This window comes from Paractinoplanes ferrugineus, from assembly GCF_016862195.1.
GTDB lineage: Bacteria > Actinomycetota > Actinomycetes > Mycobacteriales > Micromonosporaceae > Actinoplanes > Actinoplanes ferrugineus.
The window spans coordinates 1-42,084 of record NZ_BOMM01000085.1 but is presented as its reverse complement, the minus strand read 5'-3'; the positions used below and the strand labels follow the sequence as shown (position 1 = coordinate 42,084).

General features: G+C 70.6%; 43 protein-coding genes. 18 read left to right on the top strand and 25 right to left on the bottom strand.

Annotated features, from left to right (window positions below; genetic code table 11):
• Positions 1-165: 165 nt before the first annotated feature.
• The 4 genes from Afe05nite_RS41110 to Afe05nite_RS41095 form a co-directional block, all read right to left on the bottom strand.
• On the bottom strand, positions 166-915 hold the full coding sequence (locus Afe05nite_RS41110; RefSeq protein ID WP_203822771.1) for a hypothetical protein: 750 nt from the start codon (positions 913-915) through the stop codon (positions 166-168).
• A 293-nt stretch (positions 916-1,208) separates the two neighbouring features.
• Positions 1,209-2,414, bottom strand: coding sequence for a pyridoxal phosphate-dependent aminotransferase (locus tag Afe05nite_RS41105; RefSeq protein WP_203822770.1), 1,206 nt, complete (start codon positions 2,412-2,414; stop codon positions 1,209-1,211).
• 434 nt (positions 2,415-2,848) lie between these two features.
• Positions 2,849-3,154, bottom strand: coding sequence for a hypothetical protein (locus tag Afe05nite_RS41100; protein ID WP_203822769.1), 306 nt, complete (start codon positions 3,152-3,154; stop codon positions 2,849-2,851).
• A 57-nt stretch (positions 3,155-3,211) separates the two neighbouring features.
• Entirely contained in the window at positions 3,212-3,532 is a 321-nt protein-coding gene (locus Afe05nite_RS41095) for a DUF2283 domain-containing protein (protein ID WP_203822768.1), read from the bottom strand.
• Positions 3,533-3,637: 105 nt separating this feature from the next.
• Here Afe05nite_RS41095 and Afe05nite_RS41090 point away from each other — a divergent pair, with 105 nt between their 5' ends.
• Entirely contained in the window at positions 3,638-4,132 is a 495-nt protein-coding gene (locus Afe05nite_RS41090; RefSeq protein ID WP_239118597.1) for a MerR family transcriptional regulator, read from the top strand.
• 91 nt (positions 4,133-4,223) lie between these two features.
• Complete coding sequence (locus Afe05nite_RS41085; RefSeq protein ID WP_239118596.1) at positions 4,224-5,090, top strand: alpha/beta fold hydrolase; 867 nt, start codon at positions 4,224-4,226, stop codon at positions 5,088-5,090.
• Positions 5,091-5,118: 28 nt separating this feature from the next.
• Here the strand turns inward: Afe05nite_RS41085 and Afe05nite_RS41080 are convergent, their stop codons facing one another.
• A complete protein-coding gene (locus Afe05nite_RS41080; protein ID WP_203822766.1) occupies positions 5,119-5,574 on the bottom strand; it encodes an SRPBCC family protein in 456 nt (151 codons plus the stop codon).
• A gap of 74 nt (positions 5,575-5,648) precedes the next feature.
• Here Afe05nite_RS41080 and Afe05nite_RS41075 point away from each other — a divergent pair, with 74 nt between their 5' ends.
• A complete protein-coding gene (locus Afe05nite_RS41075; RefSeq protein WP_203822765.1) occupies positions 5,649-6,296 on the top strand; it encodes a TetR family transcriptional regulator in 648 nt (215 codons plus the stop codon).
• A 39-nt stretch (positions 6,297-6,335) separates the two neighbouring features.
• Here the strand turns inward: Afe05nite_RS41075 and Afe05nite_RS41070 are convergent, their stop codons facing one another.
• From Afe05nite_RS41070 to Afe05nite_RS41060, 3 genes are all read right to left on the bottom strand, one after another.
• Complete coding sequence (locus Afe05nite_RS41070; RefSeq protein ID WP_203822764.1) at positions 6,336-6,782, bottom strand: PH domain-containing protein; 447 nt, start codon at positions 6,780-6,782, stop codon at positions 6,336-6,338.
• Between the two features lie 154 nt (positions 6,783-6,936).
• Positions 6,937-7,254 (bottom strand): hypothetical protein, encoded by a 318-nt coding sequence (locus Afe05nite_RS41065; protein WP_203822763.1) that lies wholly within the window; start codon positions 7,252-7,254, stop codon positions 6,937-6,939.
• Between the two features lie 62 nt (positions 7,255-7,316).
• Positions 7,317-7,982: a TetR/AcrR family transcriptional regulator gene (locus Afe05nite_RS41060; protein WP_203822762.1), complete on the bottom strand. Its 666-nt coding sequence runs from the start codon at positions 7,980-7,982 to the stop codon at positions 7,317-7,319.
• Between the two features lie 82 nt (positions 7,983-8,064).
• On the opposite strand from Afe05nite_RS41060, the gene Afe05nite_RS41055 reads away from it, so the two are divergent.
• Complete coding sequence (locus Afe05nite_RS41055; protein WP_203822761.1) at positions 8,065-9,201, top strand: FAD-dependent oxidoreductase; 1,137 nt, start codon at positions 8,065-8,067, stop codon at positions 9,199-9,201.
• Positions 9,202-9,234: 33 nt separating this feature from the next.
• On the opposite strand, the gene Afe05nite_RS41050 is transcribed toward Afe05nite_RS41055, so the two are convergent.
• Both Afe05nite_RS41050 and Afe05nite_RS41045 read right to left on the bottom strand, forming a co-directional pair.
• Positions 9,235-9,393: a hypothetical protein gene (locus Afe05nite_RS41050; RefSeq protein ID WP_203822760.1), complete on the bottom strand. Its 159-nt coding sequence runs from the start codon at positions 9,391-9,393 to the stop codon at positions 9,235-9,237.
• A gap of 61 nt (positions 9,394-9,454) precedes the next feature.
• Positions 9,455-9,664 carry a hypothetical protein gene (locus Afe05nite_RS41045; protein WP_203822759.1) on the bottom strand — a complete coding sequence of 70 codons (210 nt, stop codon included), beginning with the start codon at positions 9,662-9,664 and terminating at the stop codon, positions 9,455-9,457.
• A 333-nt stretch (positions 9,665-9,997) separates the two neighbouring features.
• Between Afe05nite_RS41045 and Afe05nite_RS41040 the strand changes: the two genes are divergently transcribed.
• Together Afe05nite_RS41040 and Afe05nite_RS41035 are read left to right on the top strand one after the other, a co-directional pair.
• Positions 9,998-10,402: a hypothetical protein gene (locus Afe05nite_RS41040; RefSeq protein WP_203822758.1), complete on the top strand. Its 405-nt coding sequence runs from the start codon at positions 9,998-10,000 to the stop codon at positions 10,400-10,402.
• A complete protein-coding gene (locus tag Afe05nite_RS41035; protein ID WP_203822757.1) occupies positions 10,392-11,246 on the top strand; it encodes a class I SAM-dependent methyltransferase in 855 nt (284 codons plus the stop codon). Before Afe05nite_RS41040 ends, Afe05nite_RS41035 begins: the two co-directional genes overlap by 11 nt.
• A gap of 228 nt (positions 11,247-11,474) precedes the next feature.
• Here the strand turns inward: Afe05nite_RS41035 and Afe05nite_RS41030 are convergent, their stop codons facing one another.
• The 5 genes from Afe05nite_RS41030 to Afe05nite_RS41010 form a co-directional block, all read right to left on the bottom strand.
• Positions 11,475-12,815 (bottom strand): DUF2079 domain-containing protein, encoded by a 1,341-nt coding sequence (locus Afe05nite_RS41030; protein WP_203822756.1) that lies wholly within the window; start codon positions 12,813-12,815, stop codon positions 11,475-11,477.
• A 42-nt stretch (positions 12,816-12,857) separates the two neighbouring features.
• A complete protein-coding gene (gene chrA, locus Afe05nite_RS41025) occupies positions 12,858-14,000 on the bottom strand; it encodes a chromate efflux transporter (RefSeq protein ID WP_203822755.1) in 1,143 nt (380 codons plus the stop codon).
• A 1-nt stretch (position 14,001) separates the two neighbouring features.
• Positions 14,002-14,751, bottom strand: coding sequence for an arsenate reductase/protein-tyrosine-phosphatase family protein (locus Afe05nite_RS41020; RefSeq protein ID WP_203822754.1), 750 nt, complete (start codon positions 14,749-14,751; stop codon positions 14,002-14,004).
• Between the two features lie 120 nt (positions 14,752-14,871).
• The gene (locus Afe05nite_RS41015; protein WP_203822753.1) at positions 14,872-17,085 is read right to left on the bottom strand and encodes a pectate lyase-like domain-containing protein; all 2,214 of its coding nucleotides are present in this window, start codon (positions 17,083-17,085) and stop codon (positions 14,872-14,874) included.
• Positions 17,086-17,258: 173 nt separating this feature from the next.
• Positions 17,259-18,056: a SigB/SigF/SigG family RNA polymerase sigma factor gene (locus tag Afe05nite_RS41010; RefSeq protein WP_203822752.1), complete on the bottom strand. Its 798-nt coding sequence runs from the start codon at positions 18,054-18,056 to the stop codon at positions 17,259-17,261.
• Between the two features lie 2,121 nt (positions 18,057-20,177).
• Here Afe05nite_RS41010 and Afe05nite_RS41005 point away from each other — a divergent pair.
• From Afe05nite_RS41005 to Afe05nite_RS40990, 4 genes are all read left to right on the top strand, one after another.
• Complete coding sequence (locus Afe05nite_RS41005; protein ID WP_239118595.1) at positions 20,178-22,151, top strand: bifunctional copper resistance protein CopD/cytochrome c oxidase assembly protein; 1,974 nt, start codon at positions 20,178-20,180, stop codon at positions 22,149-22,151.
• 75 nt (positions 22,152-22,226) lie between these two features.
• Positions 22,227-22,817 carry a copper chaperone PCu(A)C gene (locus Afe05nite_RS41000; protein ID WP_203822750.1) on the top strand — a complete coding sequence of 197 codons (591 nt, stop codon included), beginning with the start codon at positions 22,227-22,229 and terminating at the stop codon, positions 22,815-22,817.
• A gap of 55 nt (positions 22,818-22,872) precedes the next feature.
• Positions 22,873-24,045 (top strand): Dyp-type peroxidase, encoded by a 1,173-nt coding sequence (locus Afe05nite_RS40995; protein ID WP_203822776.1) that lies wholly within the window; start codon positions 22,873-22,875, stop codon positions 24,043-24,045.
• Positions 24,042-24,584 (top strand): copper resistance CopC family protein, encoded by a 543-nt coding sequence (locus Afe05nite_RS40990; RefSeq protein WP_203822749.1) that lies wholly within the window; start codon positions 24,042-24,044, stop codon positions 24,582-24,584. The genes Afe05nite_RS40995 and Afe05nite_RS40990 overlap by 4 nt, the downstream gene beginning before the upstream one ends.
• A 78-nt stretch (positions 24,585-24,662) precedes the next feature.
• Here the strand turns inward: Afe05nite_RS40990 and Afe05nite_RS40985 are convergent, their stop codons facing one another.
• The 5 genes from Afe05nite_RS40985 to Afe05nite_RS40965 form a co-directional block, all read right to left on the bottom strand.
• Positions 24,663-26,117, bottom strand: a complete 1,455-nt coding sequence (locus Afe05nite_RS40985; protein WP_203822748.1) for a PepSY-associated TM helix domain-containing protein — start codon at positions 26,115-26,117, stop codon at positions 24,663-24,665.
• A gap of 96 nt (positions 26,118-26,213) precedes the next feature.
• Positions 26,214-26,966: an energy-coupling factor ABC transporter ATP-binding protein gene (locus Afe05nite_RS40980; protein ID WP_203822747.1), complete on the bottom strand. Its 753-nt coding sequence runs from the start codon at positions 26,964-26,966 to the stop codon at positions 26,214-26,216.
• Positions 26,963-27,724: a cobalt ECF transporter T component CbiQ gene (gene cbiQ / locus Afe05nite_RS40975; protein WP_203822746.1), complete on the bottom strand. Its 762-nt coding sequence runs from the start codon at positions 27,722-27,724 to the stop codon at positions 26,963-26,965. The genes Afe05nite_RS40980 and cbiQ overlap by 4 nt, the downstream gene beginning before the upstream one ends.
• 1 nt (position 27,725) lies before the next feature.
• Positions 27,726-28,073, bottom strand: a complete 348-nt coding sequence (locus Afe05nite_RS40970) for a PDGLE domain-containing protein (RefSeq protein ID WP_203822745.1) — start codon at positions 28,071-28,073, stop codon at positions 27,726-27,728.
• Positions 28,070-28,771 carry an energy-coupling factor ABC transporter permease gene (locus tag Afe05nite_RS40965; protein WP_239118592.1) on the bottom strand — a complete coding sequence of 234 codons (702 nt, stop codon included), beginning with the start codon at positions 28,769-28,771 and terminating at the stop codon, positions 28,070-28,072. Before Afe05nite_RS40965 ends, Afe05nite_RS40970 begins: the two co-directional genes overlap by 4 nt.
• Positions 28,772-28,876: 105 nt before the next feature.
• On the opposite strand from Afe05nite_RS40965, the gene Afe05nite_RS40960 reads away from it, so the two are divergent.
• Entirely contained in the window at positions 28,877-29,017 is a 141-nt protein-coding gene (locus tag Afe05nite_RS40960; protein WP_203822744.1) for a hypothetical protein, read from the top strand.
• A gap of 37 nt (positions 29,018-29,054) precedes the next feature.
• Here Afe05nite_RS40960 and Afe05nite_RS40955 read toward each other — a convergent pair whose 3' ends face one another.
• Positions 29,055-29,963, bottom strand: a complete 909-nt coding sequence (locus Afe05nite_RS40955) for an N-acetylglucosamine kinase (protein ID WP_203822774.1) — start codon at positions 29,961-29,963, stop codon at positions 29,055-29,057.
• A gap of 110 nt (positions 29,964-30,073) precedes the next feature.
• Here Afe05nite_RS40955 and Afe05nite_RS40950 point away from each other — a divergent pair, with 110 nt between their 5' ends.
• From Afe05nite_RS40950 to Afe05nite_RS40920, 7 genes are all read left to right on the top strand, one after another.
• On the top strand, positions 30,074-30,826 hold the full coding sequence (locus Afe05nite_RS40950; RefSeq protein WP_203822743.1) for a sugar isomerase domain-containing protein: 753 nt from the start codon (positions 30,074-30,076) through the stop codon (positions 30,824-30,826).
• 67 nt (positions 30,827-30,893) lie between these two features.
• Complete coding sequence (locus Afe05nite_RS40945) at positions 30,894-32,081, top strand: family 16 glycosylhydrolase (RefSeq protein WP_203822742.1); 1,188 nt, start codon at positions 30,894-30,896, stop codon at positions 32,079-32,081.
• Positions 32,082-32,191: 110 nt separating this feature from the next.
• Complete coding sequence (locus Afe05nite_RS40940) at positions 32,192-33,100, top strand: MurR/RpiR family transcriptional regulator (RefSeq protein ID WP_203822741.1); 909 nt, start codon at positions 32,192-32,194, stop codon at positions 33,098-33,100.
• Between the two features lie 70 nt (positions 33,101-33,170).
• A complete protein-coding gene (locus Afe05nite_RS40935) occupies positions 33,171-34,496 on the top strand; it encodes an extracellular solute-binding protein (RefSeq protein ID WP_203822740.1) in 1,326 nt (441 codons plus the stop codon).
• A gap of 1 nt (position 34,497) precedes the next feature.
• Complete coding sequence (locus Afe05nite_RS40930) at positions 34,498-35,460, top strand: carbohydrate ABC transporter permease (protein WP_203822739.1); 963 nt, start codon at positions 34,498-34,500, stop codon at positions 35,458-35,460.
• On the top strand, positions 35,457-36,284 hold the full coding sequence (locus Afe05nite_RS40925; protein ID WP_239118590.1) for a carbohydrate ABC transporter permease: 828 nt from the start codon (positions 35,457-35,459) through the stop codon (positions 36,282-36,284). Before Afe05nite_RS40930 ends, Afe05nite_RS40925 begins: the two co-directional genes overlap by 4 nt.
• Positions 36,285-36,292: 8 nt before the next feature.
• Positions 36,293-37,903, top strand: a complete 1,611-nt coding sequence (locus Afe05nite_RS40920; protein WP_239118589.1) for a beta-N-acetylhexosaminidase — start codon at positions 36,293-36,295, stop codon at positions 37,901-37,903.
• A gap of 30 nt (positions 37,904-37,933) precedes the next feature.
• Here the strand turns inward: Afe05nite_RS40920 and Afe05nite_RS40915 are convergent, their stop codons facing one another.
• The 4 genes from Afe05nite_RS40915 to Afe05nite_RS40900 all read right to left on the bottom strand — a co-directional run bounded on the left by Afe05nite_RS40915 (position 37,934) and on the right by Afe05nite_RS40900 (position 41,948).
• On the bottom strand, positions 37,934-38,605 hold the full coding sequence (locus Afe05nite_RS40915) for a hypothetical protein (protein ID WP_203822738.1): 672 nt from the start codon (positions 38,603-38,605) through the stop codon (positions 37,934-37,936).
• A 163-nt stretch (positions 38,606-38,768) separates the two neighbouring features.
• Positions 38,769-39,779 (bottom strand): SDR family oxidoreductase, encoded by a 1,011-nt coding sequence (locus tag Afe05nite_RS40910; protein WP_203822737.1) that lies wholly within the window; start codon positions 39,777-39,779, stop codon positions 38,769-38,771.
• Between the two features lie 89 nt (positions 39,780-39,868).
• Complete coding sequence (locus tag Afe05nite_RS40905) at positions 39,869-40,402, bottom strand: TetR/AcrR family transcriptional regulator (protein ID WP_203822736.1); 534 nt, start codon at positions 40,400-40,402, stop codon at positions 39,869-39,871.
• A 100-nt stretch (positions 40,403-40,502) separates the two neighbouring features.
• Positions 40,503-41,948, bottom strand: a complete 1,446-nt coding sequence (locus Afe05nite_RS40900; RefSeq protein ID WP_239118588.1) for an AbfB domain-containing protein — start codon at positions 41,946-41,948, stop codon at positions 40,503-40,505.
• Positions 41,949-42,084 lie beyond the last annotated feature (136 nt).

The following is a 42,084-nucleotide window of genomic DNA, read 5'->3' as shown; positions in this document are numbered from 1 at the left end:
GGCTCAATCTGACCGGCGGACATGCCTCCGTTCCGACTGGGCTGAGTCCCCATCTGCCGCTGTCCACGCTCAGGCCGCCCGCCATCACCCCCGGGTCGTCAACCGACGCGGACCGGCGTGCTGGCGTGCCGAACAGCGGATGTGCTTGCGGTGGAGTCGGGACCTTCACCTTGGGGTCTTGCGCGTTTGCTCCGCCGGCCGCAGTGGCCCGGCCACAGCCTCGATTAGCCGGCGGCCCTCCTCGTCGCGATACCACGCCATCACAGCTTCGCTGCGCTTTGCTTCGTAGGTCACGCGCCAGCCATGCACCGCAACGTGCTCACCGAGGTACCACCGGTTCCACTCGCACGATGCTTCAACGGCCTCGCCTACTGCGCTGCGAAAGGCATTTGAGTCGACAGCCAGTCCCCAGCCGGCGCCCTTTCCCCCGAGTTCAACAGCTTCCGACCAGGCTTCATCGGTGTAGACGCTCTGCCCCAAGGCGCAGGACTCGATCAGGTTGATGGCGCTGTCAGCAATCCAGTAATCCGGCTCAACCACGCCGAGGCGCCCGGTCGACCAACTTAGTGTGAGGGGGTAGCCCTCCTTGGATCCGACAACGGCCACGTGGTCACCGTCTTCGAGTTCATCCCACCCGGATGAGACGGAGCTGTCGAACTCATAAGGATGCCGGTGGGTGCCGTAGCAGCCTGGCCGTTCAGGGCAGAACGTCATCCCGCCGAATCGAGTGACGAAAGACGTCAAACGTTCCAGGCCGCCAGCTGGCCCTGGGACCACGTCACCGTCCACTCCGGTGCACTCATACCACCGGCCCGGGTCGACAAGTGAGTTCGGCGATCGCCAGCAATGTTCGTCGAGAAATGCCCGCGCCCGGTTACTCAGCGCGCCCGAATCGTCAAGGACATGGCGGATCACTGCACCATCGTAGAAGAGACTGGACGCACCGATCTGCCGCAGTCATCGCGCATCGGGAGGCGCGGCAGTCACTGTCCGTGGCCGCGAACAGGTGGGCGCATGCGCACTTCTGGCAGCCGAATTGAGAGCGACTCCGCCGGTCACCTCGACCATGCCTGGCCGGGCAGCGGTCGTGCCACCAGTAGATAAGTAGCCGAGATGATTGCGTGGACGTCGGCTCGCCGCAGCCGGGTCAGCCGGTACGGCATGCGTGCTGATCGCATACGCACCGCGCGTATTTGAGGCTTTCCCTCCTACTGGCGATAGGTGGCTAGGAAGGTCCGGATGCGACCGACCGCATCGTCGAGGACGTCGGTCGGAGCCAAGAAGACCAGGCGCAGATGATCCGGGGTGTCGATGTTGAAGCCGCTGCCGTGCGAGATCAGCAGATGCTGTTGCTCCAGCAGGTCAATCACTAGCCTCTCGTCGTCGTGGATCTTGTGGACGGCCGGGTCGAGGCGGGCGAAAAGGTAGAGCGCACCGGCCGGCTTGACGCAGTCGACGCCGGGGATCGAGACGAGCTCGCGCCACGCGTGGTCACGCTGTTCCAGCAGGCGGCCGCCGGGGCGGATCAGCTCGTCGATGCTTTGGTATCCGCCTAGCGCGGTCTGGATTGCATGCTGGGCCGGCACGTTCGGGCAGATCCGGAGGTTGGCCAGCAGCTGCAGCCCGTCCAGGTAATCCGTGTCCGAGCCGGTGAAACCGCTGGTGGCGAGCCAGCCGGAGCGGAAGCCGGCCGCCCGATAGACCTTCGACAGGCCGCCCATGCTGACCACCGGCACGTCCGGGGCGAGCGCCGCGATCGGGTGATGCGTGGCGCCGTCGTACACGATCTTGTCGTAGATCTCGTCCGCGAAGATCAGCAGGTCGTGCCGGCGGGCCAGTTCAATCATGCCGAGCAGGGTCTGTTCCGAATACACCGCGCCGGTCGGGTTGTTCGGATTGATCACCACGAGGGCGCGGGTGCGTTCGGTGATCCGGGAGGCCATGTGCTCCAGGTCCGGCTGCCAGCCCGCGCTCTCGTCACAGCGGTAATGCACCGCCTGCCCGCCGCACAGGTTCACCGCGCCGGTCCAGAGCGGGTAGTCGGGGCTGGGCACCAGCACCTCGTCGCCGGAGTCGAGCAGCGCCTGCAACACCATCACGATCAGCTCAGAGACCCCATTGCCGAGCAGTACGTCGTCTGGCTGCACGCTGGTCACGCCGAGGTTCTGGTAGCGCTGGGCAACGGCGACCCGCGCCGAGTAGATGCCCCGGGCGTCGCTGTACCCCTGCGCCTCGACGATGTTGTGCACCACGTCGGCGACGATCGGCGCGGGCGTGGCCAGCCCCCAGGGCGCCGGATTGCCCAGGTTCAGCTTGAGGATCCGGTGGCCGGCGGCCTCCAATTCCTGTGCGCGCCGCAGCACTGGGCCCCGGATGTCGTACCGGACACTTTTGAGCCGTTGCGCTTGCCGCATCTGACCTCCTCAACCGCGTGGACCCTCGTCTGGGGAAAGGCGCCCGTAGGCACGGTACTGCGGTTGCACTGAATCGGAACGCAGGCATCCTCATCTACCGCAGATAAGGCATGAATCTGGCGAACCGCCATGCTGGGAAGGTCAGCTTCGACTGCGTCTACTTGAGCAACGAGGAGCGGGCTGCGTCTCGACGGCCCCGCGGAAATGCGGTCAAGTCGGGCAACGAAACCTTCCTGCCGATCGGGTGGACCGACCCGAAGCCGTCGGCGCCCACCCGCTCCTGAGCCGGTAACGGTTTGCCGTTCTGAGTGTGTCCTGTGCCAAGCCCGCTTCTGCATGCAAGCGGGCTCGGTGTCGCGTTCAGGCTCGCACCGGGGTGGAGGTCGGCGAGCCGCATTGGCATCGGGGCCAGGTTCCGCGACGCTCGCGGCGGGTCAGTATGCCCACGGTGACGGGCCCTGTTTGATGACGCGGACGCCTGCCTCTTGGCTCACCGGCCACATCGAGAAGTGATACTCGATGTGGTCTCCTTCGTCTTCCGGGTCGTACTTCTTCGGTCGTCGGGGTGTTGGCATGTAGACGACCCGGACGCGGTATCGCCCTGGCGGTAGCGGCAATGGTTCTACCTCGTCGGGGAGTTCTGTTGCGCCAGTTACGGTCAACTTTCCGTCCGAGACGACGAAGGCCAGATGGTCGGCGTACGGCTCGAATCGGTGAACGACCAACCGATCATCAGTCACGGCCGGACGCTACCAAGATCGGCGAGTTGACCGCGAGCCTTCACAACGGCCGTGCGGTCAGAGCCGTTCTGCGGCATCAAGGGCCGTTTGACGAAGGAGTTCGATCGCGCCGATGACTTCCACCCCGAGTAGACGTCCGTCGGCATCGAAGTCGAGGACGATGTCGCCGGCCGGACGCTCAACGACGACGTTCTCGACGGCAGCCTCGTCGGCGATGTCCTCGAGCGCGAGGTACGCAGCATTCGCTTCTTCGTCGTAGGTGAGTTCCATGAGGCATTCCACCACGTTCCACGGCGGCGGGCGGCGCCCGACTTCGAGTAGGAGCTGACCGGCCGGAGCGCGACGGTGGAGCGGCACACCGGCTCGCTGATCGATCATCGATGACCATGCCGACCCGCAGTGATGGTGTTGACTTTGCCGGTGCGTCAAGGTCCAGCCTCGGAGGTAGGCCGGAGCGGGTCCGGCCGGTGAATGCGGGGGACTGTGGCAGTGGCCTGGTCGATCACCGAGGTGGCGCAGATGGCGGGGGTCACTTCCCGCACGCTGCGGCACTACGACGCGATCGGCCTGTTGACGCCGGCCTATCTCGGCGCCAACGGCTACCGCTTTTACGAGCAGCCACAAATGCTGCACCGTGACCGGGTGGAGGCCCTGCGGGTGCACCAGGAATGGCTGCGTACTGAACAGCAGCGCCTGGCCCGCCTGGCCGCCACCGTCGCGCGCACCATCAAGCACTTGGATCTTCAGCTTCTGCGCTCCGGCGTGGCACCGGAGGCTCCGGAGGCGCTCGACGTCATCGCGGAGCATCACCGCGCTGTCGCCCGGCATTGGAGCCCGGACACGGCGAGCTACGCCGGCCTGGGGGAGATGTACCTGAGCGACCCGCAGTACCGCGCCCGCTACGACGTCCAGGACCCGGCCCTGGCGCAGTACTACCGCGACGCCATCACCGCCTTCGCTCAGCAGCGCTTGAACTGATCAACGCATCCGCCAGAGGACGGGCGGTGCCGAAGTGCGAGGGATGGAAGTCCACCCTGGACGAGATGGCGGAGTTGGTTGGTCTGCTTGGATGGCAGTCATGAGCCTGCCGGTGACGTTCGAGCTGACCCGCGGCGACGCCCGGGTCCTGAGGTACTGCCTGTACGGTCCGGCGGACGGGTTCCCGGTCATCTCGCACGGCGGATCCCCGAGCAGCCGATGGAAGCTGCCCCACGTCGTCGAGGCGATGGAGCGCAGCAGGCTACGACTGCTGGTGTACGACCGGCCCGGCTACGGCGGCTCGACCCGGCAGCCCGGGCGCTCGGTGGCCGACGCCGCCGAGGACGCGCGTGCCCTCGCCGACGCGTACGGCTGGCAGCGGTTCGGTGTTTTCGGTGGCTCCGGCGGTGGACCGCATGCGCTTGCGTGCGCGGCTCTACTCGCCGACCGGGTCACCCGATGCGCGGTGCTGTCCGGCATCAAACCCGCCGATCCCGGTGCGGCGCACTCGGACGAGACCGCACTGCGATCGCGGCTCGCCGCGCGGGCGGCGGAGATCATGGCACTGATCGACGCCGGTGGCCCTGAGGTCCCGGCGGGACCGGGACCCGCCGCCCGTACCGATCCGGATGCGATGGCACGGCTCCGGGCCACGTTCGTCGACGGAACGGACGGCTGGCTCGACGACAGCCTCGCCTTCGGCCGGCCGTGGCAATTCGCCCCGGAGACGATCACCGTGCCGGTCGGCATCTGGCGAGGAACCCGCGACGCCAACGTCTCGCCGGAACACGCCGACTGGCTGCTCGCGCACCTACCCACCGCGCGAGGCCACGTCTACGACGGCGGGCACCTACCCGACGCACCCGTGTACGGCCACATCTACGACTGGCTGCACCCGGATACCCGCCACCCCGCCGAGGTGCCGGACGCCGCGGTCCCGAGCAGGTTGCCGTCGTGACCGACTCGGCGGCGGTGGCCGGGCTTCGTCACGAACTCGTTGCTGGTCGTCGATAGGTCTGCTCGAGGACGGCCGGAACGGCGACCGTCAACATCTTCCGCCGTACCGAACTCAGCAGCTTCGCCATGAAGAATCCGCCGACGCCGGCGAAGCCGGTGTGCTCCCAGGTGAACCGGGTGCCGGTCGGCGACTCCTCGAGCCGGTACGCCACGAAGCTGGGCGCGGCACCCTCGTCCCCGACCCACGTGTAGCGCAGCAGGCGAGGCTCGGCTACCTCGAGAACCTCGCAGTCGACGATCCCGCGCCAGCCCATGACCGGCTTCGCGATCAGCCGGAAGTGCGTGCCGGCGACGGGTTCGAAGCCTTCGGGGCGCCCGCCCTGCCCGGTGACGGTCCACTGGGCGACGAGTCCGGGTTCGGTCAGCACTCGCCAGACCTGCTCGATCGGGTACGGGTAGTCACAGACGATGCGGAACTCACTCATCAGGCCTCCATATTTACTGCCGCTATAAATTTACTGTAGCAGTAAAATTTCTGGCACTGTACTACGCTTGGCCGATGACCGAAGGGCTCCGGGAGCGTAAGAAACGTGCGATGCGCCGCCAGCTGTCCGACACCGCGGCGCGCCTGTTCCTGCGGCACGGTTTCGACGCGTTCCGGGTGACCGACGTCGCGGACGCCTGCGGCGTCTCGGAGAAGACGGTCTTCAACTACTTCCCGACCAAGGAATCCCTGGTCCTGGATCAGTTCGAGTCCACCATGTCGGCCCTGCGCACCGGCCTTGCCGATGCCGCGGTGCCGCCGGTGCGGGCGGCGCTGCGCATCCTCGACGCCGAACTCGCCGCCATGACCGCCGGCCTGGCCGCAAGCGGGGACCGGGACTCGGCGATCGCCGACTACCGGCGCTTCGGCGAGTTGATCGACGCCACCCCGTCGCTGCGCGCCTACCAGAGCGACACGATGGACCGCTTCGTCGCGGTGGCGGCGGAACTGCTCGCCGAGCGGGTCGGTCTGAGCCCCGGCGACCCCGAACCGCAGATCGCCGCCACGGCGCTGCTCGGCCTCTGGCGGGTCCAGTTCCAAAGCCTGCGCCGGCACCTGGCTGCCACCTCGGATCCCGCGAAACTGCGCGACCAGGTCACCGCCGAGGTCAACCGCGCTGCCCGGCTCATCGAGAACGGCCTGACCGCGAGCTGGCCGTCATGACCTGCCGCAGGTGGGTGTAGGTGGCTCGGCGCCCGTTCGTCAGGCGACCGGGGCCTGCTGCAGGGCCTGGGCCAGAGCCTCGGCGTTCTTCTTGTCGACCCGCGGGAACGTCAGCGCCAGGCCCTCGCCCTGCGTGCCGAAAGCAATGCGGACCAAGCTCACGACGCCGGTCTTGAACTCGGCCAAGGACACGATCTCGCGGGGGACATCGCTGAGGATCTCCTTGCCGGGGCGGCCGAGGAAGCCCTGCGGGATGAAGATCAGGCGGCGATTCGTCACGATGATGAACTGCTTCTTCGCCTGCAGCAGTCGCCGGGTCGCGACCGATCCGACGCCGGCGTTCAGCAGCCCCTCCCGCGCGACCGCGCCGAATCGACCGGAGTCGAATGTGCCGACCATGGCGCGGGTGGCGAGGATCGCCACCTCACCCGGCTGGAGCATGTGCGCGACCTGCTCGATGGCGCGGGTCTGGAGCTTCTGGTTCATGGGTCCCGTTTCGATCTGTTGACAACCCCGGCGACGCTAGATCCGGCAAGCACTTCCAGAAGATCGTCTGATCGGTCAGATCACAGCCGACCAACGAGGCCGCGAAGGAGGCGATCGACCTTCCCGGGGATGCGCGGAACAGGGCTTCGTCAGGTCACCGAGTCTGTGTCTCGTATTCGACCGGCCGAGTCGGCGGCCCTACATACTCCGTCAGCGAGAAGTTGTCGCCCTCACCGCGATGCACGGTTACGGCGCACTCGCTCCCGTCGTCGAATCCGAGAGTGAAGACCGGATCCAGTTCGCACAGGAACGCAAATCCTTCACGTATGTCGTCGTCGGCCCCCGACAGGTGCCCGGCCCCGGCCCAGCCCGCCTCGATGGGCGTGATGACTACCAAGACCGCGACGGAAGCAAGGCGGGTGGCGGAGTTCGCCCACCAGTCCAGGTGGCAACGCGCCTCGAAGACATCCACGCCCGCCATGCTCCAACAAGGGCCGAGCACCCTGCCACGCCGGGCTGCTGGGCCGCCGCCGCTTATCCGCGGGCGGTGATGCCGGTCAGGAAGATGTCGACGCCGGCGAGGAACTGGGCGCGGTCGTCATGTTCGGGCAAGTGCGAGGCCGCGTCCTGCACGATCGGGTCCGGGTCGTGCTGCGCCCACCGGGCCGCCAGATCGTCGAGGTAGGCCTTGCGATCCGGGTCGCTGGTCACGCGCCGGGGGCCGGCGGCGTATTGCGCTGTCGCGCCGAGAATGTAGTTGACCAGCGCTGAGCCGGCGTCCGCCCGAGCCGGTCCGGGCACGCCGAGACGCTGCAGCTGCGACCCGATGCTCTTCCAGATCCGGAAGACGGCGGGTTGTCCTGGCTCGCGGGAGAGCTGGGTCCCGACCCACGGGTGGGCGTCGATCGCGTCGAAGATCCCGAGCGCGAGAAGCCGGATGGACTGTTCGGGGTCTTCGTCGTCGCCGGCTCCCGCGGTCACCCGGCCCACGATGTCGTCGGCGGCCGAGGCGAGCAGGCCCTCCTTGTTGGCGACGTGGTGATAGATCGCGCCGCGGCCGGTCGACAGGTGAGCCGTCAGCGAGCGGACCGTCAGGCCCGCCTCTCCCGTCGCGTCGAGCACCTCGATGGCCGCCTCGACGATGCGGCCCCGGGACAGCGCGTCACTGCGCCTGGCGTTTCGCGGCGTGGGAGGGGTCATACCGATCATCTTGACATAGTTGGACCGCTGGTCCAATCTTGAAATTGGACCAGCGGTCCAAACTTCCTTCGAGAGGATCGACATGACTTCACCCGTGACGATCGTCGGCGCCGGCCTAGGCGGCCTGACCCTCGCCCGCGTCCTGCACCTGCACGACGTGCCGGTCACCGTCTACGACGCCGACGAATCGGCCCGGGCCCGCACTCAGGGCGGCCAGCTCGACCTGCACGAGCACAACGGTCAGCGCGCACTCGCGCTCGCCGGGCTCACCGAGGAACATCGCGCGATCATCCACCCGGGCGGTGGCGCGCAGCGAGTCCTCGACCGGCACGGCACGGTGCTCGCCGAGGTCCCCGACGACGGGTCCATGGCCCGGCCGGAAGCACTGCGCGGCGACATCCGGCGCATCCTGCTCGAGTCACTGCCGGCCGGCACCGTGAAGTGGGGCAAGAAGCTCGTCGCGGCGATCCCCCTCGACGCCGGCCGGCACGAGCTCACCTTCGCGGACGGCTCGACAGTCGTCAGCGAGATCCTGGTGGGTGCCGAGGGGACCTGGTCGCGAGTAAGAACGTTGCTGTCGGACGAGAAGCCGACCTACGCCGGCATGAGCTACATCGACACCTACCTGCACGATGTCGACGACCGCCACCCCGACGCGGCCAAGGCCGTCGGCGACGGCGCGATGTACGCGCTGGTTCCCGGCAAGGGATTCCTCGCCCACCGTGAGGCAGGCAACGTCATCCACACCTACGTCGTGCTCAGCCGGCCGGTCGAGTGGTTCGCGGACATCGATTTCGCCGACGCCGACGCCACGAAGACACGGATCGCCGCGGAGTTCGAGGGATGGGCGCCGGCCCTGACCGCCCTGCTCACCGACGCCGACACGACGCCGGTCCGGCGCAGCATCCACCGGCTCCCCGACCGCCACCGATGGGCCAGGACGCCCGGCGTGACACTGCTCGGCGACGCCGCGCACGTGACCCTCCCCGGCGGCGAGGGCGCCAACATCGCCATGCTCGACGGAGCTGAGCTCGGCGAGGCGATCGCCGCCCACCCCGGCGACCCCGAGGCCGCCTTCCACGCGTACGAGGAGGTGATGTTCGCCCGCAGCGAGGCCGAAGCGGTCGCCGCGCGCGAGACCATCGACCTGATCTTCGGCGCCGGTGCACCGCACGGACTCGTCGACCTGTTCAACGGCACCGACCAGGACGGCGATTGAGTCCGGCGGCGCGCTGAACGCCGCGCGACCCGATCAGGGGCCTCGGCGAAGATCGAAACTGCGGACCGATCCCATCACGTCGACTCGCACCCGGCCGGCATCAATGTCGTACGACCACGGGGGCTCGACGAACGTCGTCCACAACTTCTCCCCGTCGACGGTCCACGCGGCCAGTTCCAACTCCGCGGACATGAGCACCACCTCCCCGTGCCGGCACCATCCCCAGAAGCCGAAGTCCGCCTCATCCACCCAGCTACGACGCCAAGCGGGGCCACTCGAGTCCCTGTTCGACCGCCACAAAGACATAGCCGGCTGGTCCGTCGTGGTCGTCGGCCTGCTCGAAGTGCTCCGAGAGCTCGGCATGGTGCTGGTAATCCGTGATCGCGATCGGCCGGGCAAGGCCCACCAGGACGCCGACGTCACCGACATGGACGGCTATCGGGCTGCTCTGCTGATCATCCACCGGACAATCGTGCAGGAGGACAGGCCCGCCGACCCACCTGTTTCGAGCGGGAGAAGCGCGGCGCTGTGCGAGGATCTGCGGCGTGACGGCATCGGGGGTGCGCCGGGCCGGCCGGCTCCGTCGGGCGGCCGGGTCCCGGACTCTGGTGCGAATCGAGCGGTCTCCGCGCAGTGCTGACCGGGTCGACGGCTACACGGTCACCGGCGTCGGCGGCAGCGGTGCGGGGGCCGGGGCGGCGGCTTCGTCGTCGCGGTGGGTTCCAAGTGGGCCTTGATCGCGCGTACCGGTGATGGCGGCTTTTTCGAGGGTTGGGTCGCCGTCCGCGTCCGGGATGTGGTGAAGGTCAGGAAGGACCGCTCGTTCGAGGGGCGTTTCGCCCGGACCCGGCCCGAGTGGCCACCGACCGCGCCGGCGGGCCTTGACCTGGACACGACGGCGGGTCTGCTCCGGGGTCTGAGCGGGATCGCGCCGTTGCTCGCCATCGGGCAGGAGAGGCGGTTCAGGTCGCAGAGGGTGTGGATCGGTGTCGTCGACGAGGTCGCCGAGGGGTGGCTGTGGCTGCGCCTGGTTTGCCCGGACGCCACCTGGCGCAAACGGCCGCTCGGCTACAAACTCGGCCGGATCACCCAGGTCTTCGTCTCCGATCGTTACCTCACCGCCCTCGCGGTCATCGCCGGACCGGCCCCGAGCACTGCCGGAACGGCTCTGGCTGCCGCGGTCCGCGCGGATGAGACTTGACCCTATGGAGCCGACCGGTCAGGTGAGCAGGAGCGCGCGGGTGGCGGCGGTCTTCGACCGGGTCGCCGACGTGTACGACAACGTGGGCGTGCCGTGGTTCACGCCGATCGCCGAGCAGCTGGTGCGCCTCGCGTCGCCGGGCGGCGGTGCGCGGGCCCTCGACGTGGGCTGCGGGCGGGGAGCCGCCACGGCCGCGCTGGCGCGTGCGGTGGGCCCCGGCGGGCACGTGACCGGCATCGACCTGTCGCCGCGCATGGTCGAGGCGTGCGCGGCCCACGTCGCCGGCCTCGGTCTGTCGAACGTCGACGTGCGGGTCCAGGATGCCTCCGCGCCGTCGTTGCCGGCCGCCGCGTACGACCTGCTGGTCTCCTCTTTGGTGGTGTTCTTCCTGCCTGACCCGCTCGCCGCGCTGGTCGCCTGGCGGCGCCTTCTCGCTCCGGGCGGGCGGCTGGCGATCTCCACCTTCGCCGGCCGTGATCAGGTGTGGGAAGCGGTCGACGCGGTTTTCCAGCCGTATCTCCCGGCCGGCATGCTCGACGCGCGCACCACCGGCGCCACCGGGCCGTTCGGCCACGACAGCGGCGTCGAGGAGCTGGTCGCGGCGGCCGGCTACACCGAGGTGCGGACGACCCACTTCGACATCGAGGTGGTTTTCACCGACGTCGACCAGTGGTACGCCTTCAGCCGATCGCACGGCCAGCGGGCGATGTGGGACGCCATCGCGAGCGCCGACCACGACACCGTCAAGGCCATCGCCGGTGACCACCTCGAACAGGCCCGCGGCGCCGACGGCCGGATCCGGCTGCATCAGCGGGTGCGCAATACCTTGGCCATCTCCAGCTGACCATGAGGGGGCCCGACTTCACCCGGTCAGTGGGGGAGGGGCCGCCGGCCGGACTCGCGTCTCCGCCGCACCCCGGCGGGCAACGTGGTCGAGGCTCAGGCGAGACGCTCGGCCGGCGACCGGGGCGCGGGAGGCGCCTACTTCAGGACTGGCTGCGGCGCATCAGAACAGCGCTCGGATTTCTGGTGACCACCTGGTACCGACCCGCGATGTCGGCGAGCTTGCTGTTTATCCACGCGTCGTCGGCGATGCTCTTGTCGAAAGCGTGCTGTAGACCACCCATTCGGGATCGGTGCCGTCGCCCGGATATCCCGGAAAGAAATAGACGGTGCAGCGCGACGTCAACTGGGCGGCAAGGCGATTGTCGGCCGCTACTGTCGATCCGTCGGGGATGCTTCGGAGAATTGCCTTCTCCGCTGCCACCTCGCGACTGATGTGCCAATTCTTGCCGTCGGTGAACCCATGGAGTTTTCCGGGGATCTGATAGGTGCCGATCACGGCTGTCGCCAGCATGATCAATGAGACACCCCATCGACGTCGCACGTCGCGTTGGAAGAAACGCAGCCTGGACATCGATTCAAGGGAGGCGATGAAGGCTATCGGCATCAGGATGGCGCTGTACTGGTAGGACATTCCCCAGTAGGGCGGGTTGGTGGACCAGAAACGCCATAACAATGTGGGTACAGCGACCAGGAAGATTGACGAGAAAGGCGCGAGCAGGCCTGACGGGATGAGAATCCAGGCGAAGGTCGTCCACTTGGTCGCAGGAGTGAAGAACCGGGCGATGGGGCCTTGGTCGCTGGGCGATTGGTTGAGCGAATAAGGGTATGCATGATAGGGATTGAAGGCCGGGACGACGAGCCCTACGATCGCTGTCCCGGAGACCGCCGCGAAGCCGATGAGCGCCGCTCCCAGGCGGCGTTGCCCGCGCAGCACGATCACGAGCCCGATCGCCGCCAGCGTCACCGGCAGATCTTCTTTCACGAAGACCAGCGGGATCGCCCATATCGCCGCACGTCGCCATCGCTCCTCGATGATGGCGGCCAGACTGAAGGAGACCATGGTGACCGCGAAAGCGACCTCGTGGAAATCGAAGGCGATCGCGGATTGCAGGGCCCAGGACAGGCCGTAGGCGAGGCCGACACCGAGGCCGGCGACGATGCCTCCGAATTTGATGGCGATCTTGGTGACGGGAATCGCCGAAGCGGCAATCAGGGTGGCCTGCGCCACGAGGAGCGTAATCGGGCTCGGAAAGATTCGGTAAAAAGGCGCGACAAGGATGAGGATCGGATGGAAATGGTCGCCGAACAGATTGAAACCCGGCCCTTTGATGGCCGAGATCGGCGCCCCGAGATGGGCATATCCACGAACCGCCTGCTCGAAGATCCCGAGGTCGTAGCCCGCTGTCAGTAGTCGCTCGTGCTTATTGATCGACCAGGCGCTGTAAATTATCAGAAAGACGGAAGCGACCAGGTAGGGTACGAACGATCTGAGTCTCCTGCGGGCGGAGCTCTCTGCCGAAGAATGTGGGGAGTCGGTCGACGCAGAGGTATAGGAGACGAGCGACACGACGCCATCGTAGCGGCTTGGGCGGATGGTCCTGGTCCGGCGTCAGTGCGGGAGCGGGCCGCCGGCCAGGACGATGACGACACCGGCGAGTGCGGCGCTGAGCAGGGTGAGCACGGGACCGCGGCGGACGAGAAGGACCAGGCCGGCGGCAGCGGCGAGAACGGCGAACTGCCACGGCTGGACCAGGGCGCGGGCCAGCGGTACGGCGGAGCCCAGGATGGCGCCGATCGCGGCGGGGCCGGCGCCGTCGAGGAAGGCGCGGACTCGCCGGTTCGCCCGCAGTTGGTCGAACCGGGGCGCGCCGAGCAGGATGAACGTGAAGGACGGGGTGAAGGCGAGCGCGGACGCGAGCACCCCGCCGGCGAGCCCGGCCGCGGCGTAGCCGACGACGGCGACGGTCTGCACGACCGGGCCCGGGGTGATCTGGCCGAGGGCGACCGCGTTGAGGAACTGCGGCCCGGTCATCCAGTGGTAGTGGTCGACGGCGTCGGCCTGCATGAGCGGGATGATCACGAATCCGCCGCCGTAGGAGAGGGCGCCGACCTTGAGCGCGACCCAGGCGAGCGAGAGCAGCACGCCGCCACCGGCACCGGCCGCGACGGCCAGCGGCAACGCGGGCCGGCGTCGGGGCTCGGGCGCCGGCACCCGCTGCGCGAGCACCTCGGCCACGCCGCAGGCGAGCAGCAGCAGCACCAGCCAGGGGCCGACGGTGGCCGCCGCGGCGGTGCCGAGCAGCAGGTAGACGATCCACCGGAGGCGGTGCTGGGCGCGTTTCCAGGCAGCGGGCAGGAGGCTGACCCCGGCATGCACGGCGACCGCCGCGACGGCCGCGCCCGCCCCGGCCCCGGCCGCCCGCACCCACACCGGCGGGCTGCCCCGCAGGAACAGCGCGGCCAGGGCGAGGATGACGATCAGGCCCGGAACGATGAACGCCGCCCCGCCGACCAGCGCGCCGGCCCGCCCGCGGACCCGCCAGGCGCAGAAGATGGCCAGCTGGGTCGAGGCCGGGCCGGGCAGCAGGTTGCAGGCGGCCACGGCGTCCTCGAACTCCTGCGAGGTCAGCCAGCCGCGGTTGTCGACGCAGAGCTCGCGCAGCAGCGCGATGTGCGCGGGCGGGCCACCGAAACCGATGCAGCCGATCCGGCCCCATTCCTTGAGTACCGTTCCCAGGCCGACCTGTTCCACGTCAGCGCCCCGCGGCCTGGACGTCGTCGACCGGTCGGCGCGGGAAGGTGTGCAGCAGGAACCCGATGCGTTCGGTGAGCTCGTCGGCCAGCCGCTCGAACGCGGCCGGCTCGGCGGCCGGTTCGGCCAGGCTCCAGTGCGTCGGGCGGGGATGGCCGGGGAACTCCGGGCAGCTCTCCTTGACCCGGTCGCACAGGGTGATCACGCGATCGAAGTGCTCGCCGGTGAACTCGTCGAGATGCTTGGCGCGCGCGGCGCGCAGATCGAGGCCGCGGGCGGTCAGCACCGCGACGGCGTGCGGGCTTATCGGTTTGGGGCGGCTGCCGGCACTGTACGCCCGTACCGCGGGACCGCCGAGGTGAGCGAACAGGGCCTCGGCCATCTGGGAACGGGCGCTGTTGCCCGTACACAGAAAAAGCGCGCGCGGACCGGTGAGCCCGGCCGGCGGGGGTGGTTGGAGGCGCAGCGCCGGATGCAGGGCGTGCCCGGCGCCGGTCAGCAGGTCGGAGCAGCGGCGCAGATCAAGTGTGTAATAGGTGTCCCGGCCGTCGGCGCTGCTGCGCCGGGCTGCCACCAGCCCGGCCTTGCGTAGCTTGCCCAGGTGGTAGGAGACGAGGTTCTGCGGCTGGGCGACCAGGGCGGTGAGCTCGCGGACGGCCAGGTCGCTGTGGGCGAGCTCGGTGAGCAGCCGCCACCGCACCGGGTGCCCGGCCGCGGTCAGGAACGGCGGCACCGGCTCGCTGGATTCCACGCCCGGAGGTTACATCAAAATGATTTGATGCAATCCGGCGGGTGCTCAGTCCCCGGTCGTGTCCGGGGTGGCCGGTGGCGCTCGCCGGGCCCGATCGCTCGGACCCGGCGCCCGCCGGCACTACGGGAAATTGACCAGGTAGGAGTTGTTGTAGCTAGGCGTCGCGGCGGCGCCGGTGTTGTTGATGACGTGCGAGATCGTGCCGACCCCACCGAGCGACACGATCGCCATGTCGTGGAACTTCACGCCGGCGACCGCCGGCACCTCGAACGCGCGGGCCGAGGCCACCGAGTTGTTGACGTTGAAGAAGCAGTAGCTGCCCAGGCCCCAGGCCTCGAACGAGGTGACCCCGGACGCGACCTTGATCGCCGGGTAGCCCTGCGTCGAGCCGTTCATCCAGGCGGCCTGGTTCGGCGGGTCGTACGGCATCTCGTTCTGGAAGAAGATGATTCGGCCGTTGGCGCCGTTCCAGACGACCTCGTTCTTCTGGTAGTGCTCGACGAACAGGCCGGTGGCGAGGACGTTGTCACCGTTGACGGTGAGGCCGTTGTCGGCGGTGTTCACCGTCCAGCCGATCCCCGCGCCGTGGTCGGCACGCCACGCCCAGGTGTGGTCGATGATCGTGTCGTTGGTGTTGACGACCAGGCTGTTGGTGGCCTTGCCGGCGACCATGCCGCCGATCCGGAAGAACACGTCCTGCACCGTCGTCGGGTTGCCCGCGTGCGAGACCGCCGACTTGGCGGGGCCGACCTTGAGCAGGGTGTCACTGTTGGTGGTACCGGCATCGAAGAGAAGACCCTTGAGCCGTACGCCGTCCACATCGGCCACGTCCATCGCGTTGACCCCGTTGTCCGGGATGATGGTCGGGTAGCCGATGCCGAGGACCACGGTGTTGGCCTTGGTCACGTGCAGGGTCCGGTCGACGTGGTAGATGCCCGGGGTGAAGAACAGGTTGCAGCCGTTGGCGAGGGCCGTGTTGATGTTCGCCGCCGAGTCGCCCTGCTTCACCACGTAGAAGTTGCTCATCGGCAGCGAGGAACCCGGGGTGCTGCCGCCGGCCCAGCTCGGCCCGGCGGCGTTGGTGCGCAGCGACGGCAGGAAGACGCGGTACTTGCCGGCCGGGTCGAGGTAGAGGTAGGGCACGTCGCGCGACACCGGAGTGGTGGCCAGGGTCGTGTAACGCGGTCCGCCGGCCGGGTCGGTGTTGAAGTTGGTGGCCGGGGCGCCGTTCACACCCGAGAACACCATGTTCCAGTTGGAGCCGCTCCACGCGCCGTACGTGCTGTCCCGCGAGTACCACTGCTGCTGGGAGGCGGACTCGACAGTGCCGTCGATCTTGGAGTCGGCGATGTAGCCGCCGCTGGCCCAGCCGTAGCTGGCCGGGTAGGCGTTGAGGCCACCGACCACGTGCATCCGCCGGAACGGTGCGGCCTGCGCGACGGCCCAGCGGTTGGCGCCACCGAGCGAGTTGATCGACATGTTCTCGGCCGAGCGCCAGAAGTTCTGGGTCGCGTTGCCGGCGTCACTGGCGTTGAACGCGTCGACCGTCACGGCGCCGTTGACGCGTACGTCATCGGGATTCTGCCCCAGGCCCAGGATCGAGGTGTTGAAGCCCAGGTTGGCACCGACGTTGTAGGGCGTGCTGCTCGGCTTGAAGACCAGCGCGTCGCGGCGGGTGCCGAACTGCGCTGAGAGCGTGTCCTTCTGCGCGTTGAACACGCTGTCCAAAGAGGACTGGATGGTGGCGTCGGACATCGACCGGTCATAGATGTGTACGTTCGGGCCGAAGTCCGGGGTGTCGGAGTAGGCCGGGCACGTGCCGGTCGGCGGCGTCGTCCCGGTCGTGACCGTGAAGGCCTGCGCGGCGGTGCCGTTGCAGTCCCAGATCTGCAGCCGGGTCCCGTTCGCGGTGGCCCCGTTCGGCGCGTCCACGCAGCGGCCGGACTGCGGGTTCCTGAGCGAGCCGGTGGCCTGCTGGACCCACTGCTGCGCGCCGGTGCCGTTGCACTCCCAGAGCTGGAGCGGCGTGCCGCTGCCGGTCCCGCCGTTCGCCACGTCCAGGCAGCGGCCGATGGTGGTCAGCGCGGTGCCGCTCCAGCTCCAGTGCTGGTCGACGCTGTTGGTCTGACAGTCCCACAGCTGCACCGCGGTGCCGTTGACCCCGGTGTCGTCACCACTCACGTCCACGCACTTGCCGCCGGGGCCGGCGATGGTGTTCCCGGTGATGGCGGCCGAGGCGGCGGAGCCGCCACCGACCACTCCGAGTGCGGCCACGACAGTCAGCACCAGGGCCGCGAGCAAACCGCGCGGGCGCCGTCGAGGGACAACGTTCATCTGCCGTCCTGCTTCCTAACAGAGGGGATGTACCCGACGTTAGGAGAGCGCTCTCACCAACGTTTCCTAAATGTTTCTAGACCTTTTCAAGATGTCAAGGCTCCTACCTGTCCGTACCTCATGGTCTGCCTTTTGTCCCGGCCCCTCGGCTCTTTCGGCGCCCGGCGCCCCCGTCAGCGGCCGTCGTCGTTCAGCAGGGTCCGGAGCTTGGCCAGCGCCTGCGACAACAGCCGCGAGACGTGCATCTGGGAGATACCGAACTCCCGGGCGATCTCGCTCTGCGTCCGGTTGCCGTAGAACCGCAGCGACAGCATTCGCTGCTCCCGCTCGCTGAGCGTGGCCATCGCCGGGCCGAGGGCGATTCGCAGCTCGGCCAGCTCCAACTCGCTGTCCACGCCGCCGAGGGTGTCGCCGAGCTCCTGCCCGCCGTCCTCACCGACCGGCGTCGACAGGCTCGTCGCGCTGTAGGCCCGGGCCCCCTCGAGCCCCTCGAGCACGTCCTCCTCGCTCACCCGCAGGTGCGAGGCGATGTCCGCGACCGTCGGCGGACGCCCGAGCGAATGACTCAGCACGTTGTTGGCGGCCGCGATCGACATCCGCAACTCCTGCAGCCGGCGCGGAACACGGATCGCCCAGGCCTTGTCCCGGAAGTGCCGCTTGAGCTCGCCGAGAATCGTCGGAATCGCGAACGCGGTGAAGTCGGCCCCGTTGCCCGCGTCATACCTGTCGATCGCCTTGATCAACCCGACCAGGGCCACCTGCACAAGGTCGTCACTGGGCTCGCCCCGGCCGAAGTACCGTCGCGCCATATGCTGGGCCAGCGGAAGCCAGGCCTCGATAGCCCGCCGCCGAAGCGCGTCACGCGCCGGATCGTCGGCCACAGTGGCCGCCAGCGCCCGAACGAGCTCGACGCCCCTCGTGGTGTCGTCAGCACGCTGCGAACGCCGCACGGAAACAGCTGAAACCTGCATCAAGGTTCTCCTTGACAGAGCGGTCCCCGCCGCCGCAGCCAACATAGCCCTTCGGCCACCTAACGGCCACCCAAAAGGATGAGGCGTAGCCGCTCAGCCGGTAGATCCCCACCTTCCAGTGACCCCCGCTCCGTTCGGGCCGCGCCACGATCGCGCCCGCCCGGGTCCGCTTCCCCGGTCTGCTTCCCCCGGTTCTGCGCCCTGCTCGTCTGTGTCCCGATGGTTGGCCTCCCGCTGAGCTGCCTCCGCGGGCTGGGTTCCGCCGGCCTGCCTCCGTTGAGCTGCCTCCGCGGGCTGGCTTCCGCTAGCCTGCCTCCGCTGGGCTGCCTCCGCTGGGCTGCCTCCGCTGGGCTGCCTCCGCTGGGCTGCCTCCGCTGGGCTGCCTCCGCTGGGCTGCCTCCGCTGGGCTGCCTCCGCTGGGCTGCCTCTATGAGCTGGCTTTCGCCGGGCCTTGCTTCTACTGACCGCCGCGGGACACTGCGGGAGCATTTGACAACTATCAACCTTTTCGCCCGGATTACCCTCGACTGCGCCTGCCGGCCTGCTCCGCTCTGCCGTCGGGGCCACCGCTTGCACTTGCCGCCGGCGCCGGCGTTGACCGCTGGGTCGCGCTTCGGCGGTGACGGCAGCTTTCCCGGCATTTCGTCGAAACCTCCACCCCCTGTTCTTTGGCGTATTTCCTGCGTACCTCGGCAGTGTATTCCGCCCGCCGCTCTTTGGTCGCTTCTGTGCTCCGAAAAATTAGGAGTTGGCATGATCGACTGTTGGCGTGGCGCATTGTTGGGGCGGGATAATCTTTGCATGGAGTACCAGCAGCTCTCATTCTTCTCCCGGCCGGTGACGGTTGCTTTGCGGGATCGCACGAGGGCGCGTAATTGGTCGCCGGGCAATGATGAGTTTCGTCGCGAGCACGAGCGTCATCGGCGGTGGGGGCTCGCACGGCGCTACGGATGGAAGACGTGCCGGTCGCACGGTTGCTCGCGGCAGTGCGGCGAGTTGGGCCTGCACGATTCGGTCGAGGCGGTCCCGCCGTTGATCTGGCCGGCTGACGCGACTTTGACGCGCCGGCCGACGTCTCCGGCAGTTGCAGCCGAGCGTGACCTGTCGTCCGACGCGGCGCAGCCGGTTGTGGTCGACGCCGGGCAGGCGGAATCCGCGCCGCTGGGCGAAGCCGTTCCGCAGGCTGTCCCGGTGGCCCGGGCCGAGTCCGCGCCCGAGTTTGAAACAGCTGCTCAGGCGACTCGCGCAGCCCAGTCAAGGCCCGCGCGGCCGGCCGAATCCGTGGGGCCCCAGTCCATGCGGTCTGAGTCCGTGGGGCCCGAGTCCGTGCGGCCGGCCGAATTCGTGCGGTCTGGGTCCGTGCGGTCTGGGTCCGTGCGGCCTCGGACCGCCTGTCGATCCAGCTCCTTGGGTGGGGCGGGCCGCGCGAGCGGGGAGGGGTTCGCGGACCAAGGCGAGCCTGCAAGCCGCAAGGAGCCTGCGCGGCGGCGCGGTCCGGCTCCTCCGGGCGCTCCGGCTCCTCCCGGCGGTCCGGCTCTTCCGGGCGGTCCGGCTCTTCCGCGCGGTCCGGCTCTTCCGCGCGGTCCGGCTCCTTCGTGCGGTCCGCGCCTCCGGCCAGGCTTGCGAGGTGGGACCGGCCAGAAACGGGGGTCGTTCCGGTGCCGCGAGGTGGCTCACGTCGAGGTCGTGTGGTGGGTCGTCCCGGTGCGGCCAGGTGAGCTTCCACCTCGGATCGAGGATGTGCGGTGGGATGGGCCCCCGGCGAATCCGGCGCGGCGTGATCGAGGCGGATCAACTGCGCGAAAAGGCGATCCTCGTCTTACCTGCGATGCCTTTTCGTGAGCGTGTCAGGGCGGCACCGCGGATTCGCGATGTGGTGATGACGGCTTGGCTGAAAAAGTGCCGATGCGGGTCGGCGAGATTGGTGCTGAGGGAAACTGGGTCTCGCGCATTGATGGTGGATTGTGTGGCGAGATATATGCGCGGGAAATGATTCATGAAACGGGTTTGCGCGCACCTCGCGACGATGGGCGAGGGCCTGGAGGGGAGCGAGCTGAGGGACGGGCCACAGTGGGGAACTTTGGGGGCTGTGCGAACGACTGGGAGTACGTGCGTAGTGAGGTGAAGACGCCTGCCGTGCTGGCGGGGGCGGGGGGTGCGGCGGCGGCCGTGCTGGTCGGGGGGCTGTTGTTCGGTGGGGCGGTGGATGGGCGGGTGCTGCCGGGAATTCCGGCACCGGGTCGGCTGACCGAGTGGGCGCTGCCGGTGGTGACGATGCTGGCCGAGCTGGTGGGCGTGCTCACTGTGGGGTTTGCCGTCACCGCGGCGTTCCTGCTGCCCGGCGACGGCGGCAGCGTGGCCGCGCACGGGTGGCGGCTGCTGCGGCGGGCCACCTGGCTGGCGCTGGGCTGGGCGGTGCTGTCGGTGGGGCTGGTCTTTCTCACGGTCTCCGATCTTCTGGGTACGCCGCTGGAGGGCCTCAGCCGCCAGGCCGTACTCAGCTTCGCGTTCTCCGTCGCGCAAGGACAATCTCTGCTGTGGCAAGCCGCCCTGGCCCTGGCCGTGGTGGTGGTCAGCCGGGCCGGCGTGAGCCGCGGTGCCGCCGCACTCACCGCGGGCCTCGCGTCGGCCGCGTTGCTGCCGCCGGCGTTCACCGGCCACGCCGCCGGGGCCGGCAACCATCAGATCGCGGTCAGCAGCCTGGCCGTCCACGTGCTGTCCGCCTCGCTGTGGGTGGGTGGGCTCGCCGGGCTGCTGCTGGTGCGCCGGCACCGCCGGTTCGCCGACACCGCCGCCCGTTACAGCCGGCTCGCGCTCGGCTGTTTCACCGCCACCGCGATCAGTGGCGTCGTCAACGCGGCCGTCCGGCTCGGCACCTGGGACGCGTTATGGGCCAGCCGGTACGGGGCACTGGTGCTGCTCAAGGTGCTGGCCCTGCTGATCGTCGGGGTGCTCGGGGCAGCCCACCGGAGCCGTACCCTGCCGGCCCTGCGCGCCGCCCGGCCGCGGGCGTTCCTGCGCCTGGCCGCCGGTGAGCTGGTCGTGCTCGGGGCCGCCGTCGGTCTGGCGGTGGCGCTGTCGCGCAGTCCCACCCCGCAACCGAGCGAGGGCCCGGACCCGCTCGTCGAACTCCTCGGCTTCGACCAGCCCGGCCCGATCACGGCCGCCCGGCTGCTCGGGGGCCCGCTGCCGGACCTGTTCCTGCTGACCGCCGTGGTCGTCGGCATCGGCGCCTACCTGGCCGGGGTACGGCGGATGCACCGCGCCGGGCACCCGTGGCCGGTCGCCCGTACCGCCTCCTGGGTGGGCGGGCTGCTGCTGTTCTGGGCGATCACCGGCCTCGGCGTGGCGCGTTACGCGTACGTGCTGTTCAGCGTCCACATGATCCAGCACATGGTGCTCACGATGGTGGTGCCGATCCTGCTCGTCGGCGGCGCCCCGGTCACCCTCGCCCTGCGTGCGCTGCGCCGCCCGGCCGACCCGCAGGTGCGCGGCGCCCGCGAGTGGCTGCTGGTCGTGCTGCACAGCCGTTACCTGCGATTCCTCAGCCATCCGCTGGTCGCGCTCGGCATCTACGTGCTCAGCCTCTACGGCCTCTACATGGGTGGCCTGCTCGGCACGATCATGCGTTACCACCTCGGCCACCTGGCCATGCTCGTACATTTCGTGCTCGCCGGTTATCTGCTCTTCTGGGTTCTCATCGGGACCGATCCGGGCCGCCGCCAGGTCCACCCGGCGCTGCTCACCGTCGTGCACTTCCTGGCGATGGCGGCGCACGCGTTCTTCGGCTTCGTGCTGCTGCAGCAGACGTACGTGATCGCCGCCGACTGGTACACCGCGGTGCATCCGCCGTGGGCCGCGTCGCTTCTCGCCGACCAGCGCCTCGGCGCCGGTCTGGCCTGGGGCCTGGGGGAGGCCCCGGCGGTCGTGATCATGCTTCTTCTGGTCCGTCAGTGGATCCGTTCCGACGAGCGCGAGCAGGCGCGCCTCGACCGGGCCGCCGACCGTGCCGAGGCGGCGGGGGAGCAGGACGAGCTCGCTCGCTACAACGCGTTCCTCGCCGCGGCGGCCGACGCGTCCCGGCGCGCCGACTGACTCGCGGAAATTCTTCGGGGCCGGGAACTATCCGTCCGGTCGAGCAGACCAATGCTGCGAAGACCCCACCAACGGATGGATGTCATGAAAAATACACTTTCCATGGTTGTCGCGGCAGTGGGTGTGGTAGCCGCGCTCGGCCTGGCCGGATGCGGTGGCAGCAACGAGGCGAGCGGCAGCGGCAAGCCGGCCGGCAGCGCCGCCGGCCCGTCCGCGAGTGCCGCGGCCCTGACGATGAAGGATCCGTGGGTCAAGGCCGCCCCGGCCGGCGAGATGACCGCCGCGTTCGGTGTGCTGACCAACGGCACGGCCGCCGACATCACTGTGGTCTCCGCCGAATCGGCGGCGTCGCCGATGGAACTGCACGAGATGACCATGAAGGACGGACAGATGGTCATGCAGCCCAAGCCGGGCGGCTTCGTCATCAAGGCGGGCGGCAGCCACGAACTCTCGCCCGGCGGCGACCACCTGATGCTGATGAAGCCGGCCAAGGCCATCGAGGCGGGCGACGAGGTGGCGTTCACCCTCAAGCTCGCCGACGGTACGGCCGTTCCGTTCACCGCGATCGCGAAGCCGTTCGCCGGCGCCGGCGAGAGCTACGCGCCGGACATGAAGATGCCGTCCGCCGGCATGCCGATGGCGCCGACGACCAGCAGCGCCCCGTGATATCCCGCCGACTCGCGCACTGGCCGTCGGCGTCGGCGAACGGCGGGGCGCAGTGCTGAACCGCCGTCGCCTTCTCGGTGGGGCCGCCGTTGCCGGGCTCGGCACGGCGGCCGGGGCGGGCGCGGTCGCCGCTCTCGCCGGCCATGGGTCGCCGGTGCCGACCGCGGTCGCGACGCCGCTGGACACCGGCACCGCGACCGTCGCGTTCCACGGTCCACGCCAGGCCGGGGTGTCCGACGATCCGCCGGCGCACGCCGCTTTCGTGGCCTTCACCCTGCACCCCGGCACCGACCGGCGGGCCCTGACCCGGATGCTGCGGCTGCTCTCCGACGACGCGGCCCGGCTCACCCAGGGCGCCCCGGCGCTCGGCGACACCGACGCCACCCTCGCGGTGCTGCCGGCCCGGCTGACCGTCACCTTCGGCTTCGGGCCGGGGCTCTACCCGGCGGCCGGGCTCGAGGCGCCGGTCGCCGACCTGCCCCCGTTCAAGATCGACCGGCTCGACCGGCGCTGGTCCGGTGGGGACCTGCTACTGCAGATCTGCGCCGACGACCCGCTGACGGTGGCGCACACCCAGCGGATGCTGATCAAGGACGCCCGGCCGTTCGCCGCGGTCCGCTGGGTGCAGCAGGGCTTCCGGCGCAGCCCCGGCGTGCAGGCCCCGGAACACACTCAACGCAACGTGCTCGGCCAGCTCGACGGCACCGCCAACCCGCGCGGTGCCGCCGAGATCGACCCGGCCGTGTGGAACCCCGACGGCTCCAGCACCCTCGTCGTGCGGCGGATCCGGGCCGAGATCGAGAAGTGGGACATCCTGTCGGTGGCGGACAAGGAGAACGCGACCGGCCGCCGCCTCGTCTCGGGAGCTCCGTTGAGCGGCACCGCGGAGCGCGACGAGCCGAACTTCACCGCCCTCGACGAGTCCGGACTGCCGGCCATGCCCGACTACTCGCACGTGACCCGGGCCCACGTCACCGATCCGGAGCTGAAGATCCTGCGCCGGCCGTACAACTATGACGGCATGCCGAACGCGGCCGGGCAGCCGGACGCGGGGTTGATCTTCGCGGCCTATCAGCGGGACATCGTCCGGCAGTTCCTGCCGATCCAGCAGCGGCTGGCCGAGCGGGACCTGCTGAACGAGTGGATCACCCCGATCGGGTCGGCCGTCTTCGCGATCCCGCCGGGCTGCGCCGAGGGCGGCTGGATCGGCGAACAGGTGCTGGGGTGAGGCGGCTGCTGCTCGCCGCCGCCACCCTGCTCGTGGTGCTGCTGCCCGGCACCCCGGCGTGGGCGCACACCGCGCTGGTCACGTCGGACCCGGCCAGGGACGCCCGGCTGACCGCGGCACCGGCCGCGGTCAGCCTGGTGTTCAGCCAGAAACTCAACCCCGACTTCACCACGATCGTCCTCAGCGACGCCGCCGCGCGGCGGGTCCCGGCCTCGGCTCCGGCGATCGCCGACGCGCGCGCAACGATCACCCTGGAGCAGCCGCTCGGCAACGGCGTCTACACGGTCGCCTACCGGGTGGTCTCGCTCGACGGGCACACGGTGCAGGGCGCCTACCCGTTCACCGTGGCCGACCCGGCGTTGCCCGCCGCCGGCCGGGCTTCCGAAGCGGCCGCGGCAGCCCCGGACAGCTCCGCCGGCCTCCCCGCCCCGGTGCTGGCCGGGCTGGTCGCGGCCGGCATTCTCCTCGCCTCGCTCGGTGCCTACTTCGCACTGTCCGGCCGGCGCCGCGCCGCCCGCACCCGGGCGGAGAAGGGCTGACGCCGGCCCGGGTGCTGCCATCCACGGCAGCACCCGGGTTCCTGGTCACCGCGGCCGGGGCGGACCGGTGTCCGGCGGTCAGCTGCCGGCCGGGGCGGGGGAGACCGGGGTCTCCGGCGCGGGCCGGAAGTTCCGGCGGTTGCGGAGCTCGCCGAGCACGATGTCGGCCAGCAGGAACGCCAGCAGCGGCAGGCCGAGCAGCGGGACGAACCAGCCGGCCGCGAACACCAGCGGCACGCCGACGACGATGGCCCAGGGCGGCAGCTGCTGCCAGGCGCCGCGGCCGACCGGCGCGGCGCCCACGGTCCAGCGGCGGTCGGCGCGGGTGGGCCGGCGCTGCCACCACATCCGGTAACCCCAGACGAGCACGCAGCTCAGGCCGATCGCCAAGGCGGCCAGCAGCAGCTGGTTGGCCAGCCCGAACAGGTTGCCCATGTGGGCGTAGATGCCCCACTGGGTCAGCTTGGCCATGACCGGCCAGTCGGCGAAGTCGCTGCGGTCGGTGACCTTGCCGGTGGCGCCGTCCACGGCGATGCTGTCGCGCCCGAGCGGCCAGGTCGCCTTGTTCTCGGTGATCGTCCAGGCGGTGCCGCTGTCGGCGGGCACGGTCACCGCGACCGACCGGGTGATGCCGTTGTCGGCGGCGACCTTCAGCACCGAGTCGACCTGCGTGGCGGGGTCGGCGGCGCTCGGCGCGGCCGGGGCGGCGCCCATGCCGTGATGTCCGCCGGCGGCCGCGAGGCCGGCCCCGGTCAGCGTCGTGGCCACCGCGGGGCGGCTGCCCCGCAGCGCGTCCACCGCTTTGCCGAAGTTGGCGCCGGCATAGTCGGACCAGGTCAGGCCGGTGGCGGCGAGGAACAGCAGGCCCAGGGTCAGCCACGCACCCAGGGAGGCGTGGAAGCCGCGGGTCCGGCGTACACCTCGCCTGGCCTTGAAATCGGGGGTGAGCATGCGGCGCCCGCGCTGGCGGCGCCACCACAGGAGCAGCCCGCCGAGGGCGAGGACCGCCAGCCAGCTGGCGGCGAACTCCGAGTAGAGGTGGCCCCACTTGCCCAGATGCAGGCTGGTGTGCAGGTCGTCCAGCCACGTCTGGGTCGGCGTGCTGGTCCACCACGTGGTCAGTTGCCCGGTGACCGCGCCGGTGTACTGGTCGAGGTAGACCGTGTGGGCGTGCTCGGCGTCCAGCGCCGGCGAGCTGAAGTCGATCTGGGTGCTCCGCTCGCCCGTGCCGGGCCGGATCGCGATCACCGCACCCTCCGGATGGGTGGCCCGGGCCGTGGCCATGAGCTCGGACATCGGCCGGGCCGGGCCGCCCGGATCGGCGACGATCAGCTCGTCGGCGTAGACCAGCCGGTCGATCTGCGGCGAGAACACGAAGGCGAGGCCGCTGAGCGCGGCCAGCAACAGGAACGGCGCCACGAAGACACCGGCGTAGAAATGCAGGCGGAGCAGCAACGGGCCGAAACCGCGCGCGGGAGCGGTCAGCCGCCGGGGAATCCGCGCGGTTGGCGAAGGTGGAGCGGTCGTCGACATGGTCACCTCATGGGGCGGGGCTCGGCCGTGACGGCGGTCACTTGAAGCATTGGTCGGCACCCACCGGCGAACGGTTCCCGCGTGATCAAGGAACTTTCAGCTGCTGGGGTGGGCCGGGTGAAAGCCGAACGGCAGCTCCAGCCGGTGCTTCTCGAGCAGCGCGGGGTCGGCGAGCAGGTCCGGCGTCGGCCCGTCGGCCGCGATGCGGCCCTCGTCGAGGATCACCGAGCGGGAGCACAACTGCATGGCGTACGGCAGGTCGTGCGTCACCATCAGGATCGTGATCGGCAGGCCGGTCAGGATCTCGTAGAGCTCGCGCCGGCTGGCCGGGTCGAGGTTGGACGACGGCTCGTCGAGGACCAGCACCTCGGGGCGCATCGCCAGCACGGTGGCGACCGCGACCCGGCGGCGCTGGCCGAACGACAGGTGCTGCGGCGCGCGCTCGCCGAAGGCGCCCATCCCGACCGCGGTCAGCGCCTCGGCCACCCGGTTGCGCAGTTCCTCGCCGCGCAGACCGAGGTTGGCCGGGCCGAACGCCACGTCCTCGGCGACCGTCGGCATGAACAGCTGGTCGTCCGGGTCCTGGAAGACGATGCCGACGCGCCGGCGGATCTCTCCGAGGCCGGCCCGGTCGGCCGGGTCGACACGCATCCCGGCCACCTCGACGGTGCCGGCGCCGCCGTGCAGGATGCCGTTGAGGTGCAGCACGAGCGTGGTCTTGCCGGCACCGTTGGGTCCCAGCAGCGCCACCCGTTCGCCGGCCGCCACGCTCAGGTCGACGCCGCGCAGCGTGACCGTGCCGTCCGGGTAGCTGAAGTGCAGGCCGGCGATGCGCAGCGTCGGGGTCATGACAGAACGGTAACCAGGGCGATCCCGGCCGACGCGGCGGGCAGCGCACCGGCGGCGAGCCACTGCCGCACCGGCGGCCGCGGTGCTTCCGGCGCGGGCAGCCGGCCGGTGTAGCCACGTGCCAGCATGGCCAGGTAGACCCGCTCGCCGCGTTCGTAGGCGCGCAGGAACAGTGCCCCGACCCCGACCGCGAACGCCTTGACCTGCCACAGGAAGCGTGGGTCGTAACCGCGTGACAGCCGGGCGATCCGCATCCGGCGGGCGTCGTCGGCGAGCACGTCGAGGTAGCGCAGCATGAACGTCGCGATCTGGGTGAACGCCTGCGGGCAACGCAGCCGGTCGAGGCCGAGGATCAGGTCGCGCATCGTGGTGCTCGCCGCGAGCAGCAGCGAGGCGAGCACACCGAGGGTGCCTTTGGCGAAGATGTTCCACGCCCCGTGCAGACCGTCCACGGACAGCGACAGGCCGAGCCAGTCGGTGCGGGGTCCGTGCCCGGCGAACGGCAGCGCGATCGCCAGCAGGACGAACGGCAGCTCGATGGTGGCGCGCCGGGCCAGCCAGCCACCGGGCACCCGGGCCAGGGCCGCCACGATCGCCAGGAGCAGCGCGTAGCCCGCGAAGGCCAGGAACTCCGTCCGCGGGGTGAGCACCACGACGATCGTGAACAGCACCGTGGCCGCGATCTTCACCTCGGGCGCGATCCGGTGCACCGGGCTGTCCCGCTGGAGGTGCAGCGGGTGCGCGTGGCCGGCCCCCATGTCAGGCGTCGGCGGCGGACCGGCGGCGCAGCAGCCAGAACGCGCCGCCCCCGACGCCGAAGACGATGAGCACGCCGGCTGCCCCGGCGAGACCGGTCGACAGGTACGGGTTGTCGATGCCCTTGATGCCGTAGTCGGCCAGCGGCGAGTCGGCCATCTGGTGGTCCTTCTCCTGCTGGAGCATGCAGGTGCCACCGGTGATCTCGTCGTCGGCGCCGAACGTGCAGCCGTCGCGGGCGGTCGCGTCGAGACCGTCGGGGCTGGCCGAGGCGAAATTGCTGACCACCCCGGCGAGGATCAGCGCCACCAGCAGGCCGGCGCCCAGGAACCAGCCGAGTTTGTGCTTCACGCGGGAACTCCGATCTCGGCGGTGGCGGGCTTGCGGAAGCGGCGCATCGCGTAGACCAGATCGGGCCGGACCCGGGCGACGGTCGCCACCGTGGTGGCCGCGATCAGCCCCTCACCGATGCCGATCAGCACGTGCACGCCGGCCATGGTGCCGGCGACCGCCGGCAGCGGCAGATCGGTGGTGCCGCCGAGCGCGTACTGCAGGACGAAGCCCTGCGACGCGACGGTGACACTGACGACGGAGGCGATCAGGGCGGTCGCGCCCAGCCCGCCCGGTGTCTTCGGCATGATCCGCAGCAGGCCGGCGACCAGCAGATAGCCGGCGGCGGTGCCGAGCAGCGCCATGTTCGTGATGTTCAGCCCGAGCGCGGTCAGCCCGCCGTCGGCGAACAGCAGGCACTGGATGATCAGCACGGTCGACACGCACAGCGCCCCCACCCACGGCCCGACCAGGACCACCGCGAGGGTGCCGCCCAGCAGATGACCGGAGACGCCCGGCAGCACCTGGAAGTTGAGCATCTGCACCGCGAAGATGAACGCCGCGACCAGCCCGGCCATCGGCGCCAGCCGGTCGTCGAGATCAGCCCGCGCCTTCTTCACACAGAACGCCAGCGCCGCCGCCGCCAGGACGGCGAACACGGCCGAGACCGGTCCGTCCACGATCCCGTTGGCGATGTGCATCGCCGTCGTCGTCTCCATCACGCCTCCCGAAGCTCCCCGGGAGCATAAAAGCTCTTGCTGGTTATTGCCAACAGGTTGCATTAAGCAGTTTTCCATGCGGCGTCGCTGTTCCTGCGTTCCCAGATGGACTACGCCCTGCGGGCCCCGAGCTCCGGCTACTACGCGATCGTCGCCGCCGGCCTCCTCCTGTCGCTCGCCGTGGTCGCCTCGACGATGCCGTTGCTGAGCCGGATGACCGGCCCGGCCGCCGCCCGCGACGAGTAACCCGGGGGCGGCCGTCCGCGCGTCGGCCGCCCCCGGGTTACCGGCCCGAGTCGAGGAAGGCTCGGTGCAGGTGGGCCGGGGAGCGGGCGGCGAGCCAGGCGGCGGCCGCGGCGGGGTCGCCGGCGGTGTGCGCGGGGGCGCCGCGTTCGGCCAGGGCGGCGAGGACGCCGTCGCGGACCGGGGTGTCGGCGGTGAGCAGGCCGCCGGCCAGCACGGTCGGGCCGGCCGGGAGGAGCGCGTCGAGGGTTCGTAACAGCTTGTGGACGGCGTCGGCGACGATGCGGCAAGCGATCGGGTCGCCGGCCCGGGCGGCCGCGCAGACGATCGGGGCGAGACCGCCGATGGCGGCCAGGGGCAGGGCCTGGGCCCAGGGGATCAGCTCGTCGGCGGTTGCCACGCCGAGGTGGGCGGCGATCCGGGTGGCGAACGGGGCGGGCCATTGCCGTACGGCGGCACGCACGGCTCGCAGCCCGATCCATCGGCCGCCGCCCTCGTCGCCGAGCAGCCAGCCGTGCCCGTCGACGGTCCGGGTGATGGCGTGGCCCCGGATCTCGGCGGCGATCGCGCCGGTGCCGGCGATGAGCACGACTCCGTCGGCGGCCGGTGTGCCGGCCGCGAACGCCGTGATGACGTCCCCGACGACGCTCATCGGGCAGGTCAGGCCGGCCCGCTCCCACATCGCGGCGAACGCGTCGGCGATCACCGGGTGCGCGGTGACGCTGGTGCCGGCGATCCCGAGGGTCGCGGCCACCACGCCGGCCGGATCGTGGCCGGACATCGCCGATTTGATCGCGTCACCGATCCCGGCCGCGGCCAGGGCCCCCTCGGCGACCGGGTTGCCCGGTCCGGCGGTGCCGCGGCCGAGGATCACGCCGGTCGTGGTGGCGACGACGGCGCGCGAGGTGGTGCCGCCCGCATCGACGCCGATCACCAGCTCGTCTCTCATGGTCACGATCGAAACATAGGAAGTTCTTATTGACTAGATGCAACCTCGGTCGTAATTTTCATCAGCAACGGCAGTTAGTGAAAACCGTGACCGCCTGCGAAAGGACCGCCGTGACCGTCACGAGCAATGCCTACCTGGATGTGGTCCGGGCCCTGATCACCCGCGTCGGCGAGGGTCAGGTGGAGCGGAAACGCCAGGCCGTCGCCATCCTCGCGGAGTCGGTCCGCAACGGCGGCGTGATCCAGGCGTTCGGCTGCGGCCACTCCGAGGCGGTCGCCATGGAGATCGCGGGCCGGGCCGGGGGACTGGTGCCCACCAACCGGATCGCCCTGCGCGACGTCGTCCTCTACGGCGGCGAACCCCTCGACGTCCTCGCCGATCCGATGGTGGAGCGCCGCACCGAGATCGCCCACCGCCTCTACGACCTGGCCCCGGTCAAGCCCGACGACGTCTTCGTGATCGCCTCCAACTCCGGCATCAACGGGGCCGTCGTCGAGATGGCCCGGCTGGTCAAGGAGCGCGGGCACGGGCTGATCGCGATCACCTCGGCCGAGCACTCGGCCGGCGTCACCTCCCGGCACCCCGGCGGCCACAAGCTCGGTGACCTCGCCGACGTGGTGCTGGACAACGGCGCGCCGACCGGTGACGCCGCGCTGGCGCTGCCCGGCGGCGGTGCGGTCGGCGCGGTCAGCTCGCTCACCGCCGCGCTGCTCGCCCAGCAGCTCGTCACCGACGTGGTCGCGGCGCTCGTCGAGGCGGGGATGACGCCGCCCGTCTACCAGTCGGACAACGTGGCCGGCGGCAGGAACCACAACGCCGAGCTGGAGGCCCGGTACGCCGGGCGCATCCGGCGGATCGCCTAGACCCCGCGCCGGTCCGACCGCCGGCGCGGTCACCCAAGTCCCCTACTCCCTTGGGAGGACCATCCCCATGTTGATCGACAAACGTCGATTGGCCGGTCTTGCCGCGGCGGTCCTGGCCGCTTCCGGCGCCGTCGCCCTCACCTCCGGCACGTCGGCCGCGGCCGCCGACTGCGGCTATCTGTTCGACGACTTCCACTACAGCTCGTCGGCCGACGCCACCCTGACCGGGCACGGTTGGACGCCGCGCAGCTACCAGGGCGGGCCGGGCGTTCCCGGGGCGAACTGGTCGCCGAACAGCATCACGTTCCCGAACTCGGGTGGCGACCAGGTCATGCAGCTGACCGCGTCGACGGACGGCACCGCCGCCGGCACCAAGCACGCCGAGCTCTACTCGACCGAGAAGAAGTTCCTGGACGGCACGTACGCCAGCCGGGTCAAGTTCTCCGACACGCCGTCCGCCGGGGCCGACGGCGACCACATCAACCAGACGTTCTTCACGATCAGCCCGCTCGACGGCGACCTCGATCCGACCTACTCCGAGCTGGACATCTCCGAGTACCTGCCGAACGGCGGCTGGGGCGAGACCGGGCCGATCAACTACCAGACGAGCTGGTACACCTACCGCAACGAGCCGTGGTTCGCCGACAACGTGCACTCCGAGCAGCGCGCCAGCCTCGACGGCTGGCACACGCTGGTGGCCCAGGTCGCGAACGGGCACATCGTCTACTACATCGACGGCGTGCCGGTGGGTGACCACTCCGGCAAGTTCTACCCGCGCCAGACGATGACCATCAACTGGAACCTGTGGTTCATCGACACCGCCACCCACACGGGCGGCACCAGTACCTACAACCAGCAGGTCGACTGGGTGCTGTTCGCCAAGAACCAGGTGCTGTCGCCGGCTCAGATCGGCACCCGGACGACCGGTTACCGCACGGGCGGAACCGCCTATCTGGACACCACGTCGTCGGCGGGCGGCTGCACCACCCCGACCAGCCCGCCGACGTCCCCCGGCACCACGCCGCCCACCACGCCGCCGCCCACCACGCCGGCGACCAACTGCTCGGACGCCCCGGAGTGGAGCATCACCTCGGTCTACCCCGGCGGCAACGTGGTCAAGCACGAGAAGAGCCGGTACGGCGACCCCGGCGGCCCCACCTCCGGGCAGGGCAGGCACCTGTGGAAGGCCAAGTACTGGACGCAGGGCTCGGAGCCCGGCTGGACCGACCAGTGGCAGGACCTCGGCCGCTGCTGATCCATAGTTGAGGCGGGCCGGTCGCCGCGAGCGGCCGGCCCGCTGTTGACTACCGTCGATCTCGGTCGTAATTTTCATCACCAACGGCCGCAATGAAAAGGATGACTATCGTGAGCGTTGAGGGTGGCGGGCTGCTCGGGCGGCTGCGCAGCGACGGCCCGCAGATGCCGGAGGCGCTGGCCCGGATCGCCGAGACGATCCTGGCCGACCCCGACTCCTCGGCCCACGCGAGCATCGTCGACCTGGCCGAGCGCTCCGGCACCTCGACGGCGACCGTGACCCGGTTCAGCCGCACGCTGGGCTTCAAGGGCTACGCCAACCTGCGGGTGGCGATCGCGACCGAGACCGGCCGGGCCGAGCAGGCGCGCTGGGAGACCGACATCAGCGGTGACATCGCTCCCGACGACCCGCTCGTCGACGTGCTCAACGTGGTCACCGCGGCCGACACCCGGGCCATCCAGGACACCGCCGCCGGCCTCGACGTCACCGCCGTCGAGCGGGTCGCCGGCGCGATCGCCGAGGCCAAGCGGGTGGAGATCTTCGGGCTCGGCAGCAGCGGCACCGCGGCCCGGGAGATGGCGTTCCGCCTCGAACGCATCCGGGTCCCGGTGTGGTTCCGGGGCGACTCGCACACCGCGCTGACCAACGCCGCCCTGCTGCTGCCCGGCGACGTGGCGATCGGGCTGTCGCATTCCGGGCGTACCCGGGAAGTGATCGAGACCCTCGCCGAGGCCGCCGATCACGGCGCCCTCACCGTGGCCGTCACCAGCCACAGCCGGTCCCCGCTCGCCGAGATCGCCGACGTCCTGTTCACCACCGTGGTGCAGGAGACCACGTTCCGGCTGGCCGCCCTCTCCGCTCTGCAGTCCCAGCTGCTGGTGCTGGACATGATCTACGTCGCGGTCGCGCAGCGCACCTACGAACGCACGGCCGAGGCACTCGAACTGACCGTCCGGGCGGTCGAAGCCCACCGGCTGCCCGAGAAGATCCCGACCCGTAAGCGCGGCCGGGCGAAGTAACCACCTGACTCCAGACCAACCGGGCGACCAAGGTCGGCCGGTCGATGAAACGCGCCCATAAGGAGCACCCATGAGACGCTTTCCCGCAGCGGCCGCCCTGGCTGCCGCGACTGTCCTGACCCTCGGCGCCTGCAGCAGCGGGTCCGGCTCCGGCGGGGGCGGCGACGACGCGGCGGCGAAGGTCCCGACCACCCGCGGCGAGGGCAAGACCATCACCGTCTGGGTGATGGACGGCGACTACACCGCCGACACCCTGGCCGCCCTCGACAAGCAGTTCACCCAGGCCACCGGGGCCGAGGTGGACCTGCAGATCCAGCAGTGGGAGGGCATCACCACGAAGATCAGCACCGCCCTGTCCACGGCCGGCACCCCCGACATCCTCGACCTGGGCAACACCCAGGTGCCGGGCTACGCGGCCAACGGCGGCCTGCTCGACCTGACCAGGTACAGGGCCGACCTCAAGCAGGGCCGCACCTGGCTGGCCGGCCTCGAGGAACCGGCCACCGTCGACGGCGCCCTCTACGCGGCGGCGGGCTTCGCTGGCGCCCGCGCCGTCATCTACAACAAGAAGACCTGGGCCGCCGCCGGCATCACCGCGGCGCCCAAGACCTACGCCGACCTGACCGCCGCCCTCGACAAACTCAAGGGCAAGAACACGGCGGCCGACTTCGCCCCCTTCTACCTGCCCGGCCAGTACTGGTACGCGGGCATGCAGTGGATCTGGGACGCGGGCGGCGACATCGCCCGGCGCGACGGCGGCGCCTGGAAGGGCGGCCTCGCCGGCCCCGAGGCGCAGCAGGGCCTCGCCGACTTCAAGACCTTCCAGAACAAGTACTCCACGGCGGCCTCGCGGACCCTGGACACCCTGCAGCCCGACCAGACCCAGCTGTTCGCCGACGGCAAGACCGCCACGATCCTGGCCACCAGCGGCTCGATCGGTCTCATCCAGAAGGCCAACCCCCAGATCAAGGCCGAGGACCTGGGTACGTTCCCCTTCCCCGGCGCCTCGGGCAGATCCCAGCCGGTGATGCTCGGTGGCTCCGACTGGGGCATCGCCGCCAAGAGCGACGAGCCCGACCTGGCCCTGCAGTGGGTGAAGATCGCCGCCGGTCCCGACTTCCAGGACAGGTACGTCTTCGGCAAGGACGGCTGGATCCCCAACAGCACCGAAGGCATCAAGGCCGCCCAGGCCGGGCTCGACGAGCAGCAGCAGGGCTTCTTCGCCGGCGCGTTGTCGTCGAAGGCCACCCCCGCCGCCGCCCAGTGGCCCACGCTCGAGGGCGACAAGAGCATCAACCAGGTCTTCGCCGCCGTCGTCTCCGGCGCCAAGACGCCCGAGGCCGCCGGCCGGGAGTTCGACGCGCACCTCGAGTCCACGCTCGCCGAAGGCAAGTGAGGTGAGCACCGCCACCGCGTCCCGCGACGCGACCAGGCCGCCACCGGCTGCCCCGGAGGCCGCGCCGCGGGCACGGCGGCGCGACCTGACCCCGCTGTGGCTGCTCAGCCCGGCCGGCCTGGTGCTCGTAGCGGTGACGCTGGCGCCGATCGGCTTCCTCGTCCTCACCTCGTTCACCAACTACAACCAGCGGACGCTGTTCACCGGCGCCTACCGCGGCGTGGGCCTCGACCAGTACGCCACGCTGCTCGCAGACCCCGCCTTCTGGGCCTCCCTGCTGCGTACGGTGCTGTTCACCGCCGCGATGGTGGCCGGCAGCGTGCTGCTCGGGATGGGCGTGTCCCACCTGCTCACCCGGCTGGGGCGGTACTGGCGGTACACGGTCACCATTGTGCTGATCGTCGCCTGGGCGATGCCGAACGTGGCGTCCTCGTTGGTGTGGAACTGGCTGTTCCAGCCCGGCTACGGCGTACTCAACTGGATGCTCGACGAGCTGCGCGTCTTCGGTGACACGACCGATCTCAACTGGGCGCAGGACCCGGCACTGGCGTACGTCAGCATCTGGCTCCTGATCGTCTGGCAGGCGGTGCCGTTCATCGCCCTGACGCTCAACGCCGCCGAGACCCAGGTGCCCGCCGAATATCTGGAGTCGGCCCGCCTCGACGGGGCGCGCGAGTGCACCGTCTACCGCCGGATCACCCTGACGTTCCTGCGCCCGACCCTGCTGCTGGTGACGATCCTGTCGGTGATCTGGGACTACAACGTGTTCAACCAGATCTGGCTGGTCTCGCGGGGCGGGCCCGGCGACGCCACCGCCACCCTCGGCGTCTTCACCTACAAGACCGCGTTCGTCGGGTTCCGGATCGGGCAGGGCGCGGCCATCTCGGTGGTCACCACCCTGCTGCTGCTCGGCCTGACCGCCGTCTACATCCGTAACCTGCTGCGCGCCGGGGAGGACCTGTGAGAAGCCGCCGGCGCTGGCCGGTCAACTCGATCGCGGCGCTCTTCTGCCTGGTGTGGATCTTCCCGGTCTACTGGATGGTCAACACCGCGTTCAAGGCCCGCCCCGAGGTGCTGACGCCGACCCCGCACTTCCTGCCCGAACACCCCACCCTGGACAACTTCGTCCGGGCGGTCGGCCAGGAGCAGTTCCTGGCCGACCTGCGCAACAGCGTCATCGTGGTCGCCGCGACCGTGGCCGCGTCGATCGCCCTGGGCATCTTCGCCGCCGCCGCGCTGTCGAGGTTCCGGTTCACCGGCCGGCGCACCATCATGGTCGTCATCCTGGCCGTGCAGATGCTGCCCGGCACCGCGCTGCTGATCCCGATGTTCGCCATGTTCAACAGCGTCGACCTGCTCGGCACGTACGCCGCCCTGGTCCTCGCCGATGTGGCGACGGTCCTGCCGTTCTCGATCTGGGTGATGCGCGGTTTCTTCGTCGCCATCCCCCACGAGGTCGAGGAGGCGGCCCAGATCGACGGGGCCGGCCCCTGGCGCATCCTGTTCAGCGTCCTGTTCCCGCTGGTCGCCCCCGGAGTGATCGCCACCAGCATCTTCGCCTTCATCGCGGCGTGGAACGATTACCTGTTCGCCTACACGTTCATGCCGGACGAGAGCCGCTACACGCTGCCGGTGTGGCTCGCGTCCTTCGCCAACCCGCACACCGGCACCGATTTCGGTGCTCAGATGGCGGCCTCGGTCCTGTTCTCCGTACCCGTCGTCGTGTTCTTCCTCGTCATCCAGCGCAACCTCGTCGCCGGCATGTCCGCCGGCGCCGTGAAGGGCTAGGTTCCGCCTTGTTGATCCCCCGCCCCACCTCCCGCGTTCCCGGCCAGGGTGAACTCGTGCTCGACCACGGCACCACGGTGGCCGCGCCGGACGAGCTCGCCGGCGTGCTCGTCCGGCTGCAGCAGGCGCTGCGCCCCGCGACCGGTCTGCGGTTGCGGGAGTCGTCGCCGGCCACCGTCACGCTCGCGCTCGACGACGGGCTCGAGCCGGAGGGCTTCCGGCTCCGGGTGACATCGCACGGGGCGACCGTCGCCGGGGGAGCGGCGGCCGGGGTGTTCTACGGCTGCCAGGCCCTGCTGCAGCTGCTGCCGCCGGCGATCTACCGCCGCGCGCCGGTGGCCGGGCAGCGCTGGGCGATCCCGGCTGTCGAGATCACCGACGCGCCGCGGTTCGGCTGGCGCGGGGTGATGCTCGACGTCGCCCGGCACTTCCTGCCCAAGGCCGACGTGCTCCGGTTCCTCGACCTGATGGCGATGCACCGGCTCAACGTCCTGCATCTGCACCTGACCGACGACCAGGGCTGGCGACTGGAGATCCGGCGCTACCCCCGGCTCACCGAGGTCGGGGCGTGGCGGCGGGAGAGCCAGGTCGGCGCCACCCCCGACGCCCCCGGCGACGGCCGTCCGCACGGGGGCTACTACACCCAGGACGACATCCGCGAGATCGTCGCGTACGCCGCCGAACGCTTCATCACGGTCGTCCCCGAGATCGAGTCACCCGGCCACGTCCAGGCCGCCCTCGCCGCCTACCCGGAGCTCGGCGTCACCGGAGCACCCCTCGAGGTCTTCACCCGCTGGGGCATCAACCCGAACGTGCTCAACGCCGAGGAGTCCACCGTCGACTTCTTCACCGGCGTGCTCGACGAGGTGCTGGAGCTCTTCCCGTCCCGGTGGATCGGCGTCGGCGGCGACGAGTGCCCCCGCGACCAGTGGCGCGCCGACCCGCGTACCCGGCAGCGGATGGCCGAGCTGGGCCTGGGCCGGGAGGAGGATCTGCAGGCCTGGTTCATCCGGCGGCTCGACGACCACCTCACCGCCGCCGGGCGCCGGCTGTTCGGCTGGGACGAGATCCTGGAGGGCGACCTGGCCCCGGGCACCACCATCGCGTCCTGGCGGGGCATGACCGGCGCGGTCACCGCGGCCCGGCGCGGCTACGACGTGGTCGCGTGCCCGGAGGATCGCGTCTACCTCGATTACCGCCAGTCCGACTCGCCCGACGAGCCGATCCCGGTCGCCGTCGCGCTGGGCGTGCGCGACGTGTACGCCTTCGACCCGGTGCCGCCCGAGCTCACCGACGACGAGGCCGGCCACGTCCTCGGCGGCCAGGCGAACATCTGGACCGAGCACGCCGACTCCCCCCGTACGGTCGACTACCTCGCGTTCCCCCGCCTGTGCGCGGCCGCCGAGGCGCTGTGGGGCCCGGCCGACCGCGACTTCGCCGACTTCGAGGAGCGGCTGGACACACACCTGGCCCGGCTCGACGCGCTGGGGGTGGAATACCGGCGGGCCGACGGTCCGCGCCCGTGGCAGCGGCGCCCCGGCGTGCCCGGCCGGCCGTTCACCCGGGAGCAGCGCTCGGCGCACATCGCCCGGCTGGTGGCGAACATCAGCCCGAGCTGAGCGCCCCGCGACGAGGAAGCGGGCCGCGGGTCACCCGCCGGCGGCCGGCGGTGCCGCCGTGCTGGTCTCGGTCACCGGCGGGGCGGTCGTCGTCGGCCTGGTGGCCGCCGGGGTCGTCGGGGCGGTGCTCGGAGCGGTGGCCGGCTTCGTGGTCGGGGCCGCCGTCGCCGGCCTGGTCGCCGGCTTGGTGGTGGCCGGTCTGGTGGTGGCCGCCGGGCCGGCTCGCCATCGGGCCTGACTCTCGCCGGCCGCCCGCGTGCACCGCATGGTCAGCCCGGCCGGGGTCGTCCCGGTGGCGCCGGCCGGCGAGCAGAAGGCGCCGGACGTGATGCCCTGCTGGGCGGCCGTCGTCGGCATGGGGCCGGCCTTGGTCGGGCCGGCCTTGGCGGTGCCGGTCAGGGTGGCGCCGGTCGTGGTGGCGCCGGGAACGGCCACGTCCTCGGTCACGTCGGCGCCCGGGTCGGCCGGTGCCGCGGGTCCGGCCGTCTCCGGTGCTGGGTCGGTCGAGTCGTCCGCACCGGCCTCGGCGGCGGCGGTCGTCTGCTCCGCCGCGTCCGGGGCGGAGAAGTGATAGACGATCGCGCCGAGCCCGAGGATCCCGCCCACGGTCACGGCGACGGTGCCGGCGACGAGACCGGGAAAGGTCTGCCGTTGGCCGTGGGCCGGATTCGACTGACCGGCGGGGTCGTACGCGTGCCTCATGCCGACGATCCTGTGGGCCGCAGCGTTCCGGCGGATCGGCGCTTCGGGCGGTCTCACCTGCGAAAAGGCCGACCCGCCAGGGCTTCGTCCGCCCGACGTGTCCGACTCGGCGGCCGAATCGGCAGAACTCGCCCGCGCCGCCGCCCGGCGCCGATCGGTGCGATCACAGGGCGAGAAGGCTCTCGGCCGTCTCGGCGACGGTGTCCTCGATCGGCCGGGGCTGCCAGCCGAGCAGGCGCTCGGCCTTGGCCGAGGTCGCGTCGAGATCGCGGCCCAGGATCGCGCGCAGGCTGCGCATCCGCGGGTCGACCCGGGCCAGGCCCCGGGCGAGCCGCAGCGGCATCTCCCGGGTCGGCACCTTGGCGGCCCGCTCGCCGAGCCGGTCGTGCAGGATGGCGGCGAGGTCACGCATCCACAGACTGGGCCCGGCCGTGGCGATGAACCGTTCGCCCGCGGCGACCGGTGCCGTCATCGCCAGCAGGTGCAGCGCGGCCACGTCGCGGACGTCGACATAACCGGTGGCGAACGGCAACAGGGCCGGCATCTCGCCCTTGAGCATGCGCGCGACGGCGCCCAGCGACGGTGCGTAGTCCGGGCCGAGGACGGGGCCGAGCACGGCTGTCGGGTTGACGGTGGCCAGTTCCAGGCCGTGTCCGGGGCCGGCGACGAAGTCCCAGGCCGCGCGTTCGGCCAGGGTCTTGGACTTCTGGTACGGCTGGATGCCGGCGTCGACGTCGGTCCAGTCCCGCTCGGTGAACGGGGTGTCGCGCGGCTCGTGCCCGTACGCGATCGCGCCGATCGCCGAGGTCATCACCACTCGTCGGACGCCGGCCGCGTGGGCCGCGCGCAGCACGCGCAGCGTGCCGTCGACGGCCGGCCGGACCATCTCGTCGTCGTCGCGGGGCGTCCCGGTCAGCGTGGGTGACGCGACGTGCAGCACCGCGTCGCAGCCGGCCGCCGCGTCGAGCCAGCCCTCGTCGCCGCGCAGATCGGCCGGCAGCACGCGGAGCTCGTCACCGGGGTCGGCGCCGCCGTTGCGCAGCTGGGCGCGCACCTGCGGCTCGCGGGCCAGGTCACGCACGGTCGTGCGGACCGAGTGGCCGGCCGCGAGCAGCGCCAGCACGCACCAGCTGCCGAGATATCCCGATCCACCGGTAACCAGAACCTCAGCCATTTCCGTCGCCCTCCGTCGGGTCGTCGACAAGTGACGCCAACGGTAGTGGAGACGTCTCCACTTAGCAACGGTAACCGGAGACTTCTCCGCTAGCGGCTCCGGCGGGCGTCGAGGCCGTCGAGGATCAGCGCCAGCATCGGCGCGGTGCGCTCCGGCGCGGCTCGCCACAGAGCGCCGGTGAACTGCAGGAAGTCGCCGGGCTCGGCATCGTCGCGGATGCTGCCGTCCCGCTTGCCGGCGTCGAGCAGCGCAGTGATCGCGGCGAGCACCGGGGCGTACGTCCGCTCGGTGATCGTCTTGTGCGCGTCCGGGCTCAGGGCGGCGCCCAGGGCGTGCTTCTTGCGCATGCCGGCCACCAGGTCCGTGGTCCACCGGCGCAGCGCCTCCACCGGCGGGTTCGCCTCGAGCAGGCCCGCCACCGAGCCGACGAGCTGGCCGACCTCGTCCTGATAGAGGTCGAGGATGAGCGCCTCGCGCGACGGATAGTTGCGATAGAGGGTGCCCGGCCCGACGCCGGCCCGCTGGGCGACCTGATTCATCGAGGTGTCGTCATCCTCGGCGAAGGCTTCGCGGGCGGCCGCGAGGATGCGGGCGCGGTTCTCCCGGGCGTCGGCGCGGACCATGCTTCTCCCTGCTGTCCGGGGAGGCCGGCGGCTGTTGCGGAGACCTCTCCGCGACGATAGGGGAGCGGTCTCGCACCATCAAGTTCCGTGCGTCCGCGGCTCAGCCGAGCGCCGGGCGGACGGCGAACGAGCTCTGCGCGCGGAAACCGGCGCTCCCGTCGTTCTGATCGATCCACAGGGCGTCGCCGACGTGCCGCACGAAGTAGCCCGGATAGTTCTTCGACTCCAGCGTGATCGAGCCGGGGGCGGAGCCGGCCCGGGGGCAGAAGGTCGCGTCCCGGGTGAACAGGACGGTGCCCTCGGCCGGGTTCACCCGCAGGCGGAAGGAGGCGTGGCGAAGATAGCGACCGGTCTGGTCCCGGAACGAGAAGCACGCGGGATCGGCGATTCCCGGGACCGCCCGCAGGGTGGCCCGCTGCCGGGAGGTGAGGCTGCTGGCGGTGCTGACCCGGCCGAGCAGTCCGTTGTCGCCGGCGACCGTGACGAACCGGCCCACCGAGTCGGTCGACTCGAGCGACATCCGGCCCGTCGCGAGCAGCCCGGCCGAGCGGGTCGGTGCGGGGGAGCCGGTCAGCCGGTGCGGGCCGGACGTCGTCATCGCGGTCGTCGGCACCGCGACACCGGCGGCGAGGACGACCGCGCTGATCGTGGCCACCACCGGATGCGCGGCGACCAGCTGCGCGGCCCCGCCGAACCAGGTCGCCGCGCTCACCGTCGCGCCGTGCGCCGCGCCGCCCACGGCGAGGGACTTGGCGAGCACCGCACCGGAGAGCGCCACCGGCACGGTGATCAGGGCGAGCCCGGCGAGCAGTCGCTCGACCGGGACCAGGCCGCGGGTCGCCCGCGCGCAGACGGGACACGAACGTACGTGCTTGCCGATGCGTTTGCGCCAGAACGCGCTCGGCACGCTGTCCCAGCCGGCGACGACACCCTCGAGTTCGGGGCAGCCGGGGGACATCTCCAGTGCGGCGACGACCTTGCGGCTCAGGTCCAACTGCTCGCGCATGCGCTGGACGCGTACGCCCGTGCTGGCGGCGCTCTCGTTCAGCGCCCGGGCCGTGTCGGCGCGGCTCAGTTCGCCGATCGTCTCCAGCGACCACAGCGAATAGACGGCTCGCTCCCGGGATCCCATCCACCGGGTGGCGTGCCCGATCTGCCGGCGTTGCGTGGCGAGGTCGGCCCGCAGCAGCGCCGGGCCCTCCACCTCGGCGGCCGCGTCGGGCAGGCCGACGGCGGCGTCGAGCGGTGCGGCCTGTCCCTCGAGCCGATCACCCCGGGTCCGGTGGGTCGCGATCTGGCGCAGGGCGGTGGCGGCGAGCCACGGCCGGAAGCTCTTCGGGTCGCGCAGGCTGGGCAACTGCTGGAAGGCCCGCAGCATGATGTCCTGCACGACGTCGTCGACATCGGGGTCGCCGGGCATGGCCTGGGCGACGAGACGGTAGACGAACGGTAGTTGTAGCCGGGCGAGCTCACTCATCGCGTCGCTGTCGCCGGCGCGCGCCGCGCTGACTACAGCGACGTTCTCGGTGCGGGATAGCGCGGTCACTGAACGCCCTGCCTCGATGGCTCGTATCCGGGACCCGCATGTTACGAGCGCGTGTCCCAGCATTCAAGGTGCGATTTCCTCTGGAGGAGCGGTACGACGGCCGGAGCCGCCCGGGTTCGATCCGAGCGGCTCCGGG

Bases quoted from the DNA above. Each gene is read 5' to 3' on its own strand.
- Afe05nite_RS40915 (WP_203822738.1), bottom strand. From the start codon at position 38,605: ATGAGGCACGCGTACGACCCCGCCGGTCAGTCGAATCCGGCCCACGGC.
- Afe05nite_RS40955 (WP_203822774.1), bottom strand. From the start codon at position 29,963: ATGAGAGACGAGCTGGTGATCGGCGTCGATGCGGGCGGCACCACCTCG.
- Afe05nite_RS40905 (WP_203822736.1), bottom strand. From the start codon at position 40,402: ATGGTCCGCGCCGACGCCCGGGAGAACCGCGCCCGCATCCTCGCGGCC.
- cbiQ (WP_203822746.1), bottom strand. From the start codon at position 27,724: ATGGGGGCCGGCCACGCGCACCCGCTGCACCTCCAGCGGGACAGCCCG.
- Afe05nite_RS40935 (WP_203822740.1), top strand. From the start codon at position 33,171: ATGAGACGCTTTCCCGCAGCGGCCGCCCTGGCTGCCGCGACTGTCCTG.
- Afe05nite_RS40910 (WP_203822737.1), bottom strand. From the start codon at position 39,779: ATGGCTGAGGTTCTGGTTACCGGTGGATCGGGATATCTCGGCAGCTGG.
- Afe05nite_RS41095 (WP_203822768.1), bottom strand. From the start codon at position 3,532: ATGATCGATCAGCGAGCCGGTGTGCCGCTCCACCGTCGCGCTCCGGCC.
- Afe05nite_RS41080 (WP_203822766.1), bottom strand. From the start codon at position 5,574: ATGAGTGAGTTCCGCATCGTCTGTGACTACCCGTACCCGATCGAGCAG.
- Afe05nite_RS40960 (WP_203822744.1), top strand. From the start codon at position 28,877: ATGGACTACGCCCTGCGGGCCCCGAGCTCCGGCTACTACGCGATCGTC.
- Afe05nite_RS41060 (WP_203822762.1), bottom strand. From the start codon at position 7,982: ATGACCCCTCCCACGCCGCGAAACGCCAGGCGCAGTGACGCGCTGTCC.
- Afe05nite_RS41050 (WP_203822760.1), bottom strand. From the start codon at position 9,393: ATGTCCGCGGAGTTGGAACTGGCCGCGTGGACCGTCGACGGGGAGAAG.
- Afe05nite_RS40980 (WP_203822747.1), bottom strand. From the start codon at position 26,966: ATGACCCCGACGCTGCGCATCGCCGGCCTGCACTTCAGCTACCCGGAC.
- Afe05nite_RS41070 (WP_203822764.1), bottom strand. From the start codon at position 6,782: ATGAACCAGAAGCTCCAGACCCGCGCCATCGAGCAGGTCGCGCACATG.
- Afe05nite_RS41075 (WP_203822765.1), top strand. From the start codon at position 5,649: ATGACCGAAGGGCTCCGGGAGCGTAAGAAACGTGCGATGCGCCGCCAG.
- Afe05nite_RS40965 (WP_239118592.1), bottom strand. From the start codon at position 28,771: ATGGAGACGACGACGGCGATGCACATCGCCAACGGGATCGTGGACGGA.
- Afe05nite_RS41010 (WP_203822752.1), bottom strand. From the start codon at position 18,056: ATGCAGGTTTCAGCTGTTTCCGTGCGGCGTTCGCAGCGTGCTGACGAC.
- Afe05nite_RS41055 (WP_203822761.1), top strand. From the start codon at position 8,065: ATGACTTCACCCGTGACGATCGTCGGCGCCGGCCTAGGCGGCCTGACC.
- Afe05nite_RS41000 (WP_203822750.1), top strand. From the start codon at position 22,227: ATGGATGTCATGAAAAATACACTTTCCATGGTTGTCGCGGCAGTGGGT.
- Afe05nite_RS41085 (WP_239118596.1), top strand. From the start codon at position 4,224: ATGGCAGTCATGAGCCTGCCGGTGACGTTCGAGCTGACCCGCGGCGAC.
- Afe05nite_RS41035 (WP_203822757.1), top strand. From the start codon at position 10,392: ATGAGACTTGACCCTATGGAGCCGACCGGTCAGGTGAGCAGGAGCGCG.
- Afe05nite_RS40945 (WP_203822742.1), top strand. From the start codon at position 30,894: ATGTTGATCGACAAACGTCGATTGGCCGGTCTTGCCGCGGCGGTCCTG.
- Afe05nite_RS41105 (WP_203822770.1), bottom strand. From the start codon at position 2,414: ATGCGGCAAGCGCAACGGCTCAAAAGTGTCCGGTACGACATCCGGGGC.
- Afe05nite_RS40985 (WP_203822748.1), bottom strand. From the start codon at position 26,117: ATGTCGACGACCGCTCCACCTTCGCCAACCGCGCGGATTCCCCGGCGG.
- Afe05nite_RS41015 (WP_203822753.1), bottom strand. From the start codon at position 17,085: ATGAACGTTGTCCCTCGACGGCGCCCGCGCGGTTTGCTCGCGGCCCTG.